This is a genomic window from Enterobacteriaceae bacterium Kacie_13 (assembly GCA_013457415.1).
Lineage (GTDB): Bacteria > Pseudomonadota > Gammaproteobacteria > Enterobacterales > Enterobacteriaceae > Rahnella.
The window spans coordinates 1,384,117-1,441,787 of the sequence record CP045665.1 but is presented as its reverse complement, the minus strand read 5'-3'; the positions used below and the strand labels follow the sequence as shown (position 1 = coordinate 1,441,787).

Below are 57,671 nucleotides of genomic sequence, written 5' to 3'. Positions count from 1 at the left end.
CGCTGCTTTGTGACCCGAGAATAATCACCGACTGCGGATGCTCTGCATGATAACTGGCGATCTGAGCAGCAATAATTCCGGGATGAAAGCGCAGATCGTTGTTCTGTGTTTCAATCCGTACAGCACGGGCAAAATCCAGCGCCAGCAGCGTTTTCAACACCGGCTGGATCAGCGCATTTCCCACCGTCATCAGAGTGAGATCGTGACCGGAAAGGGAAAGCGCCATCTCCGCTGCGCTCTGGTCAAATCCACTCAACTGACGCCGCGCATAAGTCACTTCGCGTTCGCCTTCTGCCACACTTTGCCAGTCGCTGGCCGCCAGCATCGACAGATCAGCTTCTATTTTCACGCAGACCATCACATTCATATTCAGACTCCCTGGCTGACGACGCCGGGAACCGGTCCGGCTTTAACCGAAGACGCGCCGACCAGCGTCAGCCCTTTAGTTTCAGGCGCCCACAGAATCGAAACCACCGCACCCAGTAACAGCATGGCGGCAAGCAGCAGCATGGTGGTTTGCACGCCAAGCGATAAAACCGACAGCGGCAAAAGTCCGGTGCCGATAGCTGAACCCAGGCGGCTCATCGAGGTAGCAAAACCGACGCCCAGTGAGCGGATATCCGTCGGAAAACTTTCGGCAGGAAACACGCCGACCAGATTGCTGACGGCAGAAATCGACAGCGTAAAAACCGCGAACAATAACAGCGTCAGCCCCGCATGACCGGCCGGTAGCAGGCTCATCGCCGTCAGGCTCAGCGTCAGCACAATAAAGGATCCGATGAGAAATCCACGTCGCGAACAGCACAACGTCAGGCCGATCCCCAGCAGCGATCCACCCAGCAACAGCGCGTTTAACAGCAGATCCGTAGACAGTCCCGGCGTTAATCCCAGCAGCGCCAGAATGGCGGGTAAAAAGGTATAAATGGCAAAATACGGGACGACCAGACAGACGAAAAACAGACTGTTGAATGCGGTCCGACGCCAGTATTTCGCAGAGAAAAGCGTTTTCAGATGACGCGATGTGGCGACCGTTATCTCATCATTTAACGTGACGTGCGGGCCAAAACAGTGTTTAACCACCCGGTGCGCTTCGGTAAATAATCCTTTTTGCATCAGCCAGCGCGGCGATTCTGGCGTGCCGATGCGCAGCAACATAATCAGCGCACCCGGCAGCGCCGACGATGCCAGCAGCCAGCGCCAGGCATCTGGCCCGAAATTGGCCATCATATGCCCGACAAACGTCGCGCTGACATAGCCGAGTGTCCAGATCACGCTGAAAGAACCGAGCAAAATACCGCGATGTTTACGCGGGGAAAATTCAGCCAGCATGGTGTGCCCGACGGAGTAATCCCCGCCCAGACCGATGCCGACCAGTACCCGCAGCCAGAAGAGTTGTTCGGGCGTCTGGGCAAAAAACTGCGCCACGGAGGCGAGGGTGATAATGATAAAGCTGCAATTAAAGATTTTCTGGCGACCAATGTGATCAGACAACCAGCCAAGCAGCAAACTGCCGATAAACAATCCCACCAGCGCTGAGCCACCGATCACCCCCTGCCAGAAAGGCGTGAGCTGCATCTGCGGGGTCAGCTGTACCAGCGCAAAGCCGATCATTCCAAGCACATAACCATCGGTAAGATGTGCGCCGAAGGTCAGCCCGGCCATTTTGATATGAAAAGCGTTAAGCGGAATGTCATCCATACTGGTCTGCACGGTTTTTTCTGCCGCCATGATGCGCTCCGTTTTTGATTTTTTAGCGCCTCCCCTGCAAGAGGAAAGGCGCTTAAGGGTCACTTCTCAATCGGATAGACAGTGCCAGTATTCATGATGCCTTTCGGGTCATATACCTCTTTCAGCGCTTTCAGGATGTAATACGCGCTGCCGTGTTCATCCTTCGTCCAGTGTGTGCGGTGTTTACCGATACCGTGGTGATGCACCATCGATCCCCCCTGCTTAATGGTTTCCTCGACAATGATCTTATTCAGCGGATTGTGGTATTTGTTGATTTCCTCTTCCGGTTTGCAGTCCACCACGTTGTAATCGTAAACAAAATACATGTTGGTACCGTTGATGTAGCTGTGCGAGGAATGCCCGCCAAGCATGGTGATATCACCCGCATGGGGGAATTCATTACGAATGCGGCGGATAACATTTTCATAGATGGTGTTAATGCTCGACCAGTCGCCGGACACTTCCGTGGTAAAGCCCATATTATTGGTCTTCATGATTTGCTCGCGTTCAGCGGCGACTTTTTCCGGCCCCCAGTTCAGATGGTTAAACCAGCGTTCAATCAACGCACTGTCCACTTTTTTGCATTCCGGATGCTTCGCGACAATTCCTTCGATACCTTCACCGGTCGCACGCGCAATGCCCTTAGTTCCTTCAGCCATGAAAATCAGCACACATTTCCCGTCAGCAAAATGCGTGAAATGCTGGCTGCCATCTTCCGCGTCGTAAAGACGGGCAATCGACGGACGATAACCGTCCACCATTACCTCACGCAGAATATCGAAACCGGTCTGCATATTGTCGAGCGTATATCCGTAGAACAGATTATTTTCCGGCATGTATTTGAAAATTTTCACTGTCACTTCAGTGATATAGCACAGTGCGCCTTCGTTACCGATGATCACGTGACGGATATCCGGCCCTGCCGCGCGGCGTGGCACATTTTTAATGCGGGTGATTTTGCCGTTCGGGAATACTGCTTCCAGCCCGACCACCATGTCTTCGATTGCACCGTAAAGCGTGGAAAACTGCCCAATGCTGCGGGTGGCTACCAGTCCGCCCATCTGCGCCAGCGGCTTAGATTGTGGCGAATGACCGGTGGTGTAACCCTGCGCGCGCAGCTGGTTTTCCAGAACTTCGAGCGGCACGCCGCACTGCGCCGTCGCCTGCATATTGCGGATATCGATTTTCACTACCTGATTCAGGCCGGAACCGTCGAGCACCACGGAATTTTTCACCACCGTTTCCAGCCCGCCTTCGGTCGCTGATGCGCCGGTACGCGGTACGCAATTAATGTCGTGCTTATTCAGAAAAGCCAGAACATCGGACACCTGCTGCGCATTTTGTAATTTCACCACCGCGGCCGGCAAAGGCAGGGTAAAGACATTGTGGATATCGGCGTATTTACGAAAACGGTCAATACTGTTTTTCTTCAATACCGCTTCATCGGTAATGACCTGTGACGGGCCCACGATCTCTTTTAAATTTTCTACAATTGCTTCTCTTGTCAGCGACATAAATAAAATCCTATCATCGGTTTAACTAAAAATTCTGGAACTACCATGGCGGTCTGCGGTATATCTGCGAAAAATGATCATCTGACTAAATATCCGCCATCGACAACGACTAAATGACCGTTAACATAATCAGATGCACGACTGGCTAAAAACACCATCGTGCCCATTAAATCCTGTGTTTCTCCCCAGCGGTTTGCCGGAATATGGTCCAGCACACGCTGATTGGTGACCGGATTTTTACGGGTTTCCAGCGTAATGTCAGTGGCGTAATATCCCGGAGCAATTCCGTTAACCTGAATATTGTACTGACCTAATTCATCGCAATAGGCTTTAGTGAACCCGGCCAGTGCGTGTTTGGTTGCCGAATAAGCCGGTGACCACTGACCGCCGAGATAAGAGAATAATGAGCAGATATTGATAATTTTCCCTTCATTTTTTGGGATCATTATTTTCGCGGCTTCATGGCTTAATTCAAATGCTGCGGTCAGGTTGATATTAATCATCGGATCCCAGTCTTCACGCCCGAAATCCAGCACTTTATTGAGCTTACAAATCCCGGCGTTGTTTACCAGAATGTCGACAGTACTGAAGGTTTTCACACATTGTTCGATGACCCGTGCCGGTGCGCCCTTCTGTGTAATATCCACCTGCATAAACTCCACGCGACTGCCTTGCATCTCAATCAGTTCACGGGTTTCGCCCTTGTCCATAATAAAACTGGGGATAAACAGGTTAGCGCCCGCTTTTGCCAGGGCGACGGCAAATGCCTGTCCGAGCCCGCTGTTACCACCGGTCACGATGGCGGTCTTACCTTTCAGAGAAAAGAAATCCAGTGAAAATTCATTCAGCGCGTTTAACGACATGGTGAAACTCCTTACCTGAAAAAATCCAAAAAAAAAGAGAAAAGCAATCTTCCCTGGAAAATAAGGGAAGCTACTTTTCTCATAGGCTCTAGTAACTGGCTAAAAGGTGTACCATGAATAAACGGAGTAATTCCGTGAACTGCCTCACAGAAGAATTCTTTAAATGATTTGTGAGTTTTATCACGGTTATTCAATATTACCGCATGTTATTACTGTCGCCAGTTACCAGAGATGAAGAGAAAAGTAACTTCCCCGCTTTCGGGAAGTCTGCTTTTCTCTTTTTTTTTGCCTTAAAAATCTGACAACACAGGGCAGTATTTATGGAACAATCTAATTTTCGCCGCTGGATGACATTGGCAATAATAAGTATCAGTGGCGGCGTAAGCTTTGATCTGGCTTACCTGCGGTATATTTATCAAATCCCGATGGCAAAATTTATGGGTTTTACCAATACCGAGATTGGCTTAATTATGAGCACTTTTGGTATTACAGCGATTATTCTTTATGCGCCAAGCGGAATTATTGCTGATAAATTTTCCCATAAAAAAATGATGAGTTTTGCCATGATAGCCACCGGTATACTGGGGTTATTAATGGCAGTTTATCCGCCATTCTGGGTGATGATTTTAATACAGGTGGCTTTTGCCATTACCACAATTTTAATGCTCTGGTCGGTTTCTATAAAAGCCGCGTCGCTGCTCGGAAATCACGACGAACAGGGCAAAATCATGGGCTGGATGGAAGGACTGCGCGGCGTCGGCGTGATGGCGCTGGCGGTGTTTACCATGTGGGTGTTTTCATTGTTCGCGCCGGAAAATCCGGCCAGTCTGAAAGCCGTGATCCTGATTTATAGCGGTGTTTACATCCTGCTCGGCATACTGTGCTGGTTCTTTGTGCGCGATGGTTTTGTTGTCAGTGAAAATCAGCAGGACACGCAGAAATTCAGCCTGAAAGATATCTTCTCCGTACTGAAAATCAGCACCACCTGGTATTGCAGCATGATCATCTTCGGCGTCTACACCATCTACGCCATTCTCAGTTACTCCACCAACTATCTGACAGAAATGTATGGCATGACGCTGGTGGCGGCAAGTTACATGGGTATCGTCATCAACAAGATTTTCCGCGCCCTGTGCGGTCCGCTGGGCGGCATGATTACCACCTACACCCGTCTTAAATCGCCGACCCGCGCCGTACAGCTGCTGGCGCTGGTCAGCATTATCACTCTCGGCGTTTTGCTGATGACCAACCAGCATCCGCAATCCGTCACCGTGGGCATTGGCCTGATTTTATTGCTGGCTTTTGCCTGTTATGCCTCGCGCGGTTTGTACTTCGCCTGTATCGGCGAAGCACGTACGCCTAAATACATTATGGGCACCACCGTGGGTATTTGTTCGGTGATCGGTTTTCTGCCCGATGTGTTTGTTTATCCGCTGGTCGGACACTGGCAGGACACCCTGCCTGCCGCCGAGGCCTATCGCAATATGTGGCTGATGGGCATGGTCGCCACCGGCATTGTGATCGTTTTTACCGCATTACTCTTTAATAACATCAGATGCCAAAGCGTGACGCCGCAAAGCACTGCGCAGCTGGCCAAATAAAATCAATCCGGAGGCCTTATACATGGACAAAAAGTATTTAATGGGCGTGGATGTGGGGACACAAAGCGCCAAAGTGGTCATTTTTGATACTGAAGGCAATGTGATTTGCGAAGGTAAACAGGCGCTGCGCAAACTCGAGATCCCCGCGCCGCTGCTGGCGGAACATCCTGACGATGATTTATGGGATTCCCTGCAGGTGGCATTCAGCAAAGTGATGGACAACTTCCACACACTTGGCGGAAAACCGGTGGATATTCTGGCGATGGGCGTCTGTGTGATCCGCTGCTGCCGTGTACTGCTAAAAGGTAACGGTGAACTGGCGTGGCCGGTCATCAACTGGATGGATAAACGGCTCAACAAACCTTATGAGCATCAGGAATGTTACGGTGACGTGAAATACGTCACCACCACTTCCGGCTACATTACTCACCGGCTGACCGGCGAATTTAAAGATACCTGTGCCAACTATATCGGCTGGTGGCCGATGGACAACGATACGCTCGACTGGAGCACCGATCCGGCGCAATGGGAAAGCTGCAATCTGACGCCGGAAACAGTGTTTGATGTGGTGAAACCCGGCGAAATGCTGGGATATCTCAGTGAAAAAGCGGCGCGTAACATCGGCCTGCCAGCGGGGATCCCGGTGATTGCCACCGCGCACGATAAAGCCGTCGAAGCGCTGGGTGCGGGCACACTCGAACCCGGTGTGGCACTGATTTCACTCGGTACCTATATCGGTGCGATGGTTCACGGGCACGATAACGTGAAAGGCGCGCAATACTTCTGGCCGTTCCAGGCATCCATTCCCGGTCGTTATCTTTACGAGTGTATGGGTGTGCGGCGCGGCATGTGGACTGTCAGCTGGTTCCGCGACCAGTTTGGTGCGGCTGCGCTGGCCGATGCTACGGAGAAAAACCTCAGCATTGAGGAATTACTCAACCGCGAGGCGACGCATGTTCCGGCCGGTTGTGAAGGTTTGCTGACGGTGCATGACTGGGCACCGCCTTCCGAAGCTGAGTTTCGTAAAGGCGCGATGATCGGTTTTGATGGCCGTCATACCCGCGCGCATATGTACCGCTCGATGCTGGAAGGTATTGCGTTCACCATGAAAAATCACATGGATAAAATGGCGCAGGAACTGAAAGTGCCGTTCAAAAGCCTGATTATTTCCGGCGGTGGCGCGAACAGTGATTTATTCATGCAAATTTTCGCCGATGTGTTTGGCGTGCCGACGCGACGGAATCTGATGAAAGGCTCTGCCGCCGTCGGGTGTGCGGTGAATGCCGGAATGGCGGTCGGTGTTTTCAGCAGTTATGAAAAGGCGACGGAAAAGATGGTGCGGATGGGCGAACATTTCACGCCCGATATGCAAAACCATGCGCTGTATAACGCGCTGAATGCGGATGTTTATCAGAAAGTTAACACGCATCTGGATCCGCTGTTCCAGGCACTCAGCCCGCTGGTCGATTAAATATAAAAAGGGGAAGCATAAAAAGGGGAAACGTATTTCCCCTTTCATCCTCTAAAGCTGCAATCTGTCACCCTGTTCCATTCTGACAAACTTCACGCCCAGATTATTGCCTTTCTCCAGCTGCGCCATGATTTCCTTTTCAGGATCTGCACCCGCTTTCAGGCTCGGTTTAACGTGGCTGATAATGACTGTCAGATCTTTCAGCGATCCCTCGCCGCCTGCGTACTGCTGCAAATACCCCAGCTCTTTCAGCAACCAGTCCGGTGTCAGATGTCCGAACAGTTTGCTGTCGGGAACATCATCGGGATAAGAGGTTTCGATGATAAACCCCTTCAGGCGTTTCGCTTTGATTTCATCGCCGAGCACGCGCCAGACGGCGTCAAGATTCTTCGATTTCTCGACGTCATCCGGGCCGGTATCGCCAAAGAAGGCGAAGGACTGGTTATTGCGGCTGACCAGAATCATGCTCGAAGGTGTACCGCCGTGGCTGAGTGGGTAAATGCGGCCATCAAGGCCAGTCAGGCCGAGGGAGAATCGCTGATCCGGACGCTGCAAGTTCAGGCGATAGGTGCCGATACGCAGGCCGCTGCCGGAATCGGTGAAATTCGGCCAGACGCGGCCGTTGAAGTAATGCTGACGCAGCGTGCCGATAGTGTCAGCGGTGCCGTAAAGCGGTTTTTTGGTGTCTTCAGGCGAGCTGATAATCAGTCCGGCCAGATGGTCCAGATGACCGTGGCTGATAAAGTAGCCGCCGATCAGGTTGCGAAATACCGCGCCCTGCGGGGTGTAGGGAGCGGCATTTTCAGTCGTCACTTCGGGGAAACTGCCTTTCTCCAGCGCTTTGCGGATGCCCGGCAATACGGAGCCGGCGTCCAGCCCGAGATACAGTTTTTGATCATCACTGCGTACCAGATATGACGTCAGATTTCCTTCCTCAACGCCACCGTTGACACCCAGTGCAACCACATCAAAGGCCGCCGCGGCCTGGCTCGCCCAGCACGCCAGCATCAGCGCCAGCAGGTGTTTTTTCATCACATCGCTCCTTGTCGTGGTGATTAGCAAAAAGGTCAGTCTGACCGGTTTTTTGCCGCCTCAAACGCCGCAAGCGTGTCTTTGCGTGCCCTTGCGTGATCAATGATCGGCAACGGATAGTCTAGCACGCGATGCTGTTTTTCCGCCCAGCGATGCGGTGTGTGTATGTCTTTTTCCGGTACATCCGACAGTTCCGGGATCCAGGCCTTGATAAATCGCCCCGCTTTGTCAAAGCGTTCGCCCTGCGTTGTCGGGTTGAAAATACGGAAATACGGTGCGGCGTCGGTCCCGGTCGATGCGCCCCACTGCCAGCCGCCGTTGTTGGCGGCCAGATCGCCGTCGATCAGTTGCGACATAAAATAGCGTTCGCCTTCGCGCCAGTTGATCAGTAAATCCTTCACCAGAAAACTGGCGACGATCATCCGCAGACGGTTGTGCATCCAGCCGGTGGCGTTGAGCTGGCGCATCGCCGCATCGACAATCGGATAGCCGGTTTTTCCCTCTTTCCACGCCTGTAACTCTTTCGGTGCATGACGCCAGCGCACGCCATCAGTCCAGTCGACAAACGGCTGATGTTTGCAAAGTTTCGGCCACGCAACGATCAGATGACGGTAGAACTCACGCCAGATCAGTTCGTTCAGCCAGCCAAATGCGCCGCCGTCGGTTCTGTCGAGTACGTCAGGACATTCAGTGCGCAGCCGGTTGAAGCACTGACGCGGCGAAAGCACGCCGATCGCCAGATACGGCGAGAGCGAACTGGTGCCATCAACGGCGGGTAAATCGCGTTGCTGGAGATAATCCTGCACCTGCTCACGGCAAAAACTGCGCAACTGATTGCGCGCCGCGTCTTCACCGACCGCAAAATTCTCGTCGATATTTTCCAGCGGATAATCGAAAGGCATCAGCTTATGCAACACTGTTTTCTGCCCGTGCTCGCGCGCTTTTGGTGCGGGCAAGGAACGGCTGTCGGATTCGGTCAGACGGGATAAAAAGGCACGACGAAACGGCGTGTAAACTTTGTACATTTCGTTGTTGCCGGTGGTGACCGATCCCGGCGGCAGCAGCAGGCTGTCGTCAAATGCGTGACACAAGACGCCCGCACCGACAGATTTTTCCAGCGCTTCATCCCGCAGGCGTTCGTTGATTTCATACTGTTTGTTGTAAAACAGTGCATCCACCTTTTCCGCTTCACAGAACGCTTTCATCCAGTTCAGACTTGCCGCGAAATCATCACACTGATGGTAATGCAGCGGGATACTGCGTTCCGCCAGAGCATGTTGCAGCGCCTGAAGATGTTGATAAATAAACGACGCCTGACGTGGTGCCATCTCATGCTGTTTCCACTGTTCGGGCGTGGCAATAAAAACGGCGAGCACCTTCGCCTGCGGATCTTCACAGGCGGCGTGCAGCGCGCGGTTGTCGGTAATACGTAAATCATTGCGAAACCAGACTAAATGCGTGGTCATAAAACTCCCTTTAGTGTCCGTAACGCAAGCGCAGCGCTTCCGGATAAGGCTCGAAATAGCGTTGATCGGCCAGATACGCATCCGGATATTCGGACATGTAATGCTTAAGCAATGTGATCGGGGCGAGCAACGGCTGCACGCCCTGACGGTAGCGGTCGATCAGCCCCGCCAGTTCCTGACGCTGCACAGACGTGAGCTGTTTACGGAAATAGCCCTGCACATGCATCAGCACATTCGTGTGATTGCGGCGGGTGGCTTTGTGATTAAGCAGATTCATCAGCCGCTGACGGTATTCGACGAAATACTCTTCCAGCGACGTCCATTCCGCCATTGCGGCGACAAAGCGGCCCAGTTCGCGATATTCGGGCTGTGAGTGCGCGAGTAAAGAAAGTTTGTAACGACTATGGAACGCCATCAGTTTGCCGCGCGTCAGACCGCTCTCGCGCAGCTGGTTCAGCTCAAAGAGAGTAAATACGCGTTCCACGAAATTTTCGCGGATCACCGGATCGTTAAGTCGCCCGTCTTCTTCCACCGGCAACCACGGATGCTGTTTCATCAGCTCGGCAGTGTAGATGCCAACGCCGCTTTTTTTCGCATCTTTGCCGTTGGCGCTGTATACCCGCACGCGTTCCATGCCGCAGCTGGGAGATTTGGCGCAGACGATGTAACCGCAAAGTTGCGTTAACGGTGCGATGCGCTTTTCAGCGTAGCTCTGCATTTTTTCGGTGATATCGATGGTTTCATCATTACTGAATCGCATCGCGACGCCCTCATCCATTCTGACCAGTCGCAAAGCCGGGCGCGGCGTTGGAAGGCCGATAGCCATTTCCGGGCAGATGGGTTCGAAGCGGACGTAAGGCGCCAGTTGCTCTACGGCAAAGGCAAAGCGTTTGTGGCCGCCATCGAAGCGGACCTTGTCGCCCAGCAGGCATGCGCTGATACCAATAGGGATTGTTTTCGTCATTGTCAGCTCCGCCATTGAAGTGAAGAAGGGAGTGCCAGTGATTCATCACTCTCATGTATTACTCAGTATAAGTTATACATAAAAATAATGTTGTACAGGTTTTCCGAAAGAGTAATAAAAAACCCCGTCCTGAGAACGGGGTTTTAAAGGTGAAGCTGAAAAATCGATTCAGTTAACAAATCAGTAGAAATCTTGTGTTGCCATTTCAGCATGTGCCAGCCAGACCGGCTTATCGCTGGTCTTCATCCAGACACGGTGTAAATAGCTGTAAAAACGGGCGCGATCGGCGCGGAACAGCATGACCGGTAAGGCGAGAAGACCGGCTGCCAGCACAAAAGCGCGGCGGGCCAAAATACGGGTCATGGTGTAAGGCGTGTAATCAGACGTAGCTTTCATCGCGTTGCTCCTGTGAAATTTGGATAGTTTATAGAAACTGGAAGTTGTGAAAAATTTTACGGCAACTGATGAAATTTTACCACTCATCTGACCACTTTAAAGAGTAAATTTTCGCCATTTCTTGCCTGTTACTGTAATTAGGTTACAAAACGGTTAAATAAAAACATTAGTTGCGTTTCTTTTTGGTTTTTTATTTGCGCATTTTTATACTTTCTTTACACCGACGAGCCCTTTCTTTTCAGGATCTTTGCCCCCGTTTTCTTATTCTCCTCCCAACATAAAAAACACACCTGTGGAGGTGGATTGTGACTGTTGGCGTAATCTGCGGCGCATTGCTGGTTCTTCTGCTGCTCGGCTATCTGGTTTATGCCTTGCTGAATGCGGAGGATTTTTAAATGGCCGCGACCGGATTCTTACTGATTGCCAGTTTTATGCTGGTGCTTTTGCTGCTGGCAAAACCACTGGGTAACTTTATTGCTCAACTTATTGAAGGACAGCCTGGCGCCTTTTTGCAGCGCGTAGAAAACGGGGTATTACGCACGTCTGGCAGCAGCGATGCTGAGATGAACTGGTGGCAGTACGCGCTGGCGATCGTGGTGTTCAACATTCTGGGGATTATTGTGCTGACCGCCATGCTGATGGCTCAGGGCACGTTGCCGATGAATCCGCAGCATTTTGGCGGATTGTCGTGGGATCTGGCGTTTAACACTGCCGTCAGTTTCGTCACCAACACCAACTGGCAGGCCTACAGCGGCGAAAGCACGCTGAGCTATCTGAGCCAGATGGCCGGTTTAACTGTTCAAAACTTCCTGTCGGCCGCGACCGGTATCGCCGTGGCGTTTGCCCTGATCCGCGCCTTTGCGCGCCCTTCAGCAAGCACCATTGGTAACGCCTGGACGGATTTATGGCGCATCACGCTGTATCTGTTGCTGCCGGTGTCCTTCCTGCTGGCGCTGTTTTTCGTCAGTCAGGGCGTGATCCAGAACTTCGAAGTTTATCAGCACGTGACCACACTGGAGGGTCTGCAACAAACGCTGCCAATGGGGCCGGTGGCTTCGCAGGAAGCAATCAAAATGCTGGGCACCAACGGTGGTGGCTTCTTCGGCGCTAACTCGGCGCATCCGTTTGAGAATCCGACGGCGCTGACCAACATGGTGCAGATGCTGGCGATCTTCATCATTCCTTGCGCCTTGTGTTTTGCCTTCGGTCGCGTGGTCGGTGACAACCGTCAGGGCAACGCGCTGGTCTGGGCGATGTCGGTGATTTTCGTGGTGTCAGTGGTAGTGGTGATGTACGCCGAATTGCAGGGTAACCCGCACTTCACGGTGCTCGGGGCAAGCAGCAACATCAATATGGAAGGCAAAGAGAGCCGATTCGGCATTCTCGCTTCCAGCCTCTATGCGGTGGTGACCACGGCGGCTTCCTGCGGCGCGGTCAACGCAATGCACGACTCCTTCACCGCGCTCGGCGGAATGGTGCCGATGTGGCTGATGCAGATTGGTGAAGTGGTGTTCGGCGGCGTCGGCTCCGGCCTGTACGGCATGCTGCTGTTCGTTCTGCTGACGGTGTTTATCGCCGGGCTGATGATTGGACGTACACCGGAATATCTCGGCAAGAAAATCGACGTTTACGACATGAAGATGACCGCACTGGCGATCCTGGTCACACCGACGCTGGTACTGCTTGGCACCGCGCTGGCACTGGTCACCGATGCAGGCCGGGCGGGCATTCTTAATCCCGGCGCGCACGGTTTTAGCGAAGTGCTTTATGCAGTGTCTTCCGCCGCCAACAACAACGGCAGCGCCTTTGCCGGGCTCAGCGTCAACACGCCGTTCTACAACCTGTTGCTGGCGTTCTGCATGTTCTTCGGACGCTTTGGCGTGATCCTGCCGGTGCTGGCCATTGCCGGGTCGCTGGTGGCGAAAAAACGTCAGCAGGCAGGCAACGGCACACTGCCGACGTCCGGTCCGCTGTTTATCGGCCTGCTGGTCGGGACCGTCTTGTTAGTCGGTGCGCTGACCTTTATTCCGGCGCTGGCGCTGGGGCCGATCGCGGAACATCTTCAGGTCTGGTCAGCACAGTAATGCTGCGTAATTCGTTGAATTAATGAATATAGAGATTAATAAAATGACTCGTAAACAACGTGCGCTGTTTGAACCTCGCCTGATCCGCACTGCCCTGTGGGATGCGGCGAAAAAGCTGGATCCACGCGTTCAGTGGCGCAATCCAGTGATGTTCGTGGTGTATCTGGGCAGTATTCTGACCACGGTTATCTGGCTGGCGATCCTGCTGCATCGCACCGACGGCAGCGCCGCCTTTACCGGCAGCGTGTCGCTGTGGCTGTGGTTCACCGTGCTCTTCGCCAACTTTGCCGAAGCGCTGGCGGAAGGCCGCAGTAAGGCGCAGGCGCAGAGCCTGAAGGGCGTGCAGAAAACCAGCTGGGCGAAGAAAATCTATGAACCACGCCCGGAATCACCGGTGATCAAAGTCGCTGCGGACGAGTTGCGTAAAGGCGATATGGTGCTGATCGAAGCCGGGGATACCGTGCCGTGCGACGGGGAAGTGCTGGTCGGCGGCGCATCGGTGGATGAAAGCGCGATCACCGGCGAGTCTGCGCCGGTGATCCGCGAATCCGGTGGCGACTTCTCCTCAGTGACCGGCGGGACGCGCGTACTCTCCGACTGGCTGGTGGTGCAGTGTTCTGCTAACCCTGGCGACACCTTCCTCGACCGCATGATCGCTATGGTCGAAGGGGCGAAGCGTCGCAAAACGCCAAACGAAGTCGCGCTGACCATTTTGCTGGTGGCACTGACGCTGGTCTTCGTGCTGGCAACCGCCACGCTGTATCCGTTCTCACTGTTTAGCGTGGACGCCAGTCATGCCGGTATTCCGGTCACCGTGACCGTGCTGGTCGCGCTGCTGGTGTGTCTGATCCCGACCACCATTGGCGGTTTACTGTCAGCTATCGGCGTCGCGGGGATGAGCCGCATGCTGGAAGCCAACGTGATCGCCACCAGCGGCCGTGCGGTGGAAGCTGCCGGTGATGTGGATGTATTGTTGCTGGATAAAACCGGCACCATCACGCTGGGTAACCGCCAGGCATCGCAGTTCCTGCCCTCCCCTCAGGTGACGGAACAGGAACTGGCCGATGCCGCGCAGTTATCTTCACTGGCCGATGAAACGCCGGAAGGCCGCAGTATCGTGGTACTGGCAAAACAGCGCTTTAATCTGCGTGAACGCGACATTCACTCGCTGAATGCCACTTTCGTCCCCTTCTCGGCGCAAACCCGTATGAGCGGCGTGAACGTCGGCGACCGTAATATCCGTAAAGGCGCGGTAGATGCTATCCGTCGCCATGTGGAATCCAACGGCGGTACGTTCCCGAAAGCCGTCGACGGGCTGGTGGAAACCGTGGCGCGTAAAGGCGGTACGCCGCTGGTGGTGGCCGAAGGCGCGAAAGTACTGGGTGTGGTTGAACTGAAAGACATCGTCAAGGGTGGCATCAAGGAACGTTTCGCTGAACTGCGCAAAATGGGCATCAAAACGGTGATGATCACCGGGGATAACCGTCTGACAGCGGCAGCCATTGCCGCCGAAGCGGGCGTCGATGATTTTCTGGCCGAAGCCACGCCGGAAGCTAAACTGGCGCTGATCCGCCAGTACCAGTCTGAAGGTCGTCTGGTGGCCATGACCGGCGACGGTACCAACGATGCCCCGGCGCTGGCGCAGGCTGACGTGGCGGTGGCGATGAACTCCGGTACGCAGGCAGCGAAAGAAGCCGGGAACATGGTGGATCTGGATTCCAACCCAACCAAGCTGATTGAAGTGGTGCACATCGGTAAGCAGATGCTGATGACCCGCGGCTCGCTGACCACGTTCAGTATCGCCAACGACGTCGCCAAGTATTTTGCCATCATTCCGGCAGCCTTTGCGGCGACCTATCCGCAGCTGAATGCCCTGAACGTGATGCACCTGACCTCACCGTCTTCGGCCATTATGTCGGCGGTCATTTTCAACGCCCTGGTGATTGTGTTCCTGATCCCGCTGGCGCTGAAAGGCGTGAGTTATAAAGCCATGAGCGCCGCGTCGCTGTTGCGCCGTAACCTGTGGATTTATGGCGTGGGTGGTCTGCTGGTGCCGTTTGTCGGGATCAAACTTATCGACATGATCCTGACCGTTTTACACCTGAGCTGATTGATTAAAAGGAAGACCATTATGTCTGTTACACGTATTGCGTATGTTCGCCCGGCTCTGGTGATGACCGTCCTGCTGACGCTGGCGACCGGTGTGGCCTATCCCCTGCTGACCACCGGCGTTTCCGAACTGGTGTTCAGCTCGCAGGCACGGGGTTCACTCATCAAAGACAGCAGCGACAAAGTGATTGGATCGGAGCTTATCGGGCAGAATTTTACCCGCAACGATTACTTCTGGGGGCGTCCGTCAGTGACGTCCGATTCGCCGTATAACCCGATGGCGTCAGCGGGCAGCAATCTGGCGGCCAGTAACCCGGCGCTGGATCAGGCGGTGAAAGATCGTATCGCAGCGCTGCGTAAAGCCAATCCGCAAAGCCCGGCGACGGTGCCGGTGGATCTGGTGACTGCCAGCGGCAGCGGGCTTGATCCGCAGATTTCGGTTGAGGCGGCACAATGGCAGGCTCAGCGCATTGCCACCGCGCGCGGGTTGCCACTGGCGCAAGTGGATAAATTGATTGATGATAATACATCATCACCGCTGATAGGTTATCTCGGTCCGACCGTGGTCAACGTGCTGGAACTCAATCAGGCGCTGGATAAACTGAAAGCCAATTAATTTAGCCAAAATAATTCGGGTCGCAGGAAGGCGGCCCGAAGTATGAAGGATAATATGACAGAAGATAATCGCCCCGACCCTGACAGCTTACTGGCGCTCGCCAATGAGAAGCCGCGCGGGCAACTGAAGGTCTTTTTCGGCGCCTGCGCAGGCGTTGGGAAAACATACGCCATGTTGCAGGAAGCGCAGAGGTTGCGCGCCACCGGTCTCGATGTGCTGGTCGGCGTGGTGGAAACTCACGGGCGGCAGGAAACGCAAGCGCTGCTGCCGGGCCTGACGCTGCTGCCGCCCAGGCGCATTCACCATCGCGGCCGTCAGGTGCTGGAGTTTGACCTCGACGCGGCACTGGCCCGCCGCCCTGCCCTGATTCTGATGGACGAACTGGCACACAGTAACGCCGCGGGTTCGCGCCATCCAAAACGCTGGCAGGATATCGAAGAATTACTCAATGCCGGTATCGACGTTTTCACCACCGTGAATGTTCAGCATCTGGAAAGCCTGAACGACGTGGTCAGCGGCGTGACCGGCATTATCATTCGTGAAACCGTCCCCGATCGTCTGTTTGATGATGCCAGCGAAGTGGTGCTGGTGGATTTACCTCCCGACTCCCTGCGTCAGCGCCTGAAAGAAGGCAAAGTCTATATTCCCGGCCAGGCCGAACGCGCCATCGAGCACTTTTTCCGTAAAGGCAATCTGATTGCTCTGCGCGAACTTTCCCTGCGCCGCACCGCCGATCGTGTTGACGATCAAATGCGGGAATACCGCGACGATCAGGGCGTCAACCGAGTCTGGCATACCCGTGATGCGCTACTGTTATGCATCGGGCATGGCGGCGGTAACGAAAAACTGGTGCGCGTCGCGTCCCGTCTGGCGGCGCGCCTCGGCTGCGTCTGGCATGCTGTTTATGTCGAAACGCCGCGTCTGCACCGGTTACCGGAAGGCCAGCGCCGCGCGATTTTGCATTCACTGAAACTGGCGCAGGAACTGGGCGCAGAAACCGCCACACTTTCAGAACCACACGAAGAACAGGCGATTCTGCGCTACGCCCGCGAGCATCGTCTGGGCAAAATCATGATGGGCCGCCGCCGTGAAAAACGCTGGAAGCCCGGCGGCAGCTTTGCCGACAAACTGGCAGATATTGGCCCGGATCTCGACCTGATTATCGTCGGGCTGGAAGATTCCCCCGCCGCACCGGTGCGCAAAGAGCAGGATTCACGCACCTTTGCCGACCGGTTCAGCCGCCAGTTGTGGGGCTGCTCGCTGGCCGTGGCGCTGTGCGCGCTGATCACCGTGCTGTCGCAGTGGCTGATCCCGGCGTTCGATCAGGCCAACCTGGTGATGGTGTATCTGCTCGGTGTGGTGATCGTCGCCCTGTTTTATGGCCGCTGGCCATCAGTGCTGGCGGCGGTAATTAACGTCGTCAGTTTTGACTTATTCTTTGTGCAGCCGCGCGGCTCGCTCGCCGTTACCGACGCACAATATCTGGTGACCTTCGGCGTGATGCTGCTGGTCGGTATTCTGATCGGGAACCTCACCGCCGGAGTACGTTATCAGGCCCGCATCGCCCGCCACCGCGAGAAACGCGCACAACATCTGTATGAGATGTCGAAAAGCCTCAGTCAGGCGCTGACGCCGGAAGCCATCGCGCAAACCAGCCGCCACTTTATATCCTCCAGCCTGCACGCCAAAACCGCCATTCTGCTGCCGCAGGAAAACGGCGAGCTGGCGCAGCCTGCCGCAGAGGTGACGTCGATTGTCGTTGACGATGCCATTGCGCGCTGGAGTTTTGATAAGAAACAGCCCGCCGGTGCCGGTACCGATACGCTGCCCGGCGTGCCGTATCAGCTACTGCCACTGGTGGCCTCGGGCGGATCCTGCGGGCTACTGGCGGTGGAACCTACCAACATCCGCCAGTTGCTGGTACCGGAACAACAGCGTCTGTTGCAGACGTTTACCGTGCTTATCGCCAACGCCCTCGAGCGCCTGCATCTGGCTGCCAGCGCGGAATCTGCACGTCTGGAAACCGAGCGCGAACAGCTGCGCAACTCGCTGCTTTCGGCGCTCTCTCACGATTTACGTACACCACTCACCGTCCTGTTCGGACAAGCGGAAATCCTGACGCTGGATTTAGCATCGGAAGGTTCGAAGCATGCACCACAGGCCAGCCAGATCCGCCAGCAGGTACTGAGCACTACGCGGCTGGTAAACAATTTGCTGGATATGGCGCGTATTCAGTCGGGCGGATTTAATCTGCGCAAAGAGTGGCAGTCGGTGGAAGAGATCACCGGCAGCGCCCTGCGGATGCTGGAGCCGGTGCTGGCGAACGACAATATCAAAATCGATTTACCAGCAGAAATGGTGCTGGTGAACTGTGATGCCAGCCTGATCGAACGGGTGCTGATCAACTTGCTGGAGAACGCCCATAAATATGCCGGGATCGGTGCGACCATCGGCATCAAAGCGACGCCGCTCGACGAGTGGCTGGAGATCGAAGTCTGGGATAACGGCCCCGGCATTGCGGCGGGTACCGAGCAAAGAATCTTTGAGAAGTTCGCGCGCGGGAATAAAGAATCCGCCATTCCGGGTGTGGGGTTGGGATTAGCCATTTGTCGTGCCATTATTGAGGTGCACGACGGACGGATCTGGGCAGAAAATGGTCCGGACGGCGGTGCGCGTTTCCGTTTCAGGCTGCCGCTGGAAGCCATGCCTGATATGGAGAATGACATGGAAAAAGACATCGACGAGGCCTCGTGACCGCATCCCCCATCAATATTTTGATTGTTGAAGACGAAAAAGAAATCCGCCGCTTTGTGCGCACTGCGCTGGAAGCGGAAGGCTTACGGGTGTTTGAAAGTGAAACACTGCAGCGCGGGCTGATTGAGGCCGGCACGCGAAAACCGGATCTGATTATTCTCGATCTCGGTTTACCGGACGGGGACGGCCTGACCTATATTCGCGATTTGCGCAACTGGAGCGCGATCCCGATCATTGTGCTGTCGGCACGCATCCGCGAGGAAGACAAGATTGCCGCGCTGGATGCCGGTGCTGATGATTTTCTCACTAAGCCATTTGGCGTCGGTGAATTACTGGCACGGGTCCGCGTGGCGCTGCGCCGTCAGGCAAACAGCTCGCAGGAAAGCCCTCTGGTCACGTTTTCCGATGTGACGGTGGATCTGATTAACCGGCGCGTACAGCGTAACGGTGAAGATTGTCATCTGACGCCGATCGAGTTTCGCCTGCTGGCCGAGCTGCTGGCAAACAGCGGCAAAGTTATTACTCAGCGTCAGTTATTGAGCCACGTCTGGGGCCCGAATTACGTCGAACACAGCCATTATCTGCGCATCTACATGGGGCATTTGCGCCAGAAACTGGAGGCCGACGCCACCCGTCCGCGTCATTTACTGACCGAAACCGGGGTCGGTTATCGCTTTATGCCTTAGGGGCTTCAGGTGCGTCAGTGTCGGTTTTCACGGGCGCAAATTCCGCTTCGATGCTTTCAGCCGCCTGCTGTAAAATCGCGCTCACGCGCAACACTTGCTCCGGCGTTAAATCATCACGCATCATGTTACCGCGCAGCGCATGTTTGAGGCGATGCATAGTTTCATGGATGCCTTCCGCCAGATTATTTCCCTTCGGTCGGGTTGCACCGGCCAGGCGGGCAAAAATGATATCCACAACTTCCTGATGCTGCGCCAGTTCATTTTTGCCGGCTTCGGTTATCTGATAGCTTTTGCGACCATTTCCGGTGGCCACGGCTTCCAGAAAATCTTGTTCTTCCAGCAGGGTCAGCGTCGGATAAATCACACCCGGACTTGGCACATACAGGCCAGACGAGGCTTCTTCGATGGCTTTAATCAGCTCATACCCATGACTCGGTTTCTTTGCCACCAGCGCCAGCAGGACGCGGCGTAAATCACCGTGCTCGAACAGACGATGCACAGCGCGTTCGCCGCGAGGACCGCCCCGCCGGCCTTCGCCACGACCACCGCGACGCTCGCGCCCTTCTTCTCCACGTTCCTCACCGCGATGACGTCCGTCACGGCGCAGTGCATGACGTTCGCTGTGACCGCTCACTTCTGATTCATGACGGCAATGGCCGCGTTGCCCTTCTTCCCGACTGCCGTGACCGCGATGGCGGCCTTCAAACATTTTGCTAAACATATTTTATGTCCTATTTAGATATATCGAATTATTTCGATATATCTAAACTAGATCGGATTTCAAAATCTGGCAAGCCTGAATGCACATTTAGATATATCTTTTTTATTTCGTAAATTGCGGACAAAAAAAAGCGCTGAATAATCAGCGCTTTTAGTCAGGATCCGAAACCGGATTATTTTGCGTCGGCGAGCACTTTGCTGACGATTTCTACGGCTTCTTTCTCGATTTGCTCGCGATGCTCTGCACCGAGGAAGCTTTCACAATAGATTTTATAGGCTTCTTCTGTGCCGGACGGACGTGCTGCAAACCAGCCGTTTTTGGTCATCACTTTCAGACCGCCGATCGATGCGCCGTTACCCGGTGCGTTGGTCAGACGGGCGGTGATCGGGTCACCGGCCAGCGTGTCGGCTTTCACCTGTTCAGGGGAAAGTTTAGACAATGCGGCTTTCTGGGCGTGTGTTGCAGGCGCCTGAATGCGGTTGTAGCTTGGCGCACCAAAACGGGCAGCCAGCTCGTTGTAATGCTCCTGCGGGTTCTTACCGGTAACTGCGGTAATTTCTGCTGCCAGCAGGCACATGATGATGCCGTCTTTGTCAGTAGACCACGGTGTGCCATCGAAACGCAGGAAGGAAGCCCCTGCACTTTCTTCGCCACCAAAACCGAAGCTGCCGTCGAACAAACCATCGACGAACCATTTGAAACCGACCGGAACTTCGACCAGTTTACGCCCCAAATCTTCAACAACGCGGTCGATCATTGCGCTTGAGACCAGCGTTTTACCGACAGCGACGTCTTTGCCCCATTGCGGGCGATGCTGGAACAGGTACTGAATCGCCACGGCCAGATAATGATTCGGGTTCATTAAACCAGCAGGCGTCACGATACCATGGCGATCGTAGTCAGGGTCGTTGGCAAAGGCCAGATCGAATTTATCACGCAGCGCCAGCAAACCGGCCATTGCGGATTCAGACGAGCAGTCCATGCGGATCACGCCGTCGTGGTCGAGATGCATGAAACGGAAAGTCTGATCGACGTGATCGTTCACCAGCGTCAGATCCAGTTTGTAATGCTCAGCGATACGCTTCCAGTATTCAATACCGGAACCACCGAGAGGATCCACACCCAGCTTCAGACCGGCTTTCTGAATCGCGGCCATGTCGACGATTTCGGTCAGGCCTTCGATAAACGGCTGAACCAAATCCTGTTCGACCAGATGACCACTTTTCCACGCCTGATCCAAAGACTGACGCTTGATGCCGGAAAGCTTCGCCGCCAGCAGAGCGTTGGCGCGTTTCTCGATAACCGAGGTCAGATTGGTATCTGCCGGACCGCCGTTGGTCGGGTTATATTTGATGCCGCCATCTTCCGGTGGGTTGTGCGACGGGGTGATGACGATGCCATCAGCCAGTGCGCCGCCCTTGCGGTTGTGGGTCAGGATCGCGTGAGACACCGCCGGAGTTGGGGTGAAACCGTTATTGTCCTGCACGATGACGTCAACGCCGTTGGCCGTCAGCACTTCCAGCACGGAGATAAATGCCGGTTCGGACAGCGCATGGGTATCTTTCCCCACGTAGCACGGACCGGTGGTGCCCTGCTCTTTGCGCACTTCGGCAATCGCCTGAGCAATTGCCAGAATGTGCGCTTCATTAAAGCTGTGACGCAACGAGCTACCGCGATGGCCGGACGTCCCGAATTTCACCGCATGGGCGGTGTTTTGTGGGTCCGGTTGCAGAACGTAATATTGTGACGTTAACTGCGCCACATTAATCAAATCGCTTTGCTGAGCAGGTTGCCCTGCACGGGGGTGATTAGCCACTGGCGCTTCTCCCTGACGCTGAAATTAGAGGGTGCCGCACACTTTATCAGTCAGTTCCGCCGGGAACTGCATGAGCTGCATGATGTGTTCTATCATGCTGCGTTTGCGACCTGTGTTGGTATTTGTGATCACCCAATACGGCGTTCCAGGAACGTGTTTGGGTTTGGTATGGATGCCGTTTTGCAGCAACGTTTGCTGGTCAGCGGCAAAATAGGTACGCGTACGGCCGGTCAGTGAATCGGTCGCGGCGGCAAATTCTTTCGAGTTCAGGCTGTACAAGGTCGACAGGATCAGCATAAAGCGGTTCACCGCTTTGGTCTGCTCGGCATATTCATCGGAAAGCAGCAGTTCGCGAACGGCGCGGACTTTATCACGCGACGTCGGTGCCGCGGCAACGGTCGGTTTTTCCTGAACGACGGTGCCGGGAATGTTAGCCGCTGGCGCAGCAGGTGCGGTCTGACCGGCAGTAAACTTCAACATACGGCGCAGAATATCAGACGCACTTTCACCGATAGCTTGTGTGTGGCTGGCAATGTAGCGGTAGAGTTCTTCGTCAACCTCAATAGTTTTCATCTTTATCCAGTACTGTTTTTCTACTTAATTTGTTCAAAAGGATTATACAAATTTCTACGCGTTTACAAACAGGGAATCGTGCCGCGAAGCAAAAAGCAGAATTATTACCTTTGCTGCATGCTGGCTCCGGCCTGTTTTCTCCACGTAGTGAAATCCCGCTCAGGCATCTGGCAGAAAACTTTCTGTTTTAAAAAATTATCCGCCACTCATGATAACCTAATGAGATTGTTTATCTGTATGAACTTCGCCATGAAATTACATTATCGCCTGCAAGAACCTGAAGTCACTGACAGCACTGCCCTGCCGGTTTTGCTAATCCACGGTTTGTTCGGAACCCTCGATAATCTGGGTGTTCTGGCCCGCGACCTGAAACAACAGCATAGAGTGTTGCAGGTGGATTTACGTAACCACGGCCAGTCCGGACGCTCACAAGAGATGTCTTACGCCGCGATGGCGCAGGATTTAGTGGAAACGTTAGAGGAAGTTGGTTTCCAAAAACTCATCGTTATCGGCCACTCCATGGGGGGGAAAGCCGCGATGGCGCTGACGGCGCTTATCCCGGATCGCATCGAAAAGCTGATCGCTATTGATATCGCCCCGGTGGATTATCACACCCGCCGCCACGATGAAATTTTTGCGGCGATCAACGCCGTGACCGCCGCCGGAGTGCGCGATCGCACGTCTGCCACCGCCTGCATGCAAGAGCATATAAAGGAAGACGGCGTGATCCAGTTCCTGCTGAAATCATTCCAGCAGGGAGAATGGCGCTTCAACGTACCGGTATTGATGAGTCAGTACGAAACCATTATCGGCTGGGAGAATGTGCCCGCGTGGGATCACCCGGCGTTATTCATTCGCGGCGGTCTGTCGCCGTATGTGCAAGACGCCTACCGCGAAGATATTGCCCGCCAGTTCCCGCAGGCAAAAGCCTATGTGGTCGCAGGAACCGGCCACTGGGTTCACGCGGAAAAACCTGACGCTGTGCTGCGTGCTGTGCATCGTTTCATCGATTCGCCTGAGGTTTAACATCCTGGGGATAAATTGTGCAAAAAGTCTGCACAACTTCAGAAGTTATCATGAAATCAGGGTAATCAGGCGTTGTGAACTCCTGGCGCGCTAGGGTATGATTGCGCGCTATAATTTTGCCGCCCCGTTTCGCTCAGGTTGAGTTGCGGGGGGTGAATTGGGTCAGGGTTTCTTAGCCCGAAATGTGTGAAACGCTCGTCAGGAATCGGCTTGCCGTTTTCCGATGTAAAAACTTCCCTGGTTGTACCGCTACCTATGGCAAAAGAACAACTGGATCGCACGACGATTGATCTGTTCGCAGATGACCGCCGTCCGGGGCGTCCAAAAACAAATCCGCTATCCCGTGATGAACAGCTCAGGATTAACAAGCGCAACCAGTTGCGCCGCGATAAAGCGAGCGGCCTGCGTCGCGTTGAGCTGAAAATGAACGCTGATGCTGTTGATACGCTCAATAAGCTGGCAGAAGAGCGCAATATCAGTCGTAGCGAATTGATTGAAGAGATGCTGCTTGCGCATCTTAACGGTCATGAAGGCTGATGAAAAACGGGTAACCCTCTCAGGCTACCCGTTTGTTTTTTCTCTTTATACTGTTAACAACTCACTTCACTGCATCACTCAGAACGTTTCCCAGTTTTCCGAACTTTTCGCAGAAATCATTCTCGTATCTGGTCGTAATAACGGCGCAGAAGTCATCCCCGCAGGTTTTGACCCGACGCGCGTCACGCTGTCCCGCAGTTTGAACGTCGCCACGGCGTTGTTCAGCAATGCGGCCTGTTCTTCCAGAGATACGGCAGCCTGAGAAGCCTGTTCGACCAGTGAGGCGTTTTGCTGTGTCACGCTATCCATCTGCGTAACCGCCACGGCGACCTGACTGATGCCTTTGCTTTGCTCATCAGATGCAGACGCGATTTCCGCCATAATGTCGGTGACATGCGTAATTGAGCGCACTACTTCATCCATGGTCTGACCGGCGTTTTCCACCAGTTTAGAACCGCTGTCAACGCGGGAAACTGATTCGCTGATAAGCTGCTCGATCTCTTTCGCTGCCTGCGCGCTGCGCTGTGCCAGATTGCGCACTTCGCTGGCAACGACGGCAAATCCGCGCCCCTGTTCGCCTGCGCGCGCGGCTTCTACCGCGGCGTTCAGCGCCAGAATGTTAGTCTGGAAAGCGATGCTGTTGATGACCGAGGTTATCTCAGCAATTTTCTTCGAGCTGCCGGAGATATCTTTCATTGTGCTGACGACGTCGGCCACAATACTACCGCCTTTGCGGGCAGTGCCGGATGCTTCAATCACCAGCTGGCTGGCGTGATGGGCATTATCGGAATTGTGTTTCACCGTAGCGGTCAGTTCTTCCATGCTGGCCGCCGTTTCTTCCAGCGCCGAGGCCTGCTCTTCCGTACGGGAGGAGAGATCGTTATTGCCGGCTGAAATCTCTGAAGCGCCCTGATAAATGTTGTTGGTACAATTGCGGATAGTTTGAACGGTGTTCACCAGACTGGCCTGCATGATGTTCAGTAACGGGATCAGCTTACCGGCACAGTTTTTACCAAACTCTTCCATATGATTTGTCAGGTCACCGCTGGCAATCAGCGCAAACTGATCGCGGATCTTATCCAGCGGTTTCACCAACGCCATGACCAGATAGCGGTCGGTCAGCAGCAGAATAATCAGACCAATGATGAACGCAGTGATCTGAATGACTTTGCTCAGATACGTCAGATGGTTTGATTGTGCCTGCGCCGTACTGAAATCTACCGCAATCTGGCCGCTGACTTTTTGCATCGCCGCGCCAAAATCACGACTCAGTGGTGGTACGGTGGCGTTCGCTAACTGGTTGTACACGTCGATTTTTTTACTGCTGGCAGCTTCAAACAACGGTGTTACGCCCTGCGCGACAAGACTCTCCCAGCTGGCAAGCAACTCCTGAACAGCAGATTCTTCCAGACCCGGATGTGGCGCGGCTTTAAAACCGGCCAGCGCCTGGGTCAGACCGTCGAGGGACTGCTTTGCGGTATCAAAAATTTCAGGTCCTTTGGTCGGATCGGCCTGAAGCTGCGAGACGGCACGGCTCAGACGGGTGACGGTACGAAAATACTGATCATTTCCTTTGCTGATCAGCGCCATATTGTTGACGAGTTCGGAACTGTTCCTGGTGTTTTGGGTCAGTGTGTTAAGCGAGCTGACGGTATAAAGCGATACACCCGCCCACATGACGCAAAAAACGCCAAGAATGCTTAATAAAGCGGCCCTGATGGTGATATTTTTCAAAAACTGCACGATATGCCTCTCTCGAAACATGACTGTTTCTGGTCTGAGGATTGAGGGGGATGCGGAGAATCAATACGTGTAACCAGCGGGCGGGTGCCTCTGGACATGTTTGAACACCTCTCCGGGCATCGATTTCTTTATTATGTTGAGATTGCTCTCGCATCATCTATCGGCTGGACGTGCCTAAACTTAAGGAGAGTGTCAGATTATTTCTTCACTTTGCTTTTAACCTCAATAACTTTGAGGTTAAGACCGGCATTCAAAAGACACGAAGGCGATAACACTTAAAAAGTTTGGCCGATAAACTTATTCGTCAGTTAAGAAGGCGAGCAGAAGCATATTCTCCGCCCCGCGAGTTTGCTATTATCAGCGTTATTATTGCCTGCAAAGTAGGGCTTATCATTGAGAACAAGAGGTTAGACATCTTATGGCCGTAGTAGGAATCTTCTTTGGATCCGATACAGGTAACACCGAAAACATCGCAAAAATGATCCAGAAACAGCTGGGTAAAGATGTTGCTGAGGTGCATGACATTGCGAAGAGCAGCAAAGAGGATCTGGAAAAATTCGATATCTTGCTGATCGGTATTCCAACCTGGTATTACGGTGAAGCACAGTGTGACTGGGACGACTTCTTCCCAAGCCTGGAAGAGATCGACTTCGAAGGTAAGCTGGTTGCGCTGTTCGGCTGTGGCGATCAGGAAGACTATGCAGAATATTTCTGTGATGCACTGGGCACCGTGCGCGACATCATTGAGCCACGCGGCGCGGTGATTGTGGGTCACTGGCCCACTGAAGGCTATCACTTCGAAGCCTCCAAAGGTCTGGCCGATGATAAACACTTCATCGGACTGGCGATTGACGAAGACCGTCAGCCTGAATTAACCAATGAGCGCGTTGATGCGTGGGTTAAGCAAATTACAGAAGAATTAAGCCTTTCAGAAATTATTGGCTAAAAACCCTGTTGGCCCTGAGGATTTATTCTACAATTGAAGGGCCAAACTATTACTGAAATTAACAATTTAGCCACAACAAAATTGTTACTTTCAGTGGTATCAAGGTACACTGAGTTCATCTGTTTTTTCTATCGATCAAGTCGTTGCATTATCTGATGTGACCGGCATTTAGTGATCTTTATTAACAGGCAATCGTTTAGGGGATCGGCACACTTCCGTTAAACGAAGGATCCTAAACGAACAATTTTGTGCCGCTGATGCCACAGGCTCGATGCCTCAACTTGATTAGCACATAGTAACAGGACTGAATCCGCATGACTGACAACAACACCGCACTGAAGAAAGCCGGCTTAAAAGTCACGCTTCCGCGCCTTAAAATCCTGGAAGTGCTGCAAGCGCCGGAAGGTCATCACGTGAGTGCGGAAGATCTGTACAAACAACTGATTGATATGGGTGAAGAGATTGGTCTGGCGACGGTTTATCGCGTTCTGAACCAGTTTGATGACGCCGGTATCGTGACCCGTCATAACTTCGAAGGCGGCAAATCCGTATTCGAACTGACCCAGCAACATCATCACGACCACCTCATCTGCTTAGATTGTGGCCGCGTGATTGAATTCCGTGACGAATATATCGAAGGTCGTCAGCGTGAAATCGCTAAGAAACATGGCATCAAACTGACCAACCACAGCCTGTACCTGTACGGCCACTGTGAAGCAGGCGATTGCCGCGAAGATGATTCTTTGCACAATGATAAGCCCGCGCAGTAATCTGCCCGGTTCGGCGATGTTGCCGTCTGCGTAAAGCCTTAACTAACCGCTGAAAAGCGGTTTTTTTTGGCCTAAGTGCTGAACATCAGATATAAAAAACCCCGGCGAACCGGGGTTTTTAATTCTTAATTGGTGGGTTTTGGAGAATTGTTCGCTCTGATTTCCTGCCAGATTTTGCCGCAGTCGTCGGAGTAAGCCTGGCCGTCACCGGTTTTACGCGCGGTCAGGCAGCGCTGGTAATCCACCACGCGCACCGTTTCCTGTTCAGCAAATTTCTGGTGAGCCTTTTCCTGTTTCAGAACGGTAAGTACCGCCTGGCAGGAAGCCAGTTTGTCCGGCGAACCTTCCGCTGTGTTAATGCAGGCGCTGTAGGCCTCGCGCGTTTTCGAGATTTGAGCTTGCTCGGCAGTTTGTGCGCAACCGGTCAACAGAACGGAAGTAACAACGATCATCAGTAATTTATTCATCGACATGGCGACCTCAGAAAATAGTGAATGGAGCGATAACGATGAATTTGACGTCTTTTTCATCCTGGAAGATGTTGCCGTAACCGCCACCCCAGCTCGGGATATCCGAATGGTTGTCGTACTGGGTGTAATGCAGTTTGAACAGCGTACCTTTAGCGCGACCTTCCTGAATGGTGTACAGCGCATCCAGACTCCAGGCGCTCTCTTTCAGGCGCTGGCTCTGGTCATAAGCCGCATTGGTGCTTGGCTTGGCGTCCCACGCATAAACGTAAGATCCCCCTACTGCGAAGCCCGGCAGATCCCATTTCGCCAGATCATATAACACTCCGGCATAGACTGCTTTTTCACCATTGGCGTTGAAGTCAGAACGGTTATCCCACCACACGTCAAGACGACCGTTGGATGAGGAGTAAGTCGGTGTCATACGCTGCAGGAAATAGCCCTGATTCCCTTCAGCCTTGACCATCGTCCCTTCAAGACGCCAGTTGAACTGGCCGGTGGTGTAGCCGAATGTCAGCGCCTGCAGCCATGCCAGACCATCATACAAACTGTTAGGATCGTTTTTGTCGCTGATGCGGTCTTCGGCACCGTAGAACTGGTAGCTGGTGGTCAGCGGATTACCCAGCAGATCGACCTTATAGGACGCTTTTGCGAAGTACTGATCGACGTAGCTTTCCGCCTGGCCATAGGCCGCCTCGAGGACGAAATCATTTTTGAAGTCGTATTTCGCGCCCAGAGAGTGGATGTACGAAACGCCAGTTTTCTTATCATTCTGGCGGAAATCATCCATTTCCAGATGCCACGGCGATTTGTATTCGTCCGCCCACATGTAGGAGAAGCTCAGTTCACCTGGCTCACCAAAGTCATGTTTATAGCCCGCTTCTGCCCCTCGGTATGTCCCCGGCATGAAGCTCCAGTGCGGCGCTATCAGCGTCTGTCCGGTTGGCTGGATATAACCGGCGTGCCCCCAGAATCCGCCGTATTTGAATTTACCTGCCGCTTTATACAGACTGACCCCACCTTTATCTCCCGAATAATCTTCATCGTAGGCGTGGTTTTTAGAAGAAAACGCAATTTCGTTTGGATGGCCGCTGTCGCTGGCTTCAGCGAGCTCAATCGCAGTAAAAGCTGCGACGTCGATGCCGAACATATCCCACGCATAACCGGAGGAGAAATCCAAATTCAGGTTGGCGGTGGAGTGAGAAAGGTTAGTGGCGTACTTATCATAATCAGGATTGTTGACCGTGACTTTTGATCCGTCAGGTCGGGTTTCTTCTTTGGTCTTATTCAGATCTTTGCGATCACGCTCACGTTGCCAGTAATAAACTCCGCCAGTCAGCGTGGAATCATCAATAAAGCCTTCCGCTTTTACTTCTTTAGAAAAGGTCATTCCGCCACCTAATAAGGTGCCGGCCAAAGTGTACATCACAGGTTTCAGATAAGCCGATCCCCTGCCCCGATTAAGGTGCTTGTGCATAGAATTTCCTCATTTTGACTAAAAAGATGATGCAAAACCCAAATGGGTATTAAAAGCGGCCGCCAAAGGCGTAACCGTAAAAAGCAGGTTAAGAGTATTTTTCGCGACACGAATTATCAATGGGTAATTAATCATTGATCGCTGAAATATGACAAAGTGCACATAAAGATGAAAAAGTGTAACAAAAGCACCATGGAATGGATCCAATAGGCAGAAAAGAATTAAACATAATAAATTCAAATAATTAAATAAAATAACCACACGCTTTACACGTTTCAGCATTCACATATCGCTTAAATGAGAAAGCTAAAAAGTGACCATCAAAAACACATTAATTCGCGATAAAAATCAAATACACCGTTTTCCCGGCATAAAAAAACGCAGCCGAAGCTGCGTTGAGTCAGACGTGATATTTTAATCAGGCGACAGGTTTGCTTTCCCAGGTGTCGCGCAACCCGACGGTGCGGTTGAAAACCAGATGCTCAGCGCTTGAATAGCGGCTGTCGGCACAGAAGTAACCCTCACGCTCGAACTGCACACTGACTTCTGCCTGAGCAGCGGCCAGAGATGGTTCAACGAAGCCCTGTGAAATCACCAGAGATTCCGGATTGATGGTTGTCAGGAAATCTTCGGCCTGTCCTGGGTTCGCAACGCTGAACAGGCGGTCATACAGGCGGAATTCTGCCGGTTTACCTTCTGAGGCAGAAACCCAGTGGATCACGCCTTTTACCTTACGGCCATCAGCGGGATCTTTGCTCAACGTGTCAATATCGTAAGAGCAGAAGATGGTAGTGATATTCCCTTCCGCGTCTTTTTCGATGCGTTCCGCTTTGATCACATACGCATTGCGCAGGCGAACTTCTTTGCCCAGCACCAGACGTTTGTACTGCTTGTTCGCTTCTTCACGGAAATCAGCCTGATCGATGTAAATCTCACGGGTGAAGGGTACTTCGCGGGTGCCCATCTCCGGTTTGCTCGGATGATTCGGCATTTTCACCATTTGCACGTCATCACCGGTGAAGTTCTCAATGATCACTTTAACCGGGTTGATCACGGCCATGGCACGTGGTGCATTTTCGTTGAGATCGTCACGGATACAGGATTCCAGCGCCATCATTTCGACGTTATTGTCCTGCTTGGTCACGCCGATGCGACGGCAGAATTCGCGGATAGACGCCGCGGTATAACCACGGCGACGTAGTCCGGAAACCGTCGGCATACGCGGGTCATCCCACCCTTCTACAATCTTATCTGTCACCAGCAAGTTCAGCTTACGCTTGGACATGATTGAATATTCAAGATTCAGACGGGAGAACTCGTACTGACGCGGATGGCATGGAATGGTGATGTTATCCAGCACCCAGTCATACAGACGGCGGTTGTCCTGGAATTCCAGCGTACACAGTGAATGGGTGATCCCTTCCAGCGCATCGGAAATGCAGTGGGTGAAATCGTACATTGGATAGATGCACCATTTTGTGCCGGTCTGATGATGTTCGGCAAACTTAATACGGTAGATGACCGGATCGCGCATTACGAAGAATGGCGATGCCATATCGATTTTAGCTCGCAGGCAGGCTGCACCTTCAGCAAATTCACCGTTACGCATTTTTTCGAACAGCGCGATATTTTCTTCCACGCTGCGATCGCGGTACGGGCTGTTTTTGCCCGGCGCAGTCAGCGAGCCACGGTATTCGCGGATTTGCTCTGGAGAAAGTTCGTCGACGTAAGCCAGACCTTTGTTGATAAGTTCCAGCGCGTACGCGTGCAGTTGATCGAAATAGTCTGAAGAGTAATGAATATCACCGCTCCAGTCGAAGCCCAGCCACTGGACGTCGTGCTTAATCGACTCAACGAATTCGATGTCTTCTTTTGCCGGGTTAGTATCGTCAAAACGCAGATTGCACTGTCCCTGGTAGTCTTGCGCAATACCGAAGTTCAGGCAGATAGACTTCGCATGGCCGATATGCAAATAGCCATTAGGCTCAGGCGGGAAACGGGTGTGAACGGTAGTATGTTTCCCGGTCGCCAGATCTTCATCAATAATCTGACGGATAAAATTTGTTGGGCGGGCTTCAGCCTCACTCATTGTGCAATTCCTCTACGCAACATTGCCTCTACGGATAACCGCTTATGTTCCAACAAGCCACGTCGGGAAACAACCGTTAGTTGCATAAAATCGTGGTTATCCCTTTACGGGCTGTCCGAAAACAATAAAAAACGGGAAGAGATCGCTCTCTTCCCGTTCTGACTGCCTTTTTAAAACAGTGCTCTGTGAAACCACTTTACTCAGAGAAAAAAGATTATTTGCCCTGAATCTCAAACAGTTTGGTCTGGCCGGCTACAACGGAACCGCTGGCCAGAGAGATAACACCGGTGTAATCATCGATATTGCTGACCACAACGGGGCTTATCATTGAGCGCGCATTGGCGTTCAGATAATCAAGATCCAGTTCCAGAACAGGCTGACCGGCAGTGACCGTCGCGCCTTCTTCGACCAGGCGGGTAAAGCCCTGACCGTTCAGCGTCACGGTATCAATCCCCATATGAACTACGATTTCAGCACTAGAAACGGTTTCCAGGCAGAAGGCATGATTGGTATTGAAGATTTTAACGATAGTACCCGCTGCTGGCGATACCACGGTTTTACCGGTCGGGCGGATGGCAACACCGTCACCGACAGCTTTGCTGGCGAAGGCTTCATCAGGGACTTGATCCAGCGCCACAACATCACCGGTGACCGGGGAGACCAGTGTTTCCACTACGGCTTTCACCGTATTTGGCACCGCCTGAGGCGCAGCTTTGGCAGTGACAACCGGCGCGGCAGTCGCCACACCTGCGGCAACCGGGCCACGGGCAATCACTTTCTTCATAGCATCTGCCAGAGATTCGGCTTTTGCACCCACGATAACCTGAATGCTTTGTTTGTTGAGACGAACGATACCGGATGCGCCAAGGCGTTTACACGCCGCATCATCCACGGTGCCGGCATCTTTCACGTTCAGACGCAGACGGGTAATACAGGCATCAATCCCTTTAAAGTTGTCAGAACCCCCCAGTGCACCGATGTAGCTTCGCGCCAGCTGGTTCAGGCCTTCTTCAGTATTACTGTTCGCTTCCGGTGCGCCCATATTTTCAGTGTCGTCTTCACGACCCGGCGTTTTGAGGTTGAACATGCGGATAATTACGCTGAACAGAACGAAGTAGATGATGAAGAACACAACACCCATCACCAGCAACATCCAGACGTTTTTACTTGCCGCTGGCAGGTTGTACATCAACGCATAGTCGATGGCGCCCGCAGAGAAGGAAAAGCCTGCGTGAATACCCAGAGCCGTTGCAACGTACAGGCTGATCCCGGTCAGGATGGCATGCACTAAATAGAGCAATGGAGCGAGGAACATGAACAGGAATTCTAATGGCTCGGTCACACCGGTCAGGAACGCGGTCACCGCCACGGAAACCAACATACCACCGACCAATGGACGACGTTCTTTAGGGGCTGCAAAGTACATGGCAAATGCCGCACCTGGCAGACCGAACATCATGATTGGGAAGAAGCCGGACATGAACATCCCCGCGGTACCGTCACCCGCGTAGAAGCGGTTGATGTCACCGTGGAATACGGTGCCGGCAGCGTTGGTGAAGTCACCAATCTGGAACCATGCGATGGTGTTCAGAACCTGATGCAGACCGGTTGGGATCAGCAGACGGTTAACGAAACCGAAGATGCCCGCACCAAATGCGCCAGCGCCCACGATCCACTCACCACCTGCACGGATTGCATCCTGCACCGGAGGCCAGACGTAACCGAAAATCGCGGCCAGAACCAGACAGAAGAAGCCGGTTGCGATAGGAACGAAACGTTTCCCACCGAAGAAGCTCAGGAAGTCAGGTAGTTTGATATCAGACCAACGGTTGTAAACCATACCGCCGACCAGACCGGTGATGATCCCTGCCAGCACGCCCATATTAACGGCCGGGTTGATGGTGATCATCGCTTTGGTCAGGATGAAATAACCGATACCGCCAGCTAATGCAGCCGCACCCGCGTTGTCTTTAGACCAGCTCGACGCCACACCGATAGCGAAGATTAATGCGAGGTTATCGAAAATCCCGCCACCGGCTTGCGCGATGAAAGGCATGTTAAGAAGATCAGGCTGACCGAAGCGCAGCAATAATGCAGCGACCGGTAGTACGGCTATCGGCAGCTGTAGCGCTCTGCCTAAACGCTGAAAGAATCCAAGAATATTCACATTTCCCCCTATCCGCCGTCAGGCGAATCACCTAAGTAGTTTAATTAGTATGGTTACTACCTTTACTCTTTACTGGTCTGATTTAACCGACTGCACTGCGAGTGTAAAAAGATTATTTCGTATCGCAAATTAAAACCTCTCTTTTTGTGATAATTGTCACCAAAAAGAGGTGATAACATGCCATCGTACTGGTCAACACACAAAACTTATTTTATTATTAAAAAAATCTAGACGGTATTGTGCCAGCCATAAACTTTCACGGTGGTTTACGCTTAACAAGACCGCCTTTGAATCGAAGAACTTTGCTTTAGCTTTGTCTACGTATATCCGAAGCCGGCATTCACGACTAAGGGTATGAACAGTATATTCAATATTCTGAAACTAGAGGTACGTGATGAGACTTATTCCTTTAAACACCACCACTGAAGTTGGCAAATGGGCTGCGCGCCATATCGTTGAACGTATCAATGCCTTCAAACCGACTGCCGAACGTCCTTTCATTTTGGGCCTTCCTACCGGTGGAACCCCGCTCGAAGCTTACAAACACCTTATCGCTATGCATAAAGCAGGCCAGGTTAGCTTCAAAAACGTCGTGACCTTTAATATGGATGAATATGTTGGCCTGCCGCAGGAACACCCGGAGAGCTATCATACCTTCATGTACAAAAACTTCTTTGATCACGTTGATATTCCAAGCGAAAACATTAACCTGCTGAATGGTAACGCGCCAGATATTGACGAAGAATGTCGTCAATACGAAGCAAAAATTAAATCTTACGGCAAAATTAACCTGTTCATGGGTGGCGTGGGCAACGACGGCCACATTGCTTTCAACGAACCGGCTTCTTCACTGGCCTCACGTACGCGTATCAAAACGCTGACACATGAGACCCGTATAGCGAACTCCCGTTTCTTCGACAACGATGTGTCTCAGGTGCCAAAATACGCCCTGACCGTTGGGGTGGGTACGCTACTGGACGCAGAAGAAGTGATGATTCTGGTTACCGGTCACGCGAAAGCACAGGCTCTGGAAGCGGCGGTGGAAGGTAACATTAACCACATGTGGACCATCAGTTGTCTGCAACTTCACGCTAAAGCCGTAATGGTGTGTGACGAACCCTCCACCATGGAACTGAAAGTCAAAACTGTTAAATATTTCCGCGAGTTAGAAGCGGAAAACATGAAGAATCTTTAATTTAACTGAATCCCAAAAATCATTTGAGTCGCAGCTGCGTTGGCTGCGGCTCGAAGAATGAAGGGGAATGGGGGCATGATGTACGCTTTAATTAATTGCCGGATTTATACCGGTCACGACGTTCTGGACAACCACGCGGTCGTGATTGCCGATGGCAAAATCGAACGTGTCTGTCCGGTCAGCGAGCTGCCGGCAAATGTGGAAACCCGCAGTCTGGACGGTGCCATTCTTGCCCCCGGATTTATCGATCTGCAACTGAACGGTTGCGGGGGCGTGCAGTTCAACGATTCTCTGGAAGCTATTTCCGTAGAAACGTTAGAAATTATGCAGAAAGCCAACGAAAAATCCGGCTGTACCAGTTTCTTACCGACGTTGATCACCTGTAGTGATGACTACATGAAACACGGTATCAGCGTCATGCGCACCTATCTGGATAAATATCCAAATCAGGCGCTGGGTCTGCACCTCGAAGGGCCGTATCTGAGCCCGGTGAAAAAAGGCACCCACAATCCGGCCTTTATCCGCTTGCCGGACAGCGCGATGATTGATTTCTTGTGTGCTAACGCCGAAGTGATTACCCAACTTACCCTCGCGCCCGAGCAGGTCGATGCTAAATACATTCGCCAGCTGCGTGATGCAGGCATTGTGGTGTCAGCGGGTCATTCGAACTCAACTTATGAGCAGGCGCGCGCAGGTTTTGCCGCCGGGATCTCGTTTGCTACGCACCTTTATAATGCAATGCCTGCCATTACCGGCCGCCAGCCTGGCCTGATTGGTGCAATTTTCGATACGCCAGAAGTCTATACCGGTGTCATCGCCGATGGTCTGCACGTTGACTGGGCAAATATCCGCAACGCGAAAAAACTGAAAGGCGAAAAGCTGGTGCTGGTCACCGATGCTACCGCGCCAGCGGGTGCGAACATTGATGAGTTCATTTTTGCCGGTAAAACAATATACTACCGTGATGGACTCTGTGTGGACGAGAACGGAACACTGAGCGGCTCAGCGCTGACCATGATCGAAGCGGTTCAAAACAGCGTCGAACATGTCGGAATCGCTCTGGATGAAACGCTGCGTATGGCATCGCTTTATCCGGCACGCGCGATTGGTTTCGATGACCGCTTAGGCAGCATCGAAGCAGGTAAAGTCGCCAACCTCACCGCGTTCACTCATGATTTTAAAATCACAAAAACTATCGTTAACGGTGACGAAGTTTAATTGAGCGGATAAAAGTATTGATGACAACTGGCGGACAGCAGGCACAAATCGGCAACGTTGATCTGGTTAAGCAGTTAAACGGCGCGGCGGTTTACCGCCTGATTGATCAACAGGGGCCCATTTCACGTATTCAGATTGCTGACGTGAGCCAGCTAGCGCCCGCCAGTGTTACCAAAATTACCCGACAGTTACTTGAGCGCGGCCTGATAAAAGAGGTGGAGCAACAGGCGTCCACCGGTGGCCGTCGCGCAATTTCTATCATCACCGAAGCCCGCCCGTTTCACACCATTGCTGTGCGTTTAGGGCGTCATGACGCGACCATCACGCTTTACGATCTGAGCGCCAAATCACTGGCCGAACAACATTATGCCCTGCCGGAACGCACTCAGGAAACATTAGAGAACGCACTCTTTGAATCGATCGCGCAATTTATCGAGATGAATCAGCGCAAAATTCGCGAGCTGATTGCCATTTCCGTCATCCTTCCTGGCTTAGTCGATCCGAATAAAGGCATCGTTCGCTACATGCCGCACATCAGCGTGGGTGCCTGGAAGCTAGTGGATGCGCTGGAAGCCAGGTTCAAAGTGACCAGTTTTGTCGGCCACGATATCCGCAGCCTGGCACTTGCCGAGCACTACTTCGGTGCAACCCGTGACTGCCAGGACTCCATTTTGGTTCGTTTACATCGCGGAACAGGTGCCGGGATTATCGTCAACGGCCAGATTTTCCTCGGCAGCAACGGTAACGTGGGCGAGATCGGCCATATTCAGATAGACCCGTTGGGCGAGCGCTGCCACTGCGGGAATTTCGGTTGTCTGGAAACCGTCGCCGCTAATGCTGCCATCGAAAACCGTGTGCGCCACCTACTGACCCAGGGCTATGCCAGCAAGCTCAGCCTCAATGACTGTTCGATTACCGCCATCTGTAAAGCGGCGAACCGCCACGATGCGCTGGCCACGGAAGTTATCGATCACGTCGGGCGTCAGTTGGGCAAAGCAGTATCTATTGCCATCAACCTGTTTAATCCGCAGAAAGTGGTGATCGCCGGTGAAATTACCGAGGCCGATAAGGTGCTGCTGCCCGCTATTCAGAACTGTATCAATGCCCAGGTGCTGAAGGATTTCCGCCGCAACTTGCCGGTGGTGACCTCCGAACTGAACCATCAGTCAGCGATTGGCGCCTTTGCGCTGGTTAAACGCGCGATGCTTAACGGCGTTCTTTTACAGCGTCTGCTGGAAAATTAAGACGTGCTATAGTCTTTGGCTGCCAGAAATGGAGCTGGAAAAGTGGGTTTAGAAATCATGACGATAAAGAATGTAATCTGTGACATTGATGGCGTGCTGTTGCACGACAACACCGCAGTCCCAGGCGCAGACAAGTTTCTCGCCCGTATTCAGGAACAGGGAATGCCTCTGGTCATTCTCACCAACTACCCTTCCCAGACCGCGCAAGATTTGGCGAACCGCTTTAGCGCGGCGGGTCTGGATGTGCCGGAAAGCGCCTTCTTTACCTCGGCAATGGCCACCGCTGATTTTCTGAAACGTCAGGAAGGCAAGAAAGCCTACGTCGTCGGCGAAGGTGCGCTGATCCACGAACTGTATAAAGCAGGTTTCACCATTACGGACATCAATCCTGACTTTGTGATTGTTGGCGAAACCCGTTCCTACAACTGGGACATGATCCATAAAGCCGCCTTCTTCGTCGCCAACGGTGCACGCTTTATCGCGACAAATCCAGATAATCACGGCCACGGATTTACCCCGGCCTGTGGGGCACTTTGTGCACCTATCGAAAAAATCACTGGCCGCAAACCGTTTTATGTCGGTAAACCTAGCCCGTGGATCATCCGCTCTGCCCTCAATAAAATGCAGGCACACTCCGATGGCACAGTGATTGTCGGCGACAATTTGCGTACCGACATTCTGGCCGGTTTTCAGGCGGGTTTAGAAACCATTTTGGTGCTGTCCGGCGTTTCCACACTGAACGATATCGAGGGGATGCCTTTCCGCCCGACGTGGATTTATCCTTCGGTTGCCGATATCGACATCATTTAACGCCGTTTGTTAAGCCTTTGAAAACGAGCCAGGACGCCTGTTCTGGCTCGTTTTTTTTCGTTTTGCTGATTGTTTTATATCCACTTTCTTGATTTTTTGCAGCCCTCTCAATTTTTCGCGATATAAATGACGATTCATCAATAATTTTATCATTAAACTGATAATTCGCTAAAGATTCACCCCTCTCAACATACTATTTCTCAGAAGAGTGTTAAACCGCTTGCACAGCATGGGGGTTTTGACGCATTTTCATAGTCAGCAACGCAACATCGCCAGACTAAAACAGAAAGAACGGCAACGTTGACCCTCATAAAAATGACAGCCAGAGAAACGTTAGGGAGAAAGACTTATGTGTTCAATTTTCGGTGTGCTCGATATTAAAACTGACTCCGTCGAGCTGCGCAAAAAAGCGCTGGAGCTTTCGCGCCTGATGCGCCACCGCGGACCAGACTGGTCCGGCGTATTTGCCAGCGATAAAGCGATTTTATCGCACGAGCGTCTGTCGATTGTCGACGTCAACAACGGCGCACAGCCGCTGTACAACGCAGCACATACCCACGTTCTGGCCGTTAACGGTGAAATTTACAACCATCAGGCACTGCGCGCTGAACTGGGTGACAAGTATGAATTCCAGACCGCGTCTGACTGCGAAGTTATTCTGGCGCTGTATCAGGAAAAAGGTCACGACTTCCTCGATGAACTACAAGGCATGTTCGCCTTCATTCTGTATGACACAGAAAAAGACGCATATCTGATTGGCCGCGACCATTTGGGCATCATTCCGCTGTACATGGGTTACGACGAACACGGCAACATGTATGTGGCTTCCGAAATGAAAGCGCTGGTGCCGGTTTGCCGCACCATCAAAGAGTTCCCGGCAGGCAGCTATCTGTGGAGCCAGGACGGCGAGATCCGCGAATATTATCACCGCGACTGGTTCGATTATGACAACGTCAAAGACAACGTCACTGATGCCAAAGCGCTGAAAGACGCACTGGAAGAATCCGTAAAAAGTCACCTGATGTCTGACGTGCCCTACGGCGTGTTGCTTTCCGGTGGTCTGGATTCCTCGGTGATTTCTGCGATTACCAAGAAATTTGCCGGTCGCCGCATCGAAGATAAAGATCAAAGCGAAGCCTGGTGGCCGCAGCTGCACTCCTTTGCCGTCGGTCTGGAAGGTTCTCCGGATTTGCGCGCTGCACAGGAAGTCGCCACGCATCTGGGCACAGTGCACCATGAAATCCATTTCACCGTGCAGGAAGGTCTGGATGCTATCCGCGACGTGATTTATCACATCGAAACGTACGACGTGACCACTATTCGTGCGTCAACGCCGATGTACCTGATGTCGCGTAAAATCAAAGCGATGGGTATCAAGATGGTGTTGTCCGGCGAAGGTGCTGATGAAGTGCTGGGCGGTTACCTGTACTTCCATAAAGCGCCAAACGCGAAAGAATTCCACGAAGAAACTGTACGCAAACTTCTTGCTTTACACATGTATGACTGCGCGCGCGCTAACAAAGCGATGTCCGCATGGGGCGTGGAAGCGCGCGTACCGTTCCTGGACAAAAAATTCCTCGACGTGGCTATGCGCCTGAACCCGAAAGACAAAATGTGTGGCAACGGCAAGATGGAAAAACATATCCTGCGTGAATGTTTCGAGTCTTATTTACCGCACAGCGTCGCATGGCGTCAGAAAGAACAATTCTCAGACGGCGTGGGCTACAGTTGGATCGATACGTTAAAAGAAGTGGCCTCTCAGCAGATCACCGATCAACAGCTTGAAACTGCACATTTCCGTTTCCCGTACAACACGCCAACATCCAAAGAAGGCTACCTGTACCGCACAATCTTTGAGGAGCTGTTCCCGGTACCAAGCGCCGCAGAATGCGTCCCTGGCGGTCCTTCAGTGGCCTGTTCTTCCGCGAAAGCCATTGAGTGGGATGAAGCGTTCAAAAACATGGACGACCCTTCTGGCCGTGCAGTAGGCGTTCATCAGTCTGCCTATAAATAACCGATTATCGGGTTAATCTCCCCCTCATTAATGGGCCTCTTATGGCCCATTTTTTTATCTGTAAAGCCAGTAAAAATAATGTCTTTTGCCCAATTAATCACCAGAGTGGTTATAAGCCAGACAAATGGACGCTGTCAGGGCTTTTTCTCCAAAAAAGGTGTTGACGCAAAACGGTCATATACGCATAATGCGCCCCGCAACGCCGATGAAGGTAGCGCGAAAAAAGATGGCTACGTAGCTCAGTTGGTTAGAGCACATCACTCATAATGATGGGGTCACAGGTTCGAATCCCGTCGTAGCCACCATCTTTTTTGCGGGAGTGGCGAAATTGGTAGACGCACTAGATTTAGGTTCTAGCGCCGCAAGGTGTGCGAGTTCAAGTCTCGCCTCCCGCACCATTTCCGGACATCGGCAGCACAGTTGGGGTATCGCCAAGCGGTAAGGCACTGGTTTTTGATACCAGCATTCCCAGGTTCGAATCCTGGTACCCCAGCCATTTCTTTTCTCGTCACGTCTTAGATGTGTGAGGGAGGAAAACCCGGTTTGAAGAAGTTGTACTGTTGGGGTATCGCCAAGCGGTAAGGCACTGGTTTTTGATACCAGCATTCCCTGGTTCGAATCCAGGTACCCCAGCCATACTTCTCTCTTTTAGTTGGTAAGCACTTGAAATTTATTATTAAGTTAGTTAAATTAGTGCTTGAAGTTTTGAAGTAAATCAGTAAAATTTGGCTACGTAGCTCAGCTGGTTAGAGCACATCACTCATAATGATGGGGTCACAGGTTCAAATCCCGTCGTAGCCACCATTTTACAACTTTGCATTCTAAGCTGGTTGTAGAAAGAAGTAAGAAACACCATTGGGGTGTCGCCAAGCGGTAAGGCTCTGGTTTCTGATACCAGCATACCCAGGTTCGAATCCTGGCACCCCAGCCACATTAGAAAGGCCCGAATTTATTCGGGCCTTTTGCTTTTCTGCGGTTTAAAGACAGATTCAAAAAAGGCTGATCGTTTTTTAACGTCAGCCTTTTTTCATTAAATCCCCAGTGCGTATTTCAATGCTTTGGTTTTCAGGCCACCGGCCCGCTCGGCGGTCATCAGCGCCAGATTTCGCAACATTTTCACCGGCGCTAAATCATTGCTGAAGGCGGTATAAAACAAATCCATCCCGCTTTGCATCATCAAATTATCCAGACGGCGCTGACACTGATAGCGCAGCAATACTTTCTCGCTGCTCCATGCCTCACCACTTTCTCGTGCTTTTTCCAGTACAGACAGCAACGCTTCGACATCCCGGTAACCGAGATTTACACCCTGACCTGCCAGCGGATTAATGGTATGGGCTGCATCCCCCACCAGCGCCAGCCCCGGTAAGACATAACGTTGCGCGTGACGGCGAACCAGCGGGAAAGCGCCCGAAGACAATGCCGTGGCCTTCCCAAGGCGTGCGGGGAATGCCTGCATAACTTCGGTAGTCAGCTGTTTCATGTTCAGCGTTTGCAGATAACGGATACGCTGCGGGCTGTCGTACCAGACTAAGGAAGCCTGATGACCAAACAACGGCAGGAATGCGCGCGGGCCTGAAGGGAAAAATTGCTGCCAGGTGACATCCTGATCCGGCGTTTCGGTTTCGACGTTAATCAGCATGCAGTTCTGGCGGTATTGCCAGCCATCCACGCCGATCCCTGCCAGCTGGCGCACCAGCGAATTCGCACCATCGGCGGCAATCACCAGCTGCGTATGCAGCAGTTCGCCAGTAGTCAGCTGAAGCGACCAGGTTTTGTCGTCATGCTGTAAAAGATGACGCAGTTTCGCCGGGCAAAAAAGGGTCAGGTTGGAATAGCCATCAAACTGCTGCCACAACGCCCGTTGAAGAACACGGTTCTCTACCATGAACCCAAGTTCCGGCAGTCCGAGCGACTGCGCATCAAATTTCACCTCAGATCCATCGACTTCCCAGGTTTCCAGCCGGCGATACGGCACAGAGCGCATTTGCTCCACCGCTGGCCATGCACCGAGTTTCCTGAGAAAACGCACCGACGCACAGCCAATCGCAGAAATCCGCAAGTCAGCGGGCGCTGACGGGTCAAAACCGGCAGGCTCTTCATTCTCGATTAATGCCACCTGAAGCCCCTGCTGCGCCAGCCCCAGAGCGGCGGCGGCGCCAACCATGCCACCGCCGACAATCACTGCATCAAATAACTTCTCAGAATTATTCATTTTATTCCGGCTTTTTATTCAGTTCATTAAACAAAGTGTACCGGATTTTTGAGTCAGCATCAGGACCTAAGCTGCTTTCCTGCACTGGTCACCACCTGAGGGAGGGTTTACAATAGTGCTTCTGAATTGCGCTCTGCGCTGCGGCATTGCCAAACATCCGTATTTTCCTCCGTTTTGAGTACTGACACGCTGATGACTAAAAAACTGCACATAAAAACCTGGGGCTGCCAGATGAATGAATATGATTCATCCAAAATGGCTGACCTTCTCGAAAGCACCCACGGTTACCAGCTCACAGATAATGCCGAAGATGCGGATATCTTGCTGCTGAATACCTGTTCAATCAGGGAGAAAGCGCAGGAGAAAGTATTCAGCCTGCTTGGCCATTGGAAATTACTCAAAAAGAAAAATCCGGACGTGATTATTGGTGTCGGCGGGTGCGTGGCATCTCAGGAAGGCGAACTACTGCGTAAACGTGCGCCCTGTGTCGATATCGTTTTCGGGCCGCAAACACTGCACCGTCTGCCGGAAATGGTTAATCATGTCCGCGGCACGCACAGCCCGGTAGTAGACATCAGCTTCCCGGAAATCGAAAAATTCGACCGTCTGCCGGAACCCCGCGCCGATGGCCCGACAGCATTCGTCTCAATCATGGAAGGTTGCAATAAGTATTGCAGTTTCTGCGTAGTGCCTTATACCCGTGGCGAAGAAGTCAGCCGCCCGTGTGATGACGTACTGTTTGAAGTCGCGCAACTGGCGGCCCAGGGCGTACGTGAAGTGAATCTGCTTGGCCAGAACGTGAACGCTTATCGCGGCGAAGCCTTTGAAGGCGGCATCTGCACCTTTGCAGAGTTGCTGCGTCTGGTCGCTACGATTGACGGCATTGACCGCATTCGTTTTACGACCAGCCATCCGGTTGAATTTACTGACGATATCATCGACGTTTATAAAGACACACCTGAAGTGGTTAGCTTTCTGCACCTGCCTATTCAGAGCGGTTCAGATCGCATTCTGACGATGATGAAGCGTCCGCACACGGTGCTGGAATATAAATCGACCATTCGCAAATTACGCACCGCGCGCCCGGATATTCATTTCAGCTCTGACTTCATCATTGGTTTCCCCGGCGAAACCAATGAGGATTTCGAACGCACGATGGACTTGATTGCCCAGGTGAATTACGACGTCAGCTTCAGTTTTATCTATTCCCCACGTCCGGGCACACCGGCGGCGGACATGGTAGATGACGTCGGTATGGACGAGAAGAAAAAGCGTCTGGCGCTGTTACAGGAGCGAATCACGCAACAGGTGATGCGTTTCAGCCGCGCAACGCTGGGAACCGTTCAGCGCATTCTGGTAGAAGGCACCTCACGAAAGGATATTATGGAGCTGACCGGCCGCACTGAGTGTAACCGGGTGGTCAATTTTGAAGGCACACCGGACATGATTGGCAAATTTGTCGATGTGGAAATCGTCGATGTATATACCAATTCACTGCGTGGCGTGGTGGTGCGTACTGAAGAACAAATGTCGCTGCGCCTGCATGAATCGCCGCAGTCGGTCATCGCCCGTACTCGTAAAGAGAATGAATTAGGCGTTGGAATGTATCAACCCTGAGCCATCGGAATGATGTATGGCAGCACATTCGCAGGGCGCTTCGGCGTCCTGTTTCTTTTGAGAATTTGTGCAGAGCCGAGGCCTGAAGGGTTTAATTTTCCGAGAAAGGCCGCATATTCGGATGAAGGTAACTGCAACTGACGCCGGGACGCAGCATATTTTGCCAAGGGCATGTATTATTAACTCAGGTATGGTGAACGGCTGAATACAGTGTGCAGCCGGGTAAGATCGCAACAGGTCCAGAGTGGCCCAGAGGAATAGTTTGAACGTTGTAACACAAGAGATTTTACTGGAGCCCGAAGACAATCAGCGCCTGCTGAGCCTGTGCGGGCCGTTTGATGACAATATCAAACAACTGGAACGCCGGTTGGGCGTTGAAATCAACCGTCGTGATAACGCATTTAAACTGGTCGGTAAAAGTCTGGCTGTCTCCGCTGCCGCCGACATTCTGCGTGACTTATACGTAGACACTGCGCCGGTGCGCGGTGAGACGCAGGACATCAATCCCGAAAAAATCCATCTGGCGATTAAAGAAAGCCGGGTGCTTGAACAAACCGCTGAAAGCGTACCGGATTACGGCAAGTCGGTCATCATTAAAACCAAACGTGGCATGGTGAAACCGCGCACGCCAAATCAGGCGCAGTACATCGCCAATATTTTTGATCACGACATCACTTTCGGCATTGGGCCTGCGGGTACGGGTAAAACCTATCTGGCGGTAGCCGCTGCCGTAGATGCGCTGGAGCGTCAGGAAGTACGTCGCATTCTGCTGACCCGCCCTGCGGTGGAAGCCGGTGAGAAACTCGGGTTCCTGCCGGGCGATCTCAGCCAGAAAGTAGACCCGTATCTCCGCCCACTCTATGACGCCCTGTTCGAAATGCTTGGCTTCGAGAAGGTAGAAAAGCTGATTGAGCGCAACGTGATTGAAGTCGCACCGCTGGCCTACATGCGCGGTCGCACACTCAATGATGCCTTTATTATTCTTGATGAAAGCCAGAACACTTCTATTGAACAGATGAAGATGTTCCTGACCCGTATTGGTTTTAACTCCAAAGCGGTGATCACCGGTGACGTAACTCAGATCGATTTGCCGCGCCATCAGAAATCCGGCCTGCGCCATGCAATTGAAGTATTATCGTCGGTTGAAGAATTGAGCTTTAACTTCTTCCACAGCGAAGACGTGGTTCGCCACCCTGTCGTAGCGCGTATTGTTGTCGCCTATGAAGCCTGGGAAGAAGAAGATCAAAAACGCCGTGATGCGATTGCCGCAGAACGAAAACATGAACACCATTCCTCCCAACAGGCCAGTCAATGAATACGGTAATCCTCGATTTACAAATTGCCTGCGAAGATGCAGCAGGTTTACCGTCAGAAAATGACTTTCAGACCTGGCTGGTGGCAGTCCTTCCACAGTTTCAGGAAGAATCAGAGGTAACCATCCGTGTGGTGGATATCCCTGAAAGCCATGAACTTAATATGACGTATCGTGGCATGGATAAACCGACCAACGTGTTATCCTTCCCGTTCGAAGCGCCTCCGGGTATGGAGATGCCGCTGCTGGGTGACCTGATCATTTGTCGTCAGGTCGTCGAGAAAGAAGCCAAAGAGCAGGAAAAAGCGTTAGCAGCTCACTGGGCACATATGGTGATCCATGGCAGTTTGCATTTGCTGGGGTACGACCATATCGTTGACGAAGAAGCCGAAGAGATGGAATCGATTGAAACTGAGATCATGCTGGGGCTGGGTTATCCAGACCCGTATATTTCAGAGAAAGAAGATAACTGAGATTAGCGCAGTCAATAGCAACACGGCGAAAGGGAACTTCACCTTTGCGCCGCGTTTACTAAGCTGGCTAAATATTTTTTCACTACTACGAGTAAAACAAACCAAACGCCATGAGCGATGACCATTCACAAAATAGTGACAGCCCCAGCCCCAGTCCCAAGAAGGGCTTCTTTTCCCTTATCCTCAGCCAGCTTTTCCACGGTGAACCTAAAAACCGTGGCGATTTGGTTGAGCTTATCCGTGACTCAGAACAAAACGATCTGATCGACCCCGATACCCGTGACATGCTGGAAGGCGTGATGGATATCGCCGAGCAGCGCGTCCGGGACATCATGATCCCACGTTCACAGATGATCACGCTTAAACGCAATCAACCGCTGGAAGAGTGCCTCGATGTCATCATCGAATCTGCCCACTCACGCTTCCCGGTGATCAGCGAAGATAAGGATCACATTGAAGGCATCCTGATGGCCAAAGACTTGCTGCCGTTTATGCGCACAACGTCTGAACCATTCAGCATCGATAAGGTGCTGAGAACCGCCGTGGTGGTTCCTGAAAGCAAACGTGTCGATCGCATGCTGAAAGAGTTCCGCTCCCAGCGTTACCATATGGCGATTGTTGTCGATGAGTTCGGCGGCGTTTCCGGTCTGGTGACCATCGAAGATATTCTTGAACTGATTGTCGGAGAAATCGATGATGAGTATGACGAAGCTGAGGATCTGGATATCCGCCAGCTCAGCCGCCATACCTACACCGTCCGCGCGCTGGCACCAATCGAAGACTTCAATGAAGTGTTCCAGACCAATTACAGCGATGACGAAGTCGATACCATTGGCGGTCTGGTGATGCAGTCGTTCGGCCATTTACCGGCGCGTGGCGAAAGCATTGAAATTGACGGTTACCTGTTCAAGGTTGCGATGGCCGACAGCCGCCGTATTATTCAGGTTCATGTAAAAATACCGGACGACGCGCCGCAACCGATACTGGAAGAATAATTACTCCATGGCAATTGCCTCTTTATACCAACGCCAGCGGACTCGCGTCCTGCTGGCGCTTTTATTCGGTGCCTGTGGCACATTTTCCTTTTCCCCTTATGACTTCTGGCCTGCGGCGATTGTTTCGCTTTGCGGCATGCTGGTATTAACGTTAGACCGCCGCCCTGCCCAGTCTGCATGGATCGGTTTCTTCTGGGGGATGGGTTTATTTGGCTCAGGCGTAAACTGGGTCTACGTCAGTATCGCGACGTTTGGCGGCATGCCGGAAGCCATCAACCTGTTTCTGGTGGTGCTGCTGGCAGCGTATTTGTCGCTTTACATTATGCTTTTCGCAGGTTTGTTCAGCAAACTGTGGCCAAAAACGACGTGGTGGAAACTGGCTCTCGCTGCACCTGCGTTATGGCAAATCACCGACTTTCTGCGTGGCTGGGTACTGACCGGATTTCCGTGGCTGCAATTTGGCTACAGCCAGATAGACGGCCCGCTGAAGGGTCTGGCACCCATAACCGGCGTTAACGGTATTACATTGCTGCTGACCTCACTGAGCGGCCTGCTGGTTTATGCTCTTCATCAGCGCCGAATCACGCCGGGCGTGATTGCGCTGGCTATGCTGCTTCTGCCGTGGCCGCTGCGCTATGTTCACTGGTATCAGGAACAGCCGGACAAAGCCGTGGACGTGGCACTGGTTCAGGGCAACATTCCTCAGTCGATGAAATGGGATCCGAAAGCGCTGGAAAGTGCCTTGCAGACCTATCTGGATCTCAGCCGCCCGTACCTTGGCAAATCCAGCATGATCATCTGGCCTGAGTCGGCGATATCAGATATCGAATCCGATCAGCAGGCTTTCCTGAGTATGGTGGACAACATATACCGCTCACACGGCACGCAACTGGTGACCGGCATTATTGATGCCCGCCGCAACGAAGAAGGCATGAAAGTCTACAACAGCGCGATAGTGCTCGGCGGTGAACAGACTTATCGTTACCCTGATGACAACCGTTTTAATAAACATCATCTGGTACCGTTTGGGGAATTTGTTCCGTTGGAAACGATTCTGCGCCCACTTGCACCGTTCTTTGATTTACCGATGTCAGGCCTGACCAGCGGTGATTATGTGCAGAAACCGCTGATTGTCAGTAGACTCAATCTCACTACCGCGATTTGCTACGAAGTGGTATTTGGCGAACAGGTACGCGATAACCTGCAACCCGATACCAACTTCCTGCTGACGATTTCCAACGACGCGTGGTTCGGTCATTCGATTGGCCCGTGGCAGCATTTCCAGATGGCACGTATGCGTTCTCTGGAACTGGGGCGTCCGCTGTTGCGTAGCACCAACAACGGTGTTACCGCCGTGGTGAATGCTCAGGGCGACGTGACCGCTGAAATTCCGCAGTTCACCCGTGAAGTACTGAACGTTAAAGTCACGCCGACAACCGGTATGACGCCATATGCCCGCGTCGGCTGGTGGCCGGTGTGGTTTGCGACCTTCGTAATGGCAGGTGCCGCATTGTGGCTCGGCCGCCGTAAATCCTGAGCACCTTTTTTTCGCTGTTAGAACAGGCGCCTCAGGGCGCCTGTTCTTTTTTGTAGCACCCTTTTCCCGTCTTCCTTTCAAACCCGCATTTACCTGCTGCCGATTGATCGAACGACGGTATTAAGCGCTGACTTTTTGTTTGGCTTCAAGGTTAAATCAGGCCATTTGGCATGAGTCTTGCTACATCTAATTGAAAGATATCTGATTAGTGATTTTTTTTGACGCTGTGCATCATTTTGATACAAAAAGGCTATTCCTCATGCACCCTCGTAGTGCATAGCCGGTTAATTGCTTTGATTTGGTGCGTGTCTCGTCTCAAAAAAGAAACAATGTAGTTTCATAAATTTCACATTCAGCTATTTTCTAGCTTCATATGACGAGGCATTAGCACTTTCTGATCCCTGAGTTTGGATCCCTAATGACAGCAAGGAGTTGGACATGCAATTGCGCAAATTAGCGTTATCAGTACTGTTGGCAAGCGTTGCCGCAAGCAGCTTTGCCCACGCGGAAGAACTGACCGGCACTCTGAAGAAAATTAAAGACAATGGCGTTATCGTCGTGGGTCACCGTGAATCCTCGGTGCCATTTTCTTATTACAACAACGAACAGAAAGTCGTAGGTTATTCACAGGACTACTCCAACGCTATCGTTGACGCCGTGAAGAAAAAGCTGGACCTGCCGAACCTGCAAGTGAAAATGATGCCAATCACCTCCCAGAACCGTATCCCGCTGCTGCAAAATGGCACGTTCGATTTTGAGTGTGGTTCCACGACCAATAATCTGGAGCGCCAGCAACAAGCGGCTTTCTCAGACACTATCTTCGTGATCGGCACCCGTCTGTTAGTCAAAAAAGGGTCAGACATTAAAGATTTTGCTGACCTGAAAGGCAAAACCGTGGTGGTGACTTCCGGGACGACCTCTGAAGTATTGCTGAACAAACTCAACGAAGAGAAGAAACTGGATCTGCGCATTATCAGCGCCAAAGACCACGGTGACTCCTTCCGTACGCTGGAAACTGGCCGTGCTGTTGCGTTCATGATGGATGATGCCCTGCTGGCTGGCGAACGTGCGAAAGCTAAAAAACCGGATAACTGGGACATCGTCGGCACACCACAGTCAAAAGAAGCTTACGGCTGCATGATGCGTAAAGACGACGCGGAATTCAAAAAACTGGTTGATGACACCATTGTGAAGGCGCAGACCTCCGGTGAAGCCACCAAGTGGTTTGAGACCTGGTTCAAAAAACCTATTCCTCCGAAAAACCTGAACATGAACTTTGAACTGTCTGACGACATGAAAGCGCTGTTCAAAGCACCAAACGACAAAGCACTGTAATTATTAGTAGCAGACGGGTAGTACCGGGTATTAAAAATAAAGGCTGGCCAACCAGCTTGTGATGATGGTCCGAAAGGACAGGCAGACCGGATGCGGGGTGGTCGTTCCCCACCCCGCATTTTTTCCGTCACTCACCCACGTTTTTGGTTACGTCATCACTCAAAGGGGTAGTTTATTACCCGCGTCATGGAGTTTTTATGTCAATAGATTGGAACTGGGGGATCTTCCTGCAACAAGCCCCTTTTGGTAATACCACTTATCTGGGCTGGATTTGGAATGGATTTCAGGTCACGGTCGCGCTGTCGATTTGCGCCTGGATCATCGCCTTCTTCGTCGGTTCTCTGTTCGGTATCCTGCGTACTGTTCCCAACCGTTTTCTCTCTGGCATCGGTACCTGTTACGTTGAACTCTTCCGTAATGTGCCGCTGATTGTGCAATTCTTCATCTGGTATCTGGTGGTGCCTGAACTGCTGCCGGAAAATATCGGCATGTGGTTTAAATCAGAACTCGCGCCAAATGTGCAGTTCTTCACCTCTTCCGTCATTTGTCTCGGCCTGTTTACCGCTGCCCGCGTGTGCGAGCAAGTCCGTGCCGCGATCCAGTCACTCCCGAGCGGACAGCGTAATGCCGGTCTGGCGATGGGGCTGACTCTGCCTCAGACCTACCGCTATGTGCTGCTGCCCAATGCCTATCGCGTGATCGTACCGCCGATGACCTCAGAAATGGTCAACCTGGTAAAAAACTCCGCGATCGCCTCGACCATCGGTCTGGTCGATATGGCCGCGCAGGCCGGTAAATTGCTGGATTACTCTGCGCATGCGTATGAATCATTTACTGCCATTACCGTCGCCTACGTGCTTATCAACGCGGTGATTATGCTGCTGATGCACTTTGTAGAACGTAAAGTCCGCCTGCCGGGCAACATGGGAGGTAAATAAGCATGCATGAATTTGACTGGAGTTCTATTGGCCCCGGCCTGCCCTATCTATGGCAAGGCATGGTCATTACCCTGAAGATAACCTCACTGGCGATTGTTGTCGGTATCTTGTGGGGCACGTTGCTCGCCGTGATGCGTCTGTCAACGTTCGCCCCGGTCAGATGGTTTGCAACGGTTTACGTGAACCTGTTCCGCGCCGTACCTCTGGTGATGGTGCTGTTGTGGTTCTACCTGATTGTGCCGGGCTTTCTGCAAAAAGTACTTGGACTGTCGCCGAAGACCGATATCCGTCTGATTTCCGCAATGGTGGCGTTTGCGCTGTTTGAAGCTGCCTATTACTCAGAAATTATTCGTGCCGGGATCATCAGTATCGCTCGCGGACAGTCTTCCGCCGCTCTGGCGCTGGGCATGACCCAATGGCAATCGATGAAGCTGGTTATCTTGCCGCAGGCTTTTCGTGCGATGGTGCCGCTTCTGCTGACGCAGGCAATCGTTCTGTTCCAGGATACCTCACTGGTTTACGTGCTTGGCCTTGCAGACTTCTTCCGCAGCGCCTCTAACATTGGCGACCGTGACGGTACGCTGGTGGAGATGGTGTTGTTTGCAGGAATTATTTATTTTGTTATCAGCCTTTCCGCTTCCTTGCTGGTGCGTTATTTGAAGAAAAGGACCGTTTCATGATTTCACTGAAGAATGTCTCTAAATGGTACGGGCACTTTCAGGTGCTTACCGAATGCAGCACCGAAGTTAAAAAAGGTGAAGTTGTGGTGGTGTGTGGCCCTTCCGGATCAGGTAAATCGACGCTGATTAAAACCGTAAACGGTCTTGAGCCGGTACAGAAAGGTGAGATTCTGGTTAACGGAACGCCGGTTAACGATAAGAAAACCAATCTGGCACAGTTGCGCGCGAAAGTGGGCATGGTGTTCCAGCATTTCGAACTGTTCCCGCATCTGTCAATTATCGACAATCTGACGCTGGCGCAGGTGAAAGTACTGAAACGCGATAAAGCCGAAGCCAAAGATAAAGGCCTGAAACTCCTGGATCGCGTGGGATTATCCGCGCACGCTAACAAGTTCCCCGGTCAGCTCTCTGGCGGTCAGCAGCAGCGTGTGGCCATCGCCCGTGCGTTGTGTATGGATCCGATCGCCATGCTGTTTGATGAACCAACGTCAGCACTCGATCCTGAGATGATCAACGAGGTGCTGGACGTGATGGTCGAACTTGCTAACGAAGGCATGACAATGATGGTTGTCACCCACGAAATGGGCTTTGCCCGTAAAGTGGCAAACCGCGTGATTTTCATGGATGAAGGAAAGATTGTGGAAGATCGTAACAAAGACGACTTCTTCAATAACCCGCAATCCGATCGCGCCCGTGATTTCCTGGCGAAGATCCTGCACTGATAAAAGAAGTATCGGCCTGCCCCGGCTGTTGCAGGGGCAGGCCGTCTGCAATTAAGGCTCGAACGCGTGACGGGAAAATTCAGTATGACCGCATTTCGGGCATTTACTGAGGATTTCCGGCGTATACACCGCAAGACTGAATTGGCAGTTTTCGCACACCAGATTGCCTAATCCCACGACTTCGCCGCTGTGATAGACACCATGATGATTGACGTCTTTAAAGACCTCTTTCCATTCCAGTTGGGTTTTGTCGGTCATATCCGCCAGTTCTTTCCACAGGCTCTCTTTGATGACCCGCATAAAGACGCTGTCCGTGCCGTCATCCTTCTCCGCTTGCTGATTCTCCGTGTAATTGCGGGCAAACTCATGCAAATCGCGCCGCACCGCAGAAGTGAGCTGTTCAATCTGAATTTCAGACAACTGACCTTCGTCCTGCAGGCGGACGCGCGCATCTTGCACCAGCGCACTGATATCACGTTCCCCATTTTTCAATCGCTCTGTCAGCGACGTCACTAACTGACGGTAATTTTGAGTAATATTGCTCATTATTTCCTCTCCTTGAACTGACATGACCGTTCGCCCGGCAGATGTTTTCTTGTCTTTATTTTAGTCGTAAATCCCTGATCCGTTGTGAAGATTATCCCGGGCTGCTTCGCAGTTTGCGAATAATGGGGCATTAGGAGGCAGAAATCCCCCTTAGCTGGTCGCTGGGTGTTGTTGCCGCCTCTGCTTATCAGCTATGCTATGCGGATCTTTTGATTAAAACTTTTTGAGCTACAGGCGTAGCTGTTTTCACTCACAGGACCACCGGCCGCCATGCAAGAGCAATACCGTCCAGAAGACATCGAGTCACACGTTCAGCTTCACTGGCAAGAGAAGCAAACCTTCAAAGTTACCGAACAGCCTGGCAAGGAGAAATATTACTGTCTCTCCATGTTGCCTTACCCGTCAGGCCGCCTCCATATGGGGCACGTGCGCAACTACACCATCGGTGACGTGATTTCCCGTTATCAGCGCATGCTCGGTAAAAACGTTCTGCAGCCAATCGGCTGGGATGCTTTCGGCTTGCCAGCTGAAGGTGCTGCGGTGAAAAACAATACCGCCCCTGCGCCGTGGACGTATGAAAACATCGAATACATGAAGAACCAGCTAAAACTGCTGGGCTTCGGCTATGACTGGGATCGCGAAATTGCGACCTGCAAACCGGATTACTATCGCTGGGAACAGTGGTTCTTTACCAAGCTGTACGAAAAAGGCCTGGTGTATAAGAAGACCTCCGCCGTTAACTGGTGTCCGCATGACCTGACCGTTCTCGCGAACGAACAGGTGATCGACGGCTGCTGCTGGCGTTGTGACACCAAGGTGGAACGCAAAGAAATTCCACAGTGGTTTATCAAAATCACCGCGTACGCTGACCAGCTGCTTAACGATCTGGACACGCTGGAAAGCTGGCCAGAGCAGGTCAAAACCATGCAGCGGAACTGGATTGGCCGCTCTGAAGGTGTTGAAATCACTTTTGACGTGGCTGACAGCGACGAGAAAGTCACGGTTTACACCACCCGTCCTGACACCTTTATGGGCGCGACCTACGTTGCCGTTGCAGCCGGGCATCCTCTGGCGCAACAAGGCGCAGAGAACAACCCTGCGCTGGCTGAATTCATCGACGAATGCCGCAATACCAAAGTTGCCGAAGCAGAAATGGCAACAATGGAGAAAAAAGGCATGGCCACCGGCTTGTATGCAATTCACCCGTTGTCCGGTGAAAAGCTGCCAGTCTGGGTCGCTAACTTCGTTCTGATGGAATACGGCACAGGTGCTGTAATGGCCGTTCCTGGCCATGACCAGCGCGACTGGGAATTCGCCACCAAATACAATCTGCAAATTAAACCTGTCATTCTGACCCTCGACGGCAACCAGCCGGACGTTACGGCAGAAGCCATGACCGAAAAAGGTACGCTGTTCAATTCAGGCGAGTATGACGGTCTGAGCCATGAAGATGGCTTTAATGCTATTGCCGACAAACTGGTCGCGCAGGGCGTAGGTCAGCGCAAAGTGAACTATCGTCTGCGTGACTGGGGTGTTTCCCGTCAGCGTTATTGGGGCGCGCCAATCCCGATGATCACGCTGGAAGACGGTACCGTTATTCCAACGCCAGAAGATCAACTGCCGGTGATTCTGCCGGAAGATGTGGTCATGGACGGAATCACCAGCCCAATCAAAGCCGATCCTGAGTGGGCAAAAACCACCGTTAACGGCATGCCTGGCCTGCGTGAAACCGACACCTTCGACACCTTCATGGAGTCTTCCTGGTACTACGCGCGTTACACCTGCCCGCAATACGACGAAGGTATGCTGGATCCGGCTGCAGCCAACTACTGGCTGCCGGTTGATCAGTATGTCGGTGGTATTGAACACGCCATTATGCATCTGATGTATTTCCGCTTCTTCCACAAACTGATGCGCGATGCCGGTCTAGTCGATTCTGACGAACCTGCGAAACGCTTGCTGTGTCAGGGTATGGTTCTGGCTGATGCCTTCTATTACACCGGCAACAGCGGCGAACGCGTCTGGGTTTCCCCGGTAGATGCAACCGTGGAGCGTGACGAAAAAGGCCGTATTACCAAAGCCACCGATCCAGAAGGGCGCGAGCTGGTGTATGCCGGTATGAGCAAGATGTCCAAATCTAAAAACAACGGCATCGACCCTCAGGTCATGGTTGAGAAATACGGCGCGGATACCGTGCGTCTGTTTATGATGTTTGCTTCTCCGGCGGAAATGACGCTGGAATGGCAGGAATCAGGCGTGGAAGGTGCAAACCGTTTCCTGAAACGTGTCTGGAAACTGGCCTATGAGCATTCCGAAAAAGGCGCGACCGTTGCCCTCGACGTGGCTGCACTCAACGAAGCGCAAAAAGATCTGCGTCGTGACGTGCATAAAACCATCGCCAAAGTGACCGATGATATCGGCCGTCGTCAGACCTTCAACACCGCAATCGCGGCAGTGATGGAGCTGATGAACAAGCTGGGCCGTGCGCCGCAGGAAAGCGAACAAGATCGCGCCCTGCTGCAGGAAGCCCTGCTCGCAGTCGTTCGCATGCTTTATCCTTTCACGCCGCACGTGTGCTTCAGCCTCTGGCAGGCACTGAAAGGCGAAGGCGATGTGGATACCGCACCGTGGCCGCTGGCTGACGAACAGGCAATGGTCGAAGACTCTAAACTGGTCGTTGTGCAGGTGAACGGTAAAGTGCGTGCTAAAATCACCGTAGCCGCTGATGCTACAGAGCAACAAGTGCGCGAGCGTGCGGCAGAAGAACATTTGGTCGCTAAATATCTGGATGGGGTTACAGTTCGCAAAGTAATCTACGTTCCGGGCAAACTGCTTAACCTGGTAGTAGGTTGAGTCAAGGAGGAGCTGTGCGACATCGTATAGTGACACTGCTGCTGACAGCATCAGTCATGGTTACCGCAGGCTGTGGGTTCCACTTACGTGGAAAAACCAATGTGCCTGACGAACTGCAAACTATCGTTCTGGACAGCGGGGATCCTTACGGTCCGTTAACGCGTGATATTCGTACTCAGTTGCGTCTGAGCAATGTGACCATTGTTGATGATCCAACCGGTAAGCATAAGGATATTCCATCGCTGCGAATCGGCCCTGAAACTAGCGGTCAAAGCACTGCATCAGTATTCCAGGACGGTAAAACGGCTGAATATCAGATGCAAATGAGTGTCAGCGCGACGGTTCTGATGCCGGGTAAAGATATTTATCCGATCAATGCCACCGTGTTCCGTTCATTCTTTGACAACCCGTTAACGGCGCTGGCGAAGGATAACGAACAGGAGATCATTCGCGAAGAGATGCGCCAGCAGATTGCACAACAATTGATCCGTAAACTGTTGTCGGTTCATGCGTCTGAGCTGCGTAAAGCCGATCAGGTGGATGGCAAGGTTGAAGTGATTACTACCGGCTCTTCCGCCAGCAAATCTTCTGATGCAATGACGCCGTCGTCGTCTGTTACCACACCGGTATCAACGGCACCGGCCAGCACTTCTGTACAATGATCCGAGTTTATCCGGAACAACTTGCTGCGCAGCTCCGTGAGGGGCTGCGCGCTTGTTATATATTATGTGGTAACGACCCTCTGCTTCTGCAGGAAAGTCAGGACAGCATCCGCAAAGCGGCGCAGCTGGCTGATTTTCAGGAGCATTACACGTTTATTCTCGACGCCCACACTGAATGGGATTCGATTTTCAGTACCTGTCAGGCACTCAGTCTGTTCGCCAGCCGTCAGACGCTGACGCTGACGCTGCCGGAAAATGGCCCGACTGCGCCGATGGCAGAACCTCTGCTCAAGCTGACCACGCTATTGCACGATGACATTTTGCTGGTCCTTCGCGGCACCAAACTGACCAAAGGCCAGGAAAACAGCGCATGGTTTAAAGCGTTGAGTGATAAAAGCGTCTTTGTCAGCTGTCAGACACCTGAGCAGGCACAACTTCCGCGCTGGGTAACACGCCGCGCTAAAGAACTTTCACTTGAACTTGATGAACCGGCGAATCAGCTGCTGTGCTATTGCTACGAAGGTAATTTGCTGGCCTTAGCACAATCACTTGAACGCCTGTCCCTGCTTTATCCTGATGGCAAACTGACGCTGCCGCGCGTGGAAGATGCAGTGAATGATGCGGCGCACTTCACGCCTTATCACTGGCTGGACGCCCTGTTGGCGGGAAAAAGTAAGCGTGCCTGGCATATTTTGCGTCAGCTGCAACAGGAAGACAGTGAGCCGGTGATTTTGCTGCGCACAATCCAACGTGAACTGCTGATGTTACTGAATCTGAAACGCAAAATGGACAGCACGCCGCTGCGCACGTTGTTTGATCAGCAAAAAGTCTGGCAAAACAGACGTACGCTGGTAACCCAGGCCTTGCAGCGTTTATCGCTTGCCGATCTTAATCAGGCAGTACGTTTGCTGACGCAAATGGAAATCACGCTCAAGCAGGATTACGGCCAGTCCGTGTGGCCGGAGCTGGAAAGTCTCTCCATGCTATTGTGTGGCAAACCCTTACCTGTCAGCTTCGTCGGACAAGGTTCGTACTGACGCAGGATATTTCCATGCCGACAATTCCCTCTCGTTCCACAGATGAAACTGCTTCGTTGCTGGCTTTTTTTGGCGGGACGTTTGATCCCATTCATTACGGCCATCTTAAACCTGTCACGCAACTGGCGCTGAACGCCGGTCTGGATCACGTGATATTACTTCCCAACAATGTTCCGCCGCACCGCCCGCAGCCCGGCGCAAGCCCGCAACAACGCCTGCGTATGGTGGAACTGGCGGTGGAAGACAATCCGCTATTTTCTGTTGATCCGCGTGAACTTGCCGTTGATACGCCGTCGTACACCATTGAGACTCTTGCAACGTTACGTAAAGAACATGGCGGGAGTTGCCCGCTGGCGTTTATTATCGGTCAGGATTCGCTGCTGACGCTGCACAAATGGCATCGTTGGGGCTCTCTCCTGGATTTTTGCCATCTGATTGTTATGGCGCGACCGGGTTATCACGAGCAACTCGATACGCCCGAGTTACAGCGTTGGTATGATGCGCATCGTGTCGCTGATGCAGACAGTCTCAGGCTTCAGCCTGCCGGATTCATTTATCAGGCCAATACACCATTGCTGAATATTTCAGCGACACAAATCCGTGAGCGTCATAAGGCGGGTCTCGATTGTTCCGATTTTCTGCCCGAGGCCGT

The 57,671-nt window shown here is 52.4% G+C and carries 49 protein-coding genes and 6 tRNA genes (2 of these 55 only partly in view); 36 read left to right on the top strand and 19 right to left on the bottom strand.

Annotation, left to right across the window (positions count from 1 at the left end):
- From GE278_06550 to GE278_06535, 4 genes are all read right to left on the bottom strand, one after another.
- On the bottom strand, positions 1–367 hold the 5' portion of the coding sequence (locus GE278_06550; protein QLK60445.1) for a hypothetical protein. 413 nt of this gene lie to the left of the window's left edge; only the first 367 of its 780 coding nucleotides appear in the window; its start codon is at positions 365–367; the stop codon falls past the left edge of the window.
- A 2-nt stretch (positions 368–369) separates the two neighbouring features.
- The gene (locus tag GE278_06545) at positions 370–1,728 is read right to left on the bottom strand and encodes an MFS transporter (protein QLK60444.1); all 1,359 of its coding nucleotides are present in this window, start codon (positions 1,726–1,728) and stop codon (positions 370–372) included.
- A gap of 59 nt (positions 1,729–1,787) precedes the next feature.
- Positions 1,788–3,242, bottom strand: a complete 1,455-nt coding sequence (locus GE278_06540; GenBank protein QLK60443.1) for an FAD-binding protein — start codon at positions 3,240–3,242, stop codon at positions 1,788–1,790.
- 77 nt (positions 3,243–3,319) lie between these two features.
- Positions 3,320–4,105, bottom strand: a complete 786-nt coding sequence (locus tag GE278_06535) for an SDR family oxidoreductase (GenBank protein ID QLK60442.1) — start codon at positions 4,103–4,105, stop codon at positions 3,320–3,322.
- A gap of 320 nt (positions 4,106–4,425) precedes the next feature.
- On the opposite strand from GE278_06535, the gene GE278_06530 reads away from it, so the two are divergent.
- Positions 4,426–5,706 (top strand): MFS transporter, encoded by a 1,281-nt coding sequence (locus GE278_06530; GenBank protein ID QLK60441.1) that lies wholly within the window; start codon positions 4,426–4,428, stop codon positions 5,704–5,706.
- Between the two features lie 22 nt (positions 5,707–5,728).
- Complete coding sequence (locus GE278_06525; protein QLK60440.1) at positions 5,729–7,177, top strand: sugar kinase; 1,449 nt, start codon at positions 5,729–5,731, stop codon at positions 7,175–7,177.
- A gap of 51 nt (positions 7,178–7,228) precedes the next feature.
- On the opposite strand, the gene GE278_06520 is transcribed toward GE278_06525, so the two are convergent.
- From GE278_06520 to GE278_06505, 4 genes are all read right to left on the bottom strand, one after another.
- Positions 7,229–8,209 carry a 3',5'-cyclic-nucleotide phosphodiesterase gene (locus GE278_06520; protein QLK60439.1) on the bottom strand — a complete coding sequence of 327 codons (981 nt, stop codon included), beginning with the start codon at positions 8,207–8,209 and terminating at the stop codon, positions 7,229–7,231.
- A 35-nt stretch (positions 8,210–8,244) separates the two neighbouring features.
- Positions 8,245–9,675: a deoxyribodipyrimidine photo-lyase gene (gene phrB, locus GE278_06515; GenBank protein QLK60438.1), complete on the bottom strand. Its 1,431-nt coding sequence runs from the start codon at positions 9,673–9,675 to the stop codon at positions 8,245–8,247.
- 10 nt (positions 9,676–9,685) lie between these two features.
- Positions 9,686–10,639, bottom strand: a complete 954-nt coding sequence (locus GE278_06510; GenBank protein ID QLK60437.1) for a DUF1722 domain-containing protein — start codon at positions 10,637–10,639, stop codon at positions 9,686–9,688.
- Positions 10,640–10,819: 180 nt separating this feature from the next.
- Positions 10,820–11,035, bottom strand: coding sequence for a DUF2517 family protein (locus tag GE278_06505; protein ID QLK60436.1), 216 nt, complete (start codon positions 11,033–11,035; stop codon positions 10,820–10,822).
- 305 nt (positions 11,036–11,340) lie between these two features.
- Here GE278_06505 and GE278_06500 point away from each other — a divergent pair, with 305 nt between their 5' ends.
- Genes GE278_06500 through kdpE form a run of 6 tightly spaced genes read left to right on the top strand, consistent with a single transcriptional unit; the run spans position 11,341 to position 19,284 of the window.
- A complete protein-coding gene (locus tag GE278_06500) occupies positions 11,341–11,430 on the top strand; it encodes a K(+)-transporting ATPase subunit F (GenBank protein QLK60435.1) in 90 nt (29 codons plus the stop codon).
- On the top strand, positions 11,431–13,119 hold the full coding sequence (kdpA, locus tag GE278_06495; protein ID QLK60434.1) for a potassium-transporting ATPase subunit KdpA: 1,689 nt from the start codon (positions 11,431–11,433) through the stop codon (positions 13,117–13,119).
- 43 nt (positions 13,120–13,162) lie between these two features.
- Positions 13,163–15,229, top strand: a complete 2,067-nt coding sequence (kdpB, locus tag GE278_06490) for a potassium-transporting ATPase subunit KdpB (GenBank protein QLK60433.1) — start codon at positions 13,163–13,165, stop codon at positions 15,227–15,229.
- Positions 15,230–15,250: 21 nt separating this feature from the next.
- Entirely contained in the window at positions 15,251–15,844 is a 594-nt protein-coding gene (kdpC, locus tag GE278_06485) for a potassium-transporting ATPase subunit KdpC (GenBank protein QLK60432.1), read from the top strand.
- 54 nt (positions 15,845–15,898) lie between these two features.
- Positions 15,899–18,598, top strand: a complete 2,700-nt coding sequence (gene kdbD / locus GE278_06480; GenBank protein ID QLK60431.1) for a two-component system sensor histidine kinase KdbD — start codon at positions 15,899–15,901, stop codon at positions 18,596–18,598.
- Positions 18,595–19,284, top strand: a complete 690-nt coding sequence (gene kdpE, locus GE278_06475; protein QLK60430.1) for a two-component system response regulator KdpE — start codon at positions 18,595–18,597, stop codon at positions 19,282–19,284. Before kdbD ends, kdpE begins: the two co-directional genes overlap by 4 nt.
- On the opposite strand, the gene GE278_06470 is transcribed toward kdpE, so the two are convergent.
- The 3 genes from GE278_06470 to seqA form a co-directional block, all read right to left on the bottom strand.
- Positions 19,274–20,005, bottom strand: a complete 732-nt coding sequence (locus GE278_06470) for a PadR family transcriptional regulator (protein QLK60429.1) — start codon at positions 20,003–20,005, stop codon at positions 19,274–19,276. The two genes, kdpE and GE278_06470, sit on opposite strands and share 11 nt — an antisense overlap.
- 172 nt (positions 20,006–20,177) lie before the next feature.
- Complete coding sequence (locus GE278_06465) at positions 20,178–21,821, bottom strand: alpha-D-glucose phosphate-specific phosphoglucomutase (protein ID QLK60428.1); 1,644 nt, start codon at positions 21,819–21,821, stop codon at positions 20,178–20,180.
- Between the two features lie 24 nt (positions 21,822–21,845).
- On the bottom strand, positions 21,846–22,394 hold the full coding sequence (seqA, locus tag GE278_06460) for a replication initiation negative regulator SeqA (GenBank protein QLK60427.1): 549 nt from the start codon (positions 22,392–22,394) through the stop codon (positions 21,846–21,848).
- A gap of 237 nt (positions 22,395–22,631) precedes the next feature.
- On the opposite strand from seqA, the gene GE278_06455 reads away from it, so the two are divergent.
- Both GE278_06455 and GE278_06450 read left to right on the top strand, forming a co-directional pair.
- Entirely contained in the window at positions 22,632–23,420 is a 789-nt protein-coding gene (locus tag GE278_06455; protein QLK63221.1) for an esterase, read from the top strand.
- Positions 23,421–23,675: 255 nt separating this feature from the next.
- Positions 23,676–23,957 carry a LexA regulated protein gene (locus GE278_06450; GenBank protein ID QLK60426.1) on the top strand — a complete coding sequence of 94 codons (282 nt, stop codon included), beginning with the start codon at positions 23,676–23,678 and terminating at the stop codon, positions 23,955–23,957.
- Between the two features lie 78 nt (positions 23,958–24,035).
- Here the strand turns inward: GE278_06450 and GE278_06445 are convergent, their stop codons facing one another.
- Positions 24,036–25,700, bottom strand: coding sequence for a methyl-accepting chemotaxis protein (locus tag GE278_06445; protein ID QLK60425.1), 1,665 nt, complete (start codon positions 25,698–25,700; stop codon positions 24,036–24,038).
- 418 nt (positions 25,701–26,118) lie between these two features.
- On the opposite strand from GE278_06445, the gene fldA reads away from it, so the two are divergent.
- Both fldA and fur read left to right on the top strand, forming a co-directional pair.
- Complete coding sequence (gene fldA / locus GE278_06440; GenBank protein ID QLK60424.1) at positions 26,119–26,646, top strand: flavodoxin FldA; 528 nt, start codon at positions 26,119–26,121, stop codon at positions 26,644–26,646.
- 314 nt (positions 26,647–26,960) lie between these two features.
- A complete protein-coding gene (fur, locus tag GE278_06435; GenBank protein ID QLK60423.1) occupies positions 26,961–27,416 on the top strand; it encodes a ferric iron uptake transcriptional regulator in 456 nt (151 codons plus the stop codon).
- A gap of 125 nt (positions 27,417–27,541) precedes the next feature.
- Here fur and GE278_06430 read toward each other — a convergent pair whose 3' ends face one another.
- From GE278_06430 to nagE, 4 genes are all read right to left on the bottom strand, one after another.
- Positions 27,542–27,883, bottom strand: coding sequence for a hypothetical protein (locus GE278_06430; protein ID QLK60422.1), 342 nt, complete (start codon positions 27,881–27,883; stop codon positions 27,542–27,544).
- Positions 27,884–27,896: 13 nt separating this feature from the next.
- A complete protein-coding gene (locus GE278_06425) occupies positions 27,897–29,360 on the bottom strand; it encodes an outer membrane porin, OprD family (protein ID QLK60421.1) in 1,464 nt (487 codons plus the stop codon).
- Positions 29,361–29,778: 418 nt separating this feature from the next.
- Positions 29,779–31,449: a glutamine--tRNA ligase gene (gene glnS, locus GE278_06420; protein ID QLK60420.1), complete on the bottom strand. Its 1,671-nt coding sequence runs from the start codon at positions 31,447–31,449 to the stop codon at positions 29,779–29,781.
- A 214-nt stretch (positions 31,450–31,663) separates the two neighbouring features.
- Positions 31,664–33,616 (bottom strand): PTS N-acetyl glucosamine transporter subunit IIABC, encoded by a 1,953-nt coding sequence (gene nagE, locus GE278_06415; GenBank protein ID QLK60419.1) that lies wholly within the window; start codon positions 33,614–33,616, stop codon positions 31,664–31,666.
- Between the two features lie 394 nt (positions 33,617–34,010).
- On the opposite strand from nagE, the gene nagB reads away from it, so the two are divergent.
- The 11 genes from nagB to GE278_06360 all read left to right on the top strand — a co-directional run bounded on the left by nagB (position 34,011) and on the right by GE278_06360 (position 41,028).
- Entirely contained in the window at positions 34,011–34,811 is an 801-nt protein-coding gene (gene nagB, locus GE278_06410; GenBank protein ID QLK60418.1) for a glucosamine-6-phosphate deaminase, read from the top strand.
- 78 nt (positions 34,812–34,889) lie between these two features.
- Positions 34,890–36,029: an N-acetylglucosamine-6-phosphate deacetylase gene (gene nagA / locus GE278_06405; protein QLK63220.1), complete on the top strand. Its 1,140-nt coding sequence runs from the start codon at positions 34,890–34,892 to the stop codon at positions 36,027–36,029.
- Positions 36,030–36,049: 20 nt separating this feature from the next.
- A complete protein-coding gene (locus tag GE278_06400) occupies positions 36,050–37,273 on the top strand; it encodes an ROK family protein (protein ID QLK60417.1) in 1,224 nt (407 codons plus the stop codon).
- Between the two features lie 57 nt (positions 37,274–37,330).
- Complete coding sequence (locus GE278_06395; GenBank protein QLK60416.1) at positions 37,331–38,083, top strand: HAD-IIA family hydrolase; 753 nt, start codon at positions 37,331–37,333, stop codon at positions 38,081–38,083.
- 349 nt (positions 38,084–38,432) lie between these two features.
- On the top strand, positions 38,433–40,097 hold the full coding sequence (locus GE278_06390) for an asparagine synthase B (protein QLK60415.1): 1,665 nt from the start codon (positions 38,433–38,435) through the stop codon (positions 40,095–40,097).
- Between the two features lie 228 nt (positions 40,098–40,325).
- Positions 40,326–40,402 (top strand) — tRNA-Met (locus GE278_06385).
- 8 nt (positions 40,403–40,410) lie between these two features.
- Positions 40,411–40,495 (top strand) — tRNA-Leu (locus GE278_06380).
- 23 nt (positions 40,496–40,518) lie between these two features.
- A tRNA-Gln gene (locus tag GE278_06375) sits at positions 40,519–40,593 on the top strand.
- A 65-nt stretch (positions 40,594–40,658) separates the two neighbouring features.
- Positions 40,659–40,733 (top strand) — tRNA-Gln (locus GE278_06370).
- A gap of 91 nt (positions 40,734–40,824) precedes the next feature.
- A tRNA-Met gene (locus tag GE278_06365) sits at positions 40,825–40,901 on the top strand.
- Positions 40,902–40,953: 52 nt separating this feature from the next.
- Positions 40,954–41,028, top strand: a tRNA-Gln gene (locus tag GE278_06360).
- Positions 41,029–41,127: 99 nt separating this feature from the next.
- Here the strand turns inward: GE278_06360 and ubiF are convergent.
- Positions 41,128–42,312: a 2-octaprenyl-3-methyl-6-methoxy-1,4-benzoquinol hydroxylase gene (gene ubiF / locus GE278_06355; GenBank protein ID QLK60414.1), complete on the bottom strand. Its 1,185-nt coding sequence runs from the start codon at positions 42,310–42,312 to the stop codon at positions 41,128–41,130.
- A gap of 192 nt (positions 42,313–42,504) precedes the next feature.
- On the opposite strand from ubiF, the gene miaB reads away from it, so the two are divergent.
- Positions 42,505–43,929 carry a tRNA (N6-isopentenyl adenosine(37)-C2)-methylthiotransferase MiaB gene (miaB, locus tag GE278_06350; GenBank protein ID QLK60413.1) on the top strand — a complete coding sequence of 475 codons (1,425 nt, stop codon included), beginning with the start codon at positions 42,505–42,507 and terminating at the stop codon, positions 43,927–43,929.
- Here the strand turns inward: miaB and GE278_06345 are convergent.
- Positions 43,920–44,102: a hypothetical protein gene (locus tag GE278_06345; GenBank protein QLK60412.1), complete on the bottom strand. Its 183-nt coding sequence runs from the start codon at positions 44,100–44,102 to the stop codon at positions 43,920–43,922. The genes miaB and GE278_06345 overlap by 10 nt on opposite strands.
- 89 nt (positions 44,103–44,191) lie before the next feature.
- Between GE278_06345 and GE278_06340 the strand changes: the two genes are divergently transcribed.
- From GE278_06340 to GE278_06305, 8 genes are all read left to right on the top strand, one after another.
- Entirely contained in the window at positions 44,192–45,244 is a 1,053-nt protein-coding gene (locus tag GE278_06340; protein QLK60411.1) for an AAA family ATPase, read from the top strand.
- The gene (gene ybeY / locus GE278_06335; GenBank protein QLK60410.1) at positions 45,241–45,714 is read left to right on the top strand and encodes an rRNA maturation RNase YbeY; all 474 of its coding nucleotides are present in this window, start codon (positions 45,241–45,243) and stop codon (positions 45,712–45,714) included. The genes GE278_06340 and ybeY overlap by 4 nt, the downstream gene beginning before the upstream one ends.
- A gap of 110 nt (positions 45,715–45,824) precedes the next feature.
- Positions 45,825–46,709: a CNNM family magnesium/cobalt transport protein CorC gene (gene corC / locus GE278_06330; protein QLK60409.1), complete on the top strand. Its 885-nt coding sequence runs from the start codon at positions 45,825–45,827 to the stop codon at positions 46,707–46,709.
- A 7-nt stretch (positions 46,710–46,716) separates the two neighbouring features.
- Positions 46,717–48,246: an apolipoprotein N-acyltransferase gene (gene lnt, locus GE278_06325; protein QLK60408.1), complete on the top strand. Its 1,530-nt coding sequence runs from the start codon at positions 46,717–46,719 to the stop codon at positions 48,244–48,246.
- A 438-nt stretch (positions 48,247–48,684) separates the two neighbouring features.
- Positions 48,685–49,581, top strand: a complete 897-nt coding sequence (locus GE278_06320; protein ID QLK60407.1) for a glutamate/aspartate ABC transporter substrate-binding protein — start codon at positions 48,685–48,687, stop codon at positions 49,579–49,581.
- A gap of 197 nt (positions 49,582–49,778) precedes the next feature.
- Positions 49,779–50,519, top strand: a complete 741-nt coding sequence (locus GE278_06315; protein QLK60406.1) for an ABC transporter permease subunit — start codon at positions 49,779–49,781, stop codon at positions 50,517–50,519.
- A 2-nt stretch (positions 50,520–50,521) separates the two neighbouring features.
- Positions 50,522–51,199 (top strand): glutamate/aspartate ABC transporter permease GltK, encoded by a 678-nt coding sequence (gene gltK, locus GE278_06310; GenBank protein ID QLK60405.1) that lies wholly within the window; start codon positions 50,522–50,524, stop codon positions 51,197–51,199.
- Positions 51,196–51,921, top strand: a complete 726-nt coding sequence (locus tag GE278_06305) for an ATP-binding cassette domain-containing protein (protein ID QLK60404.1) — start codon at positions 51,196–51,198, stop codon at positions 51,919–51,921. The genes gltK and GE278_06305 overlap by 4 nt, the downstream gene beginning before the upstream one ends.
- Positions 51,922–51,972: 51 nt before the next feature.
- Here the strand turns inward: GE278_06305 and GE278_06300 are convergent, their stop codons facing one another.
- A complete protein-coding gene (locus GE278_06300) occupies positions 51,973–52,467 on the bottom strand; it encodes a zinc ribbon-containing protein (protein ID QLK60403.1) in 495 nt (164 codons plus the stop codon).
- A gap of 270 nt (positions 52,468–52,737) precedes the next feature.
- Between GE278_06300 and leuS the strand changes: the two genes are divergently transcribed.
- The 4 genes in view from leuS to nadD are tightly spaced (at most 14 nt apart) and all read left to right on the top strand, a layout consistent with a single transcriptional unit that may run on beyond the window.
- Complete coding sequence (gene leuS / locus GE278_06295) at positions 52,738–55,320, top strand: leucine--tRNA ligase (protein QLK60402.1); 2,583 nt, start codon at positions 52,738–52,740, stop codon at positions 55,318–55,320.
- Between the two features lie 14 nt (positions 55,321–55,334).
- Positions 55,335–55,982, top strand: a complete 648-nt coding sequence (gene lptE / locus GE278_06290) for an LPS assembly lipoprotein LptE (protein QLK60401.1) — start codon at positions 55,335–55,337, stop codon at positions 55,980–55,982.
- A complete protein-coding gene (holA, locus tag GE278_06285; protein QLK60400.1) occupies positions 55,979–57,019 on the top strand; it encodes a DNA polymerase III subunit delta in 1,041 nt (346 codons plus the stop codon). The genes lptE and holA overlap by 4 nt, the downstream gene beginning before the upstream one ends.
- A 14-nt stretch (positions 57,020–57,033) precedes the next feature.
- On the top strand, positions 57,034–57,671 hold the 5' portion of the coding sequence (gene nadD, locus GE278_06280) for a nicotinate-nucleotide adenylyltransferase (protein ID QLK60399.1). The gene runs 40 nt beyond the window's last position; 638 of the gene's 678 nt are visible here — the first part of the coding sequence; its start codon is at positions 57,034–57,036; the stop codon falls past the right edge of the window.

Coding starts and splice junctions, on each gene's coding strand:
- GE278_06545 (QLK60444.1), bottom strand. CDS start 1,728: ATGGCGGCAGAAAAAACCGTGCAGACCAGTATGGATGACATTCCGCTT.
- GE278_06540 (QLK60443.1), bottom strand. CDS start 3,242: ATGTCGCTGACAAGAGAAGCAATTGTAGAAAATTTAAAAGAGATCGTG.
- GE278_06535 (QLK60442.1), bottom strand. CDS start 4,105: ATGTCGTTAAACGCGCTGAATGAATTTTCACTGGATTTCTTTTCTCTG.
- GE278_06530 (QLK60441.1), top strand. CDS start 4,426: ATGGAACAATCTAATTTTCGCCGCTGGATGACATTGGCAATAATAAGT.
- GE278_06525 (QLK60440.1), top strand. CDS start 5,729: ATGGACAAAAAGTATTTAATGGGCGTGGATGTGGGGACACAAAGCGCC.
- GE278_06520 (QLK60439.1), bottom strand. CDS start 8,209: ATGAAAAAACACCTGCTGGCGCTGATGCTGGCGTGCTGGGCGAGCCAG.
- phrB (QLK60438.1), bottom strand. CDS start 9,675: ATGACCACGCATTTAGTCTGGTTTCGCAATGATTTACGTATTACCGAC.
- GE278_06510 (QLK60437.1), bottom strand. CDS start 10,639: ATGACGAAAACAATCCCTATTGGTATCAGCGCATGCCTGCTGGGCGAC.
- GE278_06505 (QLK60436.1), bottom strand. CDS start 11,035: ATGAAAGCTACGTCTGATTACACGCCTTACACCATGACCCGTATTTTG.
- kdpA (QLK60434.1), top strand. CDS start 11,431: ATGGCCGCGACCGGATTCTTACTGATTGCCAGTTTTATGCTGGTGCTT.
- kdpB (QLK60433.1), top strand. CDS start 13,163: ATGACTCGTAAACAACGTGCGCTGTTTGAACCTCGCCTGATCCGCACT.
- kdpC (QLK60432.1), top strand. CDS start 15,251: ATGTCTGTTACACGTATTGCGTATGTTCGCCCGGCTCTGGTGATGACC.
- kdbD (QLK60431.1), top strand. CDS start 15,899: ATGACAGAAGATAATCGCCCCGACCCTGACAGCTTACTGGCGCTCGCC.
- GE278_06470 (QLK60429.1), bottom strand. CDS start 20,005: ATGTTTAGCAAAATGTTTGAAGGCCGCCATCGCGGTCACGGCAGTCGG.
- seqA (QLK60427.1), bottom strand. CDS start 22,394: ATGAAAACTATTGAGGTTGACGAAGAACTCTACCGCTACATTGCCAGC.
- GE278_06455 (QLK63221.1), top strand. CDS start 22,632: ATGAACTTCGCCATGAAATTACATTATCGCCTGCAAGAACCTGAAGTC.
- GE278_06450 (QLK60426.1), top strand. CDS start 23,676: ATGGCAAAAGAACAACTGGATCGCACGACGATTGATCTGTTCGCAGAT.
- fldA (QLK60424.1), top strand. CDS start 26,119: ATGGCCGTAGTAGGAATCTTCTTTGGATCCGATACAGGTAACACCGAA.
- fur (QLK60423.1), top strand. CDS start 26,961: ATGACTGACAACAACACCGCACTGAAGAAAGCCGGCTTAAAAGTCACG.
- GE278_06430 (QLK60422.1), bottom strand. CDS start 27,883: ATGAATAAATTACTGATGATCGTTGTTACTTCCGTTCTGTTGACCGGT.
- GE278_06425 (QLK60421.1), bottom strand. CDS start 29,360: ATGCACAAGCACCTTAATCGGGGCAGGGGATCGGCTTATCTGAAACCT.
- glnS (QLK60420.1), bottom strand. CDS start 31,449: ATGAGTGAGGCTGAAGCCCGCCCAACAAATTTTATCCGTCAGATTATT.
- nagB (QLK60418.1), top strand. CDS start 34,011: ATGAGACTTATTCCTTTAAACACCACCACTGAAGTTGGCAAATGGGCT.
- nagA (QLK63220.1), top strand. CDS start 34,890: ATGTACGCTTTAATTAATTGCCGGATTTATACCGGTCACGACGTTCTG.
- GE278_06400 (QLK60417.1), top strand. CDS start 36,050: ATGACAACTGGCGGACAGCAGGCACAAATCGGCAACGTTGATCTGGTT.
- GE278_06395 (QLK60416.1), top strand. CDS start 37,331: ATGACGATAAAGAATGTAATCTGTGACATTGATGGCGTGCTGTTGCAC.
- GE278_06390 (QLK60415.1), top strand. CDS start 38,433: ATGTGTTCAATTTTCGGTGTGCTCGATATTAAAACTGACTCCGTCGAG.
- ubiF (QLK60414.1), bottom strand. CDS start 42,312: ATGAATAATTCTGAGAAGTTATTTGATGCAGTGATTGTCGGCGGTGGC.
- miaB (QLK60413.1), top strand. CDS start 42,505: ATGACTAAAAAACTGCACATAAAAACCTGGGGCTGCCAGATGAATGAA.
- GE278_06345 (QLK60412.1), bottom strand. CDS start 44,102: ATGCCCTTGGCAAAATATGCTGCGTCCCGGCGTCAGTTGCAGTTACCT.
- ybeY (QLK60410.1), top strand. CDS start 45,241: ATGAATACGGTAATCCTCGATTTACAAATTGCCTGCGAAGATGCAGCA.
- corC (QLK60409.1), top strand. CDS start 45,825: ATGAGCGATGACCATTCACAAAATAGTGACAGCCCCAGCCCCAGTCCC.
- lnt (QLK60408.1), top strand. CDS start 46,717: ATGGCAATTGCCTCTTTATACCAACGCCAGCGGACTCGCGTCCTGCTG.
- GE278_06320 (QLK60407.1), top strand. CDS start 48,685: ATGCAATTGCGCAAATTAGCGTTATCAGTACTGTTGGCAAGCGTTGCC.
- GE278_06315 (QLK60406.1), top strand. CDS start 49,779: ATGTCAATAGATTGGAACTGGGGGATCTTCCTGCAACAAGCCCCTTTT.
- gltK (QLK60405.1), top strand. CDS start 50,522: ATGCATGAATTTGACTGGAGTTCTATTGGCCCCGGCCTGCCCTATCTA.
- GE278_06305 (QLK60404.1), top strand. CDS start 51,196: ATGATTTCACTGAAGAATGTCTCTAAATGGTACGGGCACTTTCAGGTG.
- GE278_06300 (QLK60403.1), bottom strand. CDS start 52,467: ATGAGCAATATTACTCAAAATTACCGTCAGTTAGTGACGTCGCTGACA.
- leuS (QLK60402.1), top strand. CDS start 52,738: ATGCAAGAGCAATACCGTCCAGAAGACATCGAGTCACACGTTCAGCTT.
- holA (QLK60400.1), top strand. CDS start 55,979: ATGATCCGAGTTTATCCGGAACAACTTGCTGCGCAGCTCCGTGAGGGG.